Source organism: Micromonospora sp. NPDC048999 (genome assembly GCF_040649295.1).
Classification (GTDB): Bacteria; Actinomycetota; Actinomycetes; order Mycobacteriales; family Micromonosporaceae; genus Micromonospora.
Map to the genome: position 1 here is coordinate 1 of NZ_JBEZFI010000030.1, position 57011 is coordinate 57011.

Below are 57011 nucleotides of genomic sequence, written 5' to 3' on the forward strand. Positions count from 1 at the left end.
CATTCGGCCGGACCAGAACCAGCCACCTTGCCCGACTCGAACTCGCCACCTGAAAACGGCCTTACACCCCACTCCAGGCATTTCCCAACGGAGTCCTGAACGGCCGGGATTCCTCGCTGAAGCTCGTTGAACCGGCTGTTGCGCCCCTCACGCGCGCGGTAAATACTTACTGCATGAGTGACAGCCGGACCGCCCTGCTCGACGCCGCCGCCGAGGAGTTCGCCCGCACCGGCCTGCACGGCACCCGCGTCCAGGCGATCGTCAAACGCGCGGGCGTCAACGAACGCATGATCTACCACCACTTCGGCAGCAAGGAAGGGCTGTACGCCGCGGTCATCGACGAGCAGCGGGCCGCATTGGGGTCGGACTGGGCGCCGGTGCTCGACCGGGCCGCCACACTGGACCCGTACGAGGGGATGCGCACCGCCTTCGCCAGCTTCTTCGACATCCTGCGTGCCCGCCCGCGGCTGCTGGCGTTGATGATGCATGAATCGCTCAGCGGCACCCGACTGCTGTCCCTGCCCACCGCCGACCAACTGCCCAAGACAATCCGCGAGCTCTACGAACGCGGCCAGCACGAGGGCACCTTCCGGGCCGACTGCCCGTTCGAGATCGCGTACGCCACCGCGATGGGCGCGCTCGTGGCGTTGCAGATCTTCGCTCCCCGGTTCGCGGCGGTATCCGAGTCCGGGGCACCCGCGCTGCGCGACCGAGTGCTGGGGCAACTACTGGATGGCATGACCGGGCCGGTTTCCGGCCGCTGATCCAACCGCAAGGCGTACCGCGCGGGGCGAAGTCCGATCAGGCGCAGTAAGTGTTTACCGCAGAGGAGTGAACCGGGATGGACCAAACTGTGCAGCCGACCCCTCCCGCACCCACGCCGGGGATCCCACCGGCCCTGCTCAAACTCGTCGGCGTGATCATGCTCGGCGCGCTCGCCGTGCAGCTCGACGCCACCATGACCAACGTCGCGGTGAACACCCTGCTGCGCGAGTTCGACGCCCCCTTGTCCACCATCCAGTGGGTCGGCACCGGCTACCTGCTGGCGCTGACCACGATGATCCCGTTGACCGGCTGGGCCGCCGACCGGTTCGGCACCCGCGCGCTGTGGACAGTCAGCCTCGCCGGGTTTCTGGTCGGCTCGCTGCTGTCCGGGCTGGCGTGGTCCGCCGGCAGCCTCATCGCGTTCCGGATCGTCCAGGGCGTCGGCGGTGGCATGCTCGTACCCCTGGCGCAGACCATCCTCGCCCAGGCCGCCGGGCCGGAGCGCCTCGGCCGGGTGATGGCCGCGATCGGCATCCCCGCCATGCTCGGGCCGGTCCTCGGCCCGGTCCTCGGCGGCCTCATCGTCACTGACCTGAACTGGCGCTGGATCTTCTTCGTCAATGTGCCGGTCTGCCTGGTCGGGATGCTGCTGGCCCGCCGGGTCATGCCCGATGCCCGGCCGGCGCACGGCGCACCACTGGACCGGCTCGGCTTGGTCCTGCTGCCCCCGGGCTGCGCCGCCGTCGTCTACGGCCTGGCCGAGGCCGGCCGGCACGGCCGCTTCGACAACCTCGCCGTGCTGGTCGCGCTCAGTCTCGGCGTCGCGCTGCTGGCAGGTTTCACCCTGCACGCCCTGCGCACGCGCGGCGAGCCGCTGATCGACCTGCGGCTGCTGACCGAGCGGACGTTCACGGCCTGCGTGGCCGTGGTGTTCCTCTCCGGCATCGCCCTGTTCGGGGCGATCATCCTGCTGCCGATCTACCAACAGCAGGTCCGGGGCGCGTCCCCGCTGCACGCCGGGCTGCTGCTCGCCCCGCAGGGCGTCGGCATGGCGCTCGGGCTGATCATCGCCGGCCGGCTCACCGACCGGCTCGGCCCCCGCCCGATCGTGCTGGCCGGACTCGCGGTGGCCGCCGCCGGCACCGCCACCTACACCCAGGTCGGCACGAACACGAGTCAACTGCTGCTCGCCGCGGCGCTCGCGGTCAGCGGCGTCGGCATGGGCGTTACCATCGTGCCGGTGCTGGCCAGCCCGTACCGGGGGCTGCCGAAGCTTGCGATCCCCCGGGCGACCAGCGCAATCCGGATCTTCCAGCAACTCGGTGGAGCGTTCGGCGGGGCGGTGCTCGCCGTGGTGGTGCAGCGGCAGCTGGCCGACCACGGCCCGGCCGCAACAGCCGCCGCGTTCGGGGCGACGTTCTGGTGGGTGCTCGGGTTCACCCTTCTCGCGGTGCTCCCGGCGCTGCTGCTGCCGGCGTCCCGGCCACCGACGCAGGTGCGGGCCGGCGAGGCGGCCTGACCGGTCCAGGGGACTGAGGAAACGCTGCGGTCAACCTGTCAGGCATGGGGTGTACCTTCCCGCGTGAGGAGGAAGTCCAGGACCGGCTGGGCCTGGTTCTTGAGCAGGTGGCCAGCCTCCGGGATGAAAGTGACCGAGACACGGGGCGCGGCCTGCTGAAGACGCCGACGGGTGTCGTGGGAGTCAATCAGCCTGTCGCGGCCACCAACGGTGACCTGCACTGGCATGCTCAACGCCGCCAAGTCGCTGTCCGCGAAGACGGGCAGCTTTTCCCTCCGCGGGCGAAAGTACTTGTGGATGAGCATCACGTACTCGCCGAAGGCACGCTCCTGCGCCGTGGCCGCAGCGTGGGCTGGGGCGGGGCCCAGGGCCAGCTTCAGCGTCGTGCGCCGTCCCCAGTCCCCGAACGGCAGCAGGAACAGCGATGCGAGTATCACGCCCACTTTCTGGCGGCCGATTCCGCTGGGGCAGCGCAGCGCCAGCCTGTCCACCCGCTTCGGGCGGCGGATCGCGTAGTCGAGGGCCAGCCATCCACCCAACGAGGTCCCCATGAACGCGGCTCTCCCGACGTTCAGCGCGTCCAACACGTCATCCAGCCACAGCGCGTACGCGTCGGAATTCAGCGCGGGCCGCGAGGGAGCACTCAGGCCGGGCTCGCCGATCACGTCGATGGCGTAGACGCGAAAGTGCCGCGCCCACAGAGCCACGTCATCGGTCCACATCGCCGCATTCGCCCCGGAGCCGTGCAGCAGGACCAGGGGTGACGCGTCCTTGGGCCCGCTGGCCATGACGAAGGTCTCCCCCTGGCGGGTGGATACCTGCAGCCGCTCGGCGGGCACGGGCCACTGCTCCAGGAAAGCGGTGTACTGCTGCAACAGGACGCGAGCGCCGTCGTCCGATGTGTAGATGTTCTTCATTCCGGTTCCTCGCTCGGGGTGTCGATGACTTTCAGCAGGTCGGCAGCGGTGTTCAGGCCACCCAGGATGATGATCTTGAGGCTGGCTCGCTCCTCGTCGTAGACGGTCTCCACGCGCAGGTGGCCGCTTCCCTCCGCCTGACCCTGGCGCCTGCTCTGGACGGCGGCCATGACCGTGTTGATCAGGCGAGTAGCCGCTTCGGAGTCAATCGCGTCGATCTGCACGATGGCGGACCTCGACACAGGGCGTGCGGCGGGAGGGCGAGGGGCGGAGACGCCGGTGAACTCCTCCAGGTACGTGGATGATCCGGTACTGCCGGCCGACCCGGGCAGCTCTCAACCGCCCGTCCCGCACATACCCGCGAACAGTCCTGACGTGCAGGCCAAGCAGGCCCGCCACCTGATCCAGCGAGCGGTAGAGCTGCCGCTCCATGACGTCGACCCCGTTCTGAGCTCCAGCCCGCGATCCGAGCACCTCGTTACCCCTAACATGCATCAACAGAACCTACTGAGATGATTTTAGGGAGTGATAGGGAAGGTTCGGTAGTGCGGGGTGCCCGATCGGCGGTGACGTGGAGCTCACGGAGCGGAAGCGGCGCAGTTCCGAGAAGGCAGGAGCGGGCATCTGCCGACAGCAGAGAAGGATGCGCTGACGCTGGTCAGCGCCGGGTGTCACCGGGAGGGTCAGTTCGGCGATCGCCTCGGGGGGTCGCCCGACGACCGCAGATCAGCGGCGACGCCAGGGCAGCCGCCAGCGGCGACGCTCCGGACGGATCATGGCCGGGGTGGGCTCGGTCGCGACGGCGGCGACACGCTCGACGGCGGCCCGCTCGCGCTCGTCCCGCCAGCCTCGGACGGCCTCCTCGACGTTGACGGGACGGACCACCACCCGGGGGCCGCTCGGTGCCCGCAGGAAGTCGACGATATCCCGGTTCAGTGCGGCGATCACGGCCCGCACCGACTCCTCGGTGGGTAGGTCCCGCACCTCGCCGGGCAGCCGCTCCACCCGGCGGCGCAGCTGCAACGGGGTGGGCAACAACAGGTCTCCCGGGATCCGCTCCCGCTCCAGGAAGCTCTTGATCCACCACGACTCGTCGTACGGCAGGTTGCGCCCGGGGATCGGCTTGCCGGCGCCGGGCAGGTTGTCGAACTCGCCGCGCTCCTGCGCCGCGCGGATCTGCGCCTCGACCGCCGCTTCCCAACCAGCGACCACCGCCGTCACCTCCCGCACCCACCGTATCCGGCGACCCGGGCCAGGTCGGCGAGCGCCGGCCTTGGCACCGGGCCGGCCGACCGGTGACGCGAGATTCGCTGGCCGCGGCGCTGCACGCCCCGGTGACCGGCGCCGGTCAGGCGCGTTGGCGGACGTGGCGATGGCCGTCGCGGGGGAACGGTGGCCGGGCGGGCAGCACCTCCTGGAAGACGTAGCCGCTCTTCTGCGCCACCCGGCAGGAGGCCAGGTTGTCGACCTGGTGCAGCAGTTCGAGGCGGGTCAGCCCGGTGGCGGCGAAACGGGCGAACGCCCAGTCGCTGACGGCGTCGACCGCGCGCGGCGCGACCCCGCGACCGCGGGCGGCCGCCGCCGTCCAGTAGCCCACCTCGGCGTACGGCCGCCCGGGCGTCACCTCCTTGAGCAGCACCTGCCCCGCCAGCCGCTCCCCCTCGGGTGTCGCCTCCAGCACGGCGAAGCTGAACCGGCGGCCGGCGGCCCAGCCCTGCCGGCTGCGGTGCAGAAACGCGCGGGCCTCGACCGGGGTGGTCACCGGGTTCAGGGTCCAGCGCAGCAGCACCGGGTCCCGGTACGCGGCCAGTAGGGCCTCGGCGTCGCTGTCGTGCCAGGGCCGCAGCAGCAGACCGGACGCGGACGGGGTAGGCGGCGCGTTCAGCACGATCGACATGCCGACAGTCTGGCCCACGTCGCCGCCCGCGGCGGCCCCGCCACGGACCGAACAGCCGTGATCGCGGGGACCGCCCGCTGCTCACCGTTCGGCGCTGTGCCGCTGGTAGTGGCCGGCGACCCGCGCGGGTCGTGACGCCCATCACCGCCGCCGCATCCGGCGGGGCGTAGGGTCGGCGGCGGTACGGACCCGGGGAGGGCGTGTGGTCACGGTCGGTGCGGTGGTGGGAATCGCCCTGGTGGCGTTGGGTCTGGTGCTCACGCCCGGCCCGAACATGGTCTACCTGGTGTCCCGGTCGGTCGCCCAGGGCCGGCGGGCCGGGCTGATCTCGCTGCTCGGGGTGGCCGTCGGCTTCCTGGTCTACCTGGCCGCGGCGGTCGCCGGGATCGCCACGATCTTCGTGCTGGTGCCCGCCCTGTACCTGGCGGTGAAGCTGGCCGGGGCGGCGTACCTGCTGTGGCTGGCCTGGCGCACGCTGCGTCCGGGTGGCCGCTCGGCGTTCACGCCCGCGCCGCTGCCACCGGACCACCCCCGGCGGCTGTTCACCATGGGGTTGGTCACGAACCTGCTCAACCCGAAGATCGCCATCCTGTACGTGTCGCTGCTGCCACAGTTCATCGACCCGACGCGCGGGCACGTGGCGACGCAGAGCCTCCTGCTGGGGCTGACCCAGATCAGCATCGCGCTGACCGTGAACGGGCTGATCGTGCTGACCGCCGGCACGGTGTCGGCGTTCCTGACCCGCCGCCCCGGGTGGGCGCGGGCGCAGCGGTACGTGATGGGCAGCGTGCTGGCCGGCCTCGCGATCCGCATCGCCGCGGACCGGTCCCGGGCCGCCGTCGCCACACCCTGACCGCCGCCGTCAGCCGGGCGGCTCGCGGAGCACGGCGACGCCGCCGGCCGGCACGGTCACCGCGTCGTCGACCGGTTCGCCGGTGAACAGGTCGATCCCGACGGCGGGCACCCGTTGCGGCCGGTCGGTGTGGTTGAGCAGGAACAGCCAACTCCGGTCACCGTCACGGCGGCGTACCGCCTCCACCCCGGGCGGCGCGTCCGGGTAGACCGGGGTGACCCCGGCCAGCCGGGCGGCGTCGGTGAGCAGCCGCCGGTAGGTGTCGTCGTCGGGGCGGGTGGAGACGTACCAGGTGTGGGTGTCGCCGACCCGGTGCCGGGTCACCGCCGGTCGCCCGGCCAGCACCCCGCCGGCGTACGCGGCGACCGGCTCGGCCCCGGCCAGGTGGACGGTCTCGGTCCAGATCCGGCCGTGTCCGCCGCCGGTCAGCGGCACGTGGTCGCCGTTGGCGAGCGGGTGGAATTCCTCGACGCGTATGCCGAGCAGGTCGCGGAACGCGCCCGGGTAGCCGCCGAGACGGATCCGGCCGTGTTCGTCGGCGACCCCGCTGAGCCAGGTGACCAGCAGGTGGCCGCCGGCCCGGACGTGCTCGCGTACCCAGTCGGCGGTGGTGTCGGCGGCCAGGTAGAGGGCGGGCAGCACGAGCAGCCGGTACCCGTCGAGGGGGTCGCCGGGCAGCAGCACGTCGCAGGCGATGCCGGCCCGCCACAATGCGCGGTGGGCGGCGGCCACCTCCGCGTGGTGGTCGAGCCGCTGCGATGGCAGGCCCGGGTGTTGCAGGGCCCAGCCGCACGCGGCGTCCCAACCGATTGCGACGGAGGCCTCCACCCGGCCGGCGTCGACCTCGGCGAGCCGGCCCAGCAGGTCACCGAGACGGGCGGCCTCCCGGAACACCCGGCTGTCGGGGCCGGCGTGCGGCACCAGCGCCGAGTGGAAGCGTTCCGCGCCGCCGGCCGGGGCCCGCCATTGGAAGAACATCACCCCCCGGGAGCCGCGGGCGACGTGGGCGAGGCTGTGCCGGGTCATCCGGCCGGGTTCCTTGGTGTGCATCCGGCCGGCGGTGTGGATCTGGTTGGGCGCGCTTTCCATGAGCAACCAGGAGGCGTTCGCCGCGCCTCGCCGGTGGGCGCCGTGCCGGGCCCAGCCGCGGGCCAGGTCGGCGGCGAGCGCGGTCTGTTCCTCGGCGCCGCTGTCCACCGCCGACGGGTAGTGGTCGACGGCGACCACGTCCACCTCGGCGGCCCAGCGGGCGTGGTCGACCGGCACCCAGTCGCCGAGCACGTAGTTGGTGGTGACCGGCACGGCCGGGTTCGCCGCCCGCAGCAGGTCCCGCTGCTCGGTGTACGCGGCCAGCAGCGTGTCGGACCAGAATCGGCGGAAGTCGAGCAGTTGGCCGGGGTTGGCCAGGTACTGGGTGGCCCGGGGGGTGGTGATCTGCGCCCAGTCCGAGTAGTGCTGGCTCCAGAAGCTGGTCACCCAGGCCGCGTTGAGCGCGTCGAGGTCGCCGTACCGGTCGGCCAGCCAGCGGCGGTACGCCGCCTCGGTGTGCGGGCAGTGGCAGGTGGTGCCGTACTCGTTGTGCACGTGCCACAGGGCCACGGCCGGGTGGTGGGCGTACCGGTCGGCGAGCGCGGCGGCGATGCGACGCGCGGCGGACCGGTACGCGGGCGCGGCGGCGCAGTAGGTGTCGCGGCTGCCGTGGTGCAGCCGTACGCCGTCGGCGGTGATCGGCAGGGCGCCCGGGTGGGCCAGGGAGAACCACGGCGGCGGCGAGGCGGTCGGGGTGGCCAGCGCGGCCCGGATCCCGTTGGCGTGCAGCAGGTCGAGCGCCTCGTCGAGCCAGCCGAAGGTGTAGCGGCCGGGGGCCGGTTCGAGGCGGGACCAGGCGAACACGCCGACGCTGACGAGGTTGACCCCGGCGCGGCGCATCAGTGCGGCGTCCTCCCGCCAGACCTCGGCCGGCCACTGCTCCGGGTTCCAGTCGCCGCCGTAGCAGAGCCGGCCGTCGTCCCGCATCGCGTCAGCCCTTCACCGCGCCGGTGATCATGCCCTTGGTGAAGTGTCGCTGCACGAACGGGTAGACGATCACCGCCGGGATCACGGTGACCACCACGACCGCCATCTTGACCGCGAGGGTCGGCGGATACGCGGTCACCCCGGGAATGTTCACCGGCGTGCCGGATACGCTCGGTGACTGTCCGGCGAGGATGTAGCTCTGCAGCACCCGCTGGATCGGGAACTTGTCGTTGTCGTCGATGTAGAGCACCGCGTTGAAGTAGGTGTTCCAGTAGCCGACGGCGTAGAAGAGCCCGATCACCGCGATCACCGCCCGCGAGAGCGGCAGCATGATCTTCCAGAGGATCTGGAACTCCCCCGCCCCGTCGATGCGGGCGCTGTCGAGCAGCTCACCGGGCACGTTCATGAAGAACGCCCGGATCACCACCAGGTTGAACACGCTGATGGCGCTGGGCAGGATCAGCGACCAGAGGCTGTCCTTGAGCCCGAGCCCGGTGACCACCAGGTAGCTGGGCACCAGCCCGGGGAAGATGAGGAAGGTCAGCAGGAAGAAGAAGAGCAGGCTCCGGTGGCCGACCGACCCGGGCCGGGACAGCCCGTACGCGGCGAGCACGGTGAGCACCAGACTGACCGTGGTGCCGAGCACCGTGACCAGGGTGCTGATCCAGACCGCCTGGGTGATCTGCCCACCGCTGAAGATCGTCACGTACGCCGACGGGTCGATGCCGCGCGGCACCATCACCATCCCACCGACCTCGTCGATCGTCTTACGGGAGGAGAGGCTGGTCACCAGGACCGCCCACAGGGGAATGAGGACCGCGGCGACGAGCAGCACCAGCAGGGCGCCCTTGGCGGCCTGCCCGGTCGGTGAGGGTGGCTCTTCCCAGGCGGGCCGGCGGGAGCGTGGCCGGCGGACGCTCGGGCGGTCGAGTTGGCTGGTCATCGTTGTTGCGGCGTGGAGACCCGGTCGTTCAGGGCCGGGAGGAAACGCCGCTCCCTCCCTTCCGATGATTGTCTTACCTGGACGGTAGATTGCGTGGCGTGGGTGAGGTGGTGAAGCGGGCGTACAGGTACCGCTTCTACCCATCGCCTGAGCAGGCTGATCTTCTGAGCCGCACGTTCGGGTGTGTGCGTCTGGTGTACAACCGGGCGTTGGAGGCCCGTACCCGGGCGTGGGTGGTTGATCGTCAGCGCAGCACGTATGTGCAGTCTTCGGCGTGGTTGACCGAGTGGAAACGCGCGGATGAGTTGGCGTTTCTGAACGAGGTGTCGTCGGTGCCGTTGCAGCAGACGTTGCGGCATTTGCAGGCCGGGTTCGTGGCGTTCTGGGACAAGCGGTCCCGGTATCCGAGGTTCAAGTCCAAGCGCAAGTCGCGGGCGTCGGCCGAGTTCACCCGCTCGGCGTTCCGCTGGCGTGACGGCCGGCTCACTCTGGCCAAGATGAACACCCCGTTGGACATCGTGTGGTCGCGGCCCCTGCCCGAAGGAGCCGAGCCGTCCACGGTGACGGTGTCCCGGGACGCCGCCGGCCGCTGGTTCGTGTCCATCCTGGTCGAGGACCCGGCCGTGGCACCGCTGCCACCCGTTCCCGGGGAGGTCGGGGTGGATGCGGGCATCACCAGCCTGCTCACCCTGTCCCGCCCGATCCCCGGGGTGAGCGACGAGGAAGGGAAGGTGGCCAACCCGCGTTTCGGGCAGGCCGACCGGCGCAAGCTGGCCAAGGCCCAGCGGGACCTGGCCCGCAAACAGAAGGACTCCGCGAACCGGGCGAAGGCCCGGCTCCGGGTGGCGCGGATTCATGCCCGGATCGCCGACCGGCGGCGGGATCACCTGCACAAGCTGACCACTCGACTCGTCCGTGAGACTCAAACGGTCGTGATCGAAGACCTCAGCGTGCGTAACATGCTGCGCAACCGCCGCCTGGCTCGCGTCATCTCCGACGCGAGCTGGTCCCAGTTCCGCAGCATGCTGGAGTACAAAGCCCAGTGGTACGGGCGTGAGGTGATCCCGATCGACCGGTGGTACCCGTCGTCCAAGACCTGCTCGACGTGCGGACGCATCAACACCACCCTTGCCCTCAACGACCGCGTCTGGACGTGCCCCGGCTGCCAAACCGGGCACGACCGGGACATCAACGCTGCCAGGAACATCCTCGCCGCCGGGCTGGCGGAGAGGTAAAACGCCTGCGGAGCTGGTGTAAGACCTCAAGGGAAGAAGTCCTCCCGGACGGGCAGTCGGCGATGAAACAGGAAACCTCACGGGCGACCGTGAGAATCCCGGTCCCTTCAGGGCCGGGAGGATGTCAAGATTTGGAGTAGACCCCCTGCTCGCCGAGCCGGTGCGCGACGTGGTTGGCGGTGAGGATCAGCGCCAGCCCGACCACCGCCTTGAACAGGCCGGCGGCGGCCCCGAGCCCCCATTGTTGGGTGGCGATTGCTTGGTAATAGACGAAGGTGTCCAGCACTTCGGCGGCGTTTCGGCCGACCGCGTCGCGTTGCAGGATGAACTGTTCGAAGCCGACGGAGAGCGCGTCGCCGAGGCGCATGATGAGCAGCAGCACGATCACCGGACGTAGACCGGGCAGGGTGATGTGCCACAGCCGGCGCCACCGTCCGGCCCCGTCGGCGGCGGCCGCCTCGTACAGGTTCGGGTCGATCGCCGCGAGGGCGGCGAGGAAGACGATGGCGCCCCAGCCGATGTCCTTCCACACCGCCTCGGCGGTGACCAGGACGATGAACCCGTCCGGGTTGGTCATCACGTTCCAGGGCTGCAGGCCGGCCTGGCGCATCTGTTGGGCCAGCAGCCCGGCGCCGCCGAGCATCTGCACGAAGAACGTCACCACCAGCACCCAGCTGAAGAAGTGCGGCAGGTAGACGACGCTCTGCACGAGGCCGCGCAGCCGGCCGGAGACCAGGCTGTTGAGCAGGATCGCCAGCAGGATCGGCAGGGGGAAGAAGAAGACCAGCTGGAACGCGGTGATGGCGAGGGTGTTGCGGACCGCGCCCCAGAACAGCGGGTCCCGGAAGAGGGCCTCGAAGTTGCCGAAGCCGATCCATTCGCTGTGCAGGAACGCGTCGATCGGGTCGTTGCCGACGAACGGGTTGTAGTCCTGGAAGGCGATGACGTTGCCGAGGGTGGGCACGTAGTGGAAGACCAGCAGCAGCGCCGCGGCCGGAGCGGTCATGGCCAGCAGCGGCCAGTCGCGGGCCAGCCGGGCGCGCAGCGTCCGTCGGGCCTTTCTTCGCGTACGCCCCGGCGGTGCGGCCGGGGCGGCCGCCGGCGTCTCCACGACGCCGGCGGTGCCCTGCGTGGTCATCGCCCGTTGTCCGAGAGCGCCTTCTCGAAGAACGCGCGCCCCTCCTCGCCGCCGGTGGTGAGGAACTCCTTGCGGACCGCTTCCAGGTCGGTGAGCGGCCGGCGGCCGCGCAGGATGTCGAGGATCTTGTCGTCGGTCGGCTGAAGGATCTTTGACCAGTTGGCGGGCAGTTCCAGCTTGATCCCGGCGAACAGGTCCTTCTCCATCAGGCCGATGTTCTTCTGGTAGTAGCCGATGTAGTCCTGTACGTAGTTCGGGGTGTCGGCGCTGCGGACCTTCACCGGCATGCGGCCGCCGATGTGGGTGTACTGGGCGCCCATCTCCTTGCGGCCCAGCTCGGTGGCGGCGGGGCTGCCGTCGGCGGCGCGGGTGAAGTGCTTTCCCTCGACGCCGAACTCGCGCAGCTCGAACTCGCGGCTGCCGAACGGGGCGGCGCACCAGTTGAGCACCCGCAGCAGCTCTTCGACGCGGTCCTTGCCGAGGCCCTTCTTGATGAAGGTGAAGAAGATCGGCTTCTCGCTGCCCCAGATCAGCGGTTGGCTGCCGCCCGCGCCGAACAGCGGCAGCGGCTGCATGTCGAAGCTGGGCAGCACCTGGGTCTGCTCGCTCTGCATGCCCTGCCAGGCGCCGAGGCCGTCCTGGTACATCAGGATCTTGCCGGCCTTGAACAGTTGCTTCTCGTCGGCGCCCTTGCTGGCCACCGTGTCGGGGTGGACCAGGCCGTCGGCGAACAGCTTGGCGGTGAACTCCAGGGCGGCGGCGAACGCGGGGTTCTCGAACTTGTGCTCCAGGCCGCCGTCGGGTCGCTTGCGCCAGGTCTGCTGGCAGCCGAAGAGCTGCTGCACCATGTCGAAGACGCTGCCGAAGGCCCACACGCCCTTGGCCGGGTCGGTGGCTTTCTTGCCGAGCTCGTACAGCTCGTCGGGGCTGGTCGGCGCGGCCAGGCCGGCCCGGTCGAACAGGTCCTTGCGGTGGAACAGCGCCCAGGCGAACGGGCCGTCGGTGGGGAACGGGACCGCGGCCAGCCGGCCGCCCCAGACCGAGTACTCCCAGGCGCCGGTGGGCAGCGCGGCGAGGTACGGGTAGGCCGCGGCGGCGTCGCCCTTGAGGTGGTCGGTGAGGTCCTCGAAGAGCGCCTTGACCGCGTCGGAGAATCGGGCGATCTTGTCGACCTCCCAGTTGGGCACGCTGAGGATGTCCGGCACGTCGCGGGCGCCGAGCATCGCGTTGAGCTTGTCGGCGTAGGTGTTGCCGTCCTGCAGGCTGGGGTCGACGTCGACGCCGAGTTTGGCGTTGATCGCCGCGAGGTAGGAGTTCTTTCCGAGGGTCGGCGGGGTGGGCCCCCACCACGGGCTCATGGTGCGGATGGCCGGTCCACCTCGGCCGGGCTGTTCGGTGACCGCGTCCGCCAACTGCCGGGGGTAGCTGAGGTAGCCGTCGGGGATCGGCCCCTCTCCGGGTACGTCCGGCTTGAGCAGCACGGCCGGCTTGTGGGCGGGCAGCACCGATCGGATGGCGTCGGCCTTGGTGGCGGTGCCCTTGCTGCCGGCCTCCTTGCTGCACGCGGCCAGGGCGCTGCCGCCGAGGGTGGCGGTGGCACCGAGGCCGATCAGCCGCAGCAGGGTCCGGCGGTCGGTGGATGCGCCCGGCAGGGACGGCTTCACGGCGCACTCCCTTCATCGTGGTGGGTTTGCCGAGGACCAGGAACGGGATAGCATTAGTTGGGGTTCTAGCCGAACAAACTAATCCACGGTGATCCCGCCCACAAGACAGCGCAGCACCCCGGACGGTCGATCCGGGCCGACCGCGGAGGTAGGCGATGATGGAGGCCGCACCACCGGGAACGGCAGCGTCGGCGCAGGAAGCGGGCAGCGAGTGATCAGCATCCACACCCCACCCCAGCCCACCGACCTCGGCGACGTCCGGGTGGCCAACCGGGCCGTGGTCCTGCGGCACGTCCGGCTGCACGCGCCCTGCTCCCGGGCCGACATCGCCGCGCACACCGGGCTCAACAAGGCCACCGTCTCCAGCCTGGTCACCGAGCTGATCGAACGGCGACTGCTGCGCGAGACCGGGCTCACCGAGAACCGGATCGGGCGGCCCGCCACCATGCTCGTCCTCGACGGCGAGCCGTACGCCGGGCTCGGCCTGCAGGTCGGCGCCGACGAACTCGTGGTGGTCGCCGCCGACCTGGGCGGCAACCGGCTGCTCACCTGGCGACGCGCCTTCACCGCGCCGACCGTCACCCCGCAGGAAACCGTCCGCGCGCTCGCCGCCCTGGCCCGCCGGGCGATCAGCCGGGTCACCGGGCAGGGCCGCAGCGTGCTCGGTGTCACCGTGGGCGTACCCGGGCTCGTGGGCACCGACGACGGGATTCCCCTGGCCCCCGCGCTGGGCTGGCGCGACGTGCCGCTCGCCGCCGAACTGCGCCGCGCGCTGCGGGATCCGAGCTTCACCGTCGGCGTCGACACCGACGCCAACCTCGCAGTCCTGGCCGAGCAGCGGCACGGCGCGTACGCCGGTACGGCCGACCTGGTGCACCTGACCGGCGGAATCGCACCCGGCGCGGGGCTGGTCAGCGGCGGCCGGCTGCTGCGCGGCGGCCGCGGCTTCGCCGGCGAGATCGGCCACGTGCCACTGGACCCGGCCGGACCGGCCTGCGCGTGCGGCCGACGCGGCTGCCTCGCCGCGTTCATCGGCGTGGACGCCGTGGTCCGCCGGGTCCTGCCCGACGCCGCACAGCACGGCCCGGTCGTCGACTACCTGCCGGAGCTCGACCAGATCCAGGCCCTCGCCGGCTCCGGCGACGACGTCGTCCTGACCGGACTGGCCGAGGTCGGCCGACGGCTCGGCCACGGGGTGTCCATCCTGGCCAACCTGCTCGACCCGCAGGTGGTCGTGGTCGGCGGCCACCTCGCGGCGCTGGCCCCCTGGCTGCTGCCGGCGGCCCGGGCGGAGCTGGCCGCCCGTACCCTCGCCGCCGGCGGATGCCGGCTGGAGGCCAGCGACCTCGGCTCCGCGGCGACCGCGCTCGGCGGCGCCACCGCCGCCCTGGCCACCGTGGAGGCCGGCCGGCTACCGACCGCCTGACCTCGCCGGTCAGTCCGGCAGCGCACCGGGCCTTGACCGGATCGGCGCACGGTGCCAACCTCGGTACCGCCACCCCGTCACCAGGGCAGCCGGGGCGGCATCTCTTTCCGCGGTCGTCGAAGCGCTTCACCAGCGTCCGGGTCGACCACCGCTCGAATCCGCATGACCGAAACCGCCGCTCGTCACGACGGTCGTCGAAGCGCTTCGATATGCCGGTCGCCCCGACGCCCACGGAAGGCATCCGCCATGACCGACCACCTCCCCCACCACCTCGACGACCTGCTGGCCCGGCTCACCCTGCCGGAGAAGCTCGGCCTGCTGCACCAGTGGCAGGCGCCGGTGCCCCGGCTCGGCCTGCCCCCGTTCCGCACCGGCACGGAGGCGCTGCACGGCGTCGCCTGGCTCGGCCCGGCGACCGTCTTCCCCCAGGCGGTCGGGCTGGCCGCCACCTGGAACCCCGACCTGATCCGGACGGTCGGCGCCGCCGTCGGTGACGAGGTCCGCGCCAAGCACCACGCCGACCCTGCGCGAGTCGGCCTCAACGTGTGGGCGCCGGTGGTCAACCCGCTGCGCGACCCACGCTGGGGACGCAACGAGGAGGGCTGGTCCGAGGACCCGTGGCTGACCGGCCGGCTGGCCACCGCGTACGCCCGCGGACTGCGCGGCGACCACCCGACCCGGATGCGCACCGCGCCGACCCTCAAGCACTTCCTCGGCTACAACAACGAGACCGACCGGGCCACCACCTCCAGCAACCTGCCGCCCCGCGTGCTGCACGAGTACGAACTGCCCGCCTTCCGGGCCCCCATCGAGGCCGGCGCGGCGGTGGCGGTGATGGCCTCCTACAACCGGGTCAACGGAGTGCCGGCGCACCTGAGCCCACTCATCGCCGGCGAACTGCGCGGCTGGGCCGACGACGAGATCATGGTGGTCGGCGACGCCGCCGCGGTCGCCAACATCGCCGGCGTGCAGGCCCACCTGCCCGACCACGTCGAAGGCTTCGCCGCCGCCCTGCGCGCCGGCATCGACAGCTTCACCGAGGACGACGAGGACAGCGCCCCGACGATCGAGCGGCTGACCGAGGCGCTGCGCCGCGGGCTGATCACCGAGACCGACGTGGACCGGGCGGCACGCCGCATCCTCGGCGTACGGCTGCGCCTGGGCGACCTGGACCCGCCGGCTGACGACCCGTACGCCGCCGTGCCGCCCGACGTCATCGACTGCCCGGCGCACCGGCGACTGGCCCGCGAGGCGGCCCGCCAGGCGGTCGTGCTGCTGCACAACGACGGACTACTGCCCCTCTCGAGCGCCGCCGCGCCCCGGGTGGCCGTGCTCGGCCCGCTCGCCGACACCGTCCACCTCGACTGGTACAGCGGCACCCCGCCGTACGCGGTCAGCGCGTACGGCGCCCTGGCCGGGCGGCTGCCCGAGGTGACCACCCACCCGGGCGCGGACCGGATCACGCTGCGCGTCGGCGAGCGTTACGTCCACTGCCCGGACACTCCCGACGGCGGCCCGTTGACCCTCGACGCCGAACCTGGTGGGTTCGACGTGTACGACTGGGGCCGGAACGTGGTGGCGTTGCGCGCGGTCGGCAACGGGCGGCACGTCGGCGCCGACGACACCGGCACGCTGGTCAACGACCGGCCCGGCCCGGGCGGCTGGGTGGTCCGGGAGACGTTCCGCTTCCACCACCGCGCCGACGGCACCGCGCTGCTGCAGCACCTCGCCACCGACCGGTACGTCACCGTCGACGCCGACGGCCGGCTGACCGTCGGCGCCGACCCGGACGACGCCGCCCGGTTCACCGTGGACCTGCTCGTCGACGGGACGGCCGAGGCCGCCGCGCTGGCCGCCGCCGCTGACGTGGCCGTGGTGGCGCTGGGCAACCACCCGATGGTGGGCGGCCGCGAGACCGAGGACCGGGTCGACCTGACCCTGCCGGTCGGGCAGGAGACGCTGCTGCGCGCCGTGCACGCCGCCAACCCGCGAACCGTGCTGGTGGTCACCAGCAGCTACCCGTACGCGGTCGGCTGGGCGCAGCAGCACCTGCCGGCGGTGCTGTGGACTTCGCACGGCGGCCAGGAACACGGCAACGCCCTCGCGGACGTGCTGCTCGGCGACGCCGACCCGACCGGCCGGCTCACCCAGACCTGGTACGCCGACACCGCCGACCTGCCCGACCTGCTCGACTACGACATCATCGACGCCGACGCCACCTACCTGTACCACCGGGGCGAGCCGCTGTACCCGTTCGGGCACGGGCTCAGCTACACCCGCTTCGACTACGCCGACCTGCGGTTGAGCGCGGCCGAGGTGACCGCCGGCGAGGTGGTCGAGGTGAGCGTCGCGGTCACCAACACCGGCGACCGCCCCGGCACGGAGGTGGTGCAGCTCTACACCCGGCAGCGGCGCTCCCGGGTCAAGCAGCCCCTGCGGCAGCTGCGCGACTTCACCCGGGTCGCCCTGACTCCCGGGCAACGCGCCACCGTCACCCTGCGGCTGCCCACCGCCGAGCTGGCCTGGTGGGACGAGTCCCGCGGCGCGATGGTCGTGGAGGACGCCACCCACACCGTGCTGGTCGGCCGGTCCGCCCGGGACGTCCGCCTGGTCGGCGCCCTCACCGTGACCGGCTCGGCCCCGGCCGCGGTGCCGGCCGCCGACCGGTGCGGCGCGGCCCGATGACCACCGCGCCGGGTCGCGGCCGTACCGGCGGCGACCAGGTCACCATCGCCGACGTCGCCCGGCACGCCGGGGTCGCGGCGAGCACCGTGTCGTACGTCCTCAGCGGCAAGCGGGCGATCTCGGCGGTGACCCGGGACAGGGTCCTTGCCAGCGTCCGCGCACTCGGCTACCACCCCAACGCCGGAGCGCGTGCCCTGGCCAGCCGCAAGGCGAACGTCATCGCCCTGGTACTGCCGTTGCGCACCGGGATGCAGGTGCCGGTGGTGATGCAGTTCGCCACCGCCGTGGTGACCACCGCCCGCCGGTACGACCACGACGTGCTGCTGGTCACCTCCGACGAGGGGCCGGCCGGGCTGCGGCGCATCGCCGCCGCCGCGATGGTCGACGGTGTCCTGCTGATGGACGTGGAGCTGGAGGACTCCCGGGTGCCGCTGCTGCGGGAGCTGGCACTGCCGAGCGTGCTGATCGGGCATCCCGCCGACGCCACCGGGCTGGCCTGTGTGGACCTCGACTTCCACCGGGCCGGCGAGGTCTGTGTCGAGCACCTGGCCGGGCTCGGGCACCGGCGGGTCGCGCTGCTCGGCGCCCCGGCGGCCGTCTACGCCCGGGGCACCGGCTTCGCGCACCGGACTCGGGCCGGGGTGCTGGCCGCGGCCGCCCGGCTCGGCCTCGACGCGGTGACGCTGCCCTGCGAGGAGGGCCGGGCGGCGATCCGCCGCGACCTGGCGTCCCTGCTGGACCGTCACCCCGACATCCACGGCCTCGTCGTGCAGAACGAGTCGGCGGTCGGGCCGGTGCTGGCCACGCTGCCGGCCCTGGGCCGGCACGTGCCGGCGGACATGTCGGTGGTGGCGGTCTGCCCCGACCAGCTCGCCGAGCAGGCGGGGCTCACCTGCGTGCCGGTGCCCGCCGAGGAGGTCGGCCGGCAGGCGGTGACGTTGCTGATGCGCCGGCTGCGCGACGAGCCGGTGCCGGAGGTGACGCTGCTCGAACCACGGCTGGCCGTGCGGGACAGCACCGCCGGGGGCAGTCGGTGACGGCCCGGCTTACCGGGGCGAGCACGGCGCTGTCAGGACTTCCCACGCCCGCCCGCGCCCCGAATCGCCGACTCGATGCGCAGGAGCAAGCCGCCGAACACGAGCACCGCCCCGAGGACCAGATCCAGATTCGTGGGGGTGGTGGGTTCGTCGTACTGGTAGAGGAGGAAGATCACTCCCCCGACTGCCGCGAGTCCGCCAATGAGGCCGACCACCGCGCCTGCTGCCATCTCCGATTGCGGTCGGCTATCCGCAGTCTTCGCTGTAGGGCTGAGGGTTTGGGGACGGTCGGGTTGCTGCTGGGCAGGGCTGGTTGGGCGGCCGGCGGCGCCCGGACCGGGTTGGGACGGGCGAAGTTTCCGTTCGGGGGATGGCGAGTCCATCGCGGCAGTCTAGGCGGGATGTCGCTACTGCTGACGCCTCAGCTCGATGAGCACGCTCGGGCCGTCAGAGGTTGTCGGGCCGGGTGAGCGCCGGGTGTCGCTCACCCGGCGCGGCGTACCAGGCGCTGGTCTCCTCACGCAGCGCGGTGTCGATCCGCAGCCGCGACCAGTCGTCCAGCTCGGGCAGGGCGTCCGGGTCGAACCAGCCGACCGCGATGGACTCGTCCCCGTCGGCGGTGGCCGTGCCACCGACCGCGTGGCAGCGGAACCAGACGTTGAGGTATTCGCAGGCGTCGCCGTTGGGGTAGACGACCGGGTGGGTGGCGACCCCGCCGACCCGGTCGATCGCCACCCGCACCCCGGTCTCCTCGTGGACCTCCCGCAGCAGCGCCTCGGCCGGCTGCTCACCCGGGTCGACCATCCCGGCCGGCAGCGACCAGCGCCCGTTGTCGCCCCGGCGGGCCAGCAGCAGCCGCTCCGCCTCGTCGGTCACCACCGCGCTGACCCCGTACAGCAGGAGCAGGTCGGGGCCGATGTGTCGACGCATTCGGGCGACGTACGGCGAGACCGGCATGGCCGCAAACCTACCCCCGGCGCGGGCTTGCCGCGCTGCCGGCGGACCGGCCGTTAGACTTCGCCCCCGATGGACGCCCAGCCCACCCCCGAGACCCGCCCGTGCGCTCACTGTGGACGGCAGGTGCCGCAGCGTGTCGGCGCCGGCCGGCCGTTCCGTTACTGCCGGGACAACGACGGGGCCTGCCAGCGGGCGTCGCGCAACTCGCGGATGCGCCACCGCAATGCCCCCGGCCTGCCCGGCCAGGTGGCCCGCACCTGGGAGGCGGTGGACCGGCTCGACCAGATCGTGGAGACCCTCACCGAGGCGCTGCACGCCGAACTGTCCCCCGCCGGGGTGGAACGGCAGCTCGCGCAGGTCCGCGCCGAGGCGGCCACCCAGGTGGCCGCCTCGCACACCGAACGGGACGAGGCTCGCCGGGACGCCGAGGACGGCGCCGCGACGGCCGCCGGGGCCCGGCAGGAGGCCCAGGCGGCGCTGGCCGAGCGGGACGCGGCCCGGGAACACGCCGGCCGGGCCGAGGCCGAGGCTGCCCGCGCCGCCGAGCGGGCCGAACGCGCCGAGGCGTCCCGGGACTCCGCACGCGACCAGGCCAGCGCCGCGCAGGCGCTGCGGGTGCAGGCCGAACGGGACCGCGACGCCGCCCGTGACGAGCTGGGCACAGTGCGCACGGAACTCGACACGCAGCGGCGCCGGGTCACCGACCTGGCCGCCGAGCGGGACGCCGCCCGCGCCGACGCAGAGCGGGCCGCTCGCGCGGCCGGCGAGGCGGTGGTGCGGGCCGATCGGCTGCGGGCCGAGGCCGATCGGTCGCGGGCCGAGGCCGAGGCGGCCCGGGCGCAGGTCGAGCAGGCTCGCGCGGAGACCGAGCAGGCGCGCGCGGAGACCGCCGAGGCGCGGCGATCCGCGCAGGCGACGCAGGCCGCCCGGGACCGGGCCGAGGCGGCGCGGGCCGAGGCCGTCGCGGCGGCGGCCACCGCCCGGGAGGAGGTGGCGGCCCGCGTCGGGGAGCGGGACACCCTCGCCGCCGACCTGGCGGCTGCGCGGGCGGCCGCCGGCGCGCTCGAGGCCCGACTGGCCGAGCTGGCCGTACGGTTGACCGCCGTCGAGGCCGACCGGGACGCGGCCCAGCGCCGGGCCGGGCAGCTCGCCGACCAGGTCGGCGACCTGGCCAGCGCCCTGGCCCGGCTCAGCATCCGCGACTCCTGACCGTCCCGCGCTGCCCTCCGGCGCCCGGTCAGTGGATGCCGGACATCAGCGCCCGGATGTGCCGGGCGAACATCACCGCGCTCAGTCCCAGCACCACCGACGCCAACCCGAAGGTGAGGAAATAGACCGCCTCCGACCAGGTCTCGGCCAGCCGGGCCACCTGGCCACCGATCGCGTCACCGACGGCGGTGGCCAGGAACCACAGGCCCATCATCTGGCTGGCGTACTTGATCGGGGCCAGCTTCGTGGTGGCCGACAGGCCCACCGGGCTCAGCGACAGCTCACCGGCGACCTGGATGGCGTACACCGCGACCAGCCACCACGGCGAGACCAGCCGGCCGCCGACGGCGGCCTGCGCCGCGGCGGCCATCAGCACGAACGACAGGCCGTTGAGGACCAACCCGACGGCGAACTTCATCGGGGTGGACACCCGGTGGCCGAGCTTCAGCCACACCCAGGCGGCCAGCGGCGCCCCGATGATGATCAGGATCGGGTTCACCGACTGCAGCCAGGACGCCGGGAAGGTGACACCGAGCACGCCCCGGTTGGTCTTGTCGGCGGCGAAGATGTTCAGCACCGACCCGGCCTGGTCGTAGATCAGCCAGAACGCGGCGGCGAAGACGAACAGCCACAGGTACGCCTTCATCCGGCTGCGTTCGGTGGCGCTGATCTCCCGGTCGGTGAGGATCCGGGCGAAGTATCCGGCGGCCACCAGCACGGTGACCAGGGTGAGCAGGTTGACCACCGTGTTGACGGTGAACAGCCCGGACAGGGCCAACGCCGCCAGCACCGCCAGCGCCACCACGACGACCACGCCGATGCGGGTCAACGCCCGCCGCCGGTCCGCCCCGAGCAGCGGGTCGACGGGCCGCGCGCCGGCCTCGCCCAGGTTGCGGCCGCCGAGGACGTACTGCACCACGCCGAAGGTCATGCCGATCGCGGCGGCGCCGAACCCCAGATGCCAGTTGATCTTCTCGCCGAGCAGGCCGGTGATCAGCGGGGCGATGAACCCGCCGAGGTTGATGCCCATGTAGAAAATCGAGAACCCGGCGTCGCGGCGCGGGGAGTCCCGGTCGTACAGGTCGCCGACCATGGTGGAGATGTTGGGTTTGAGCAGCCCGGTGCCGAGCACGATCAGCGTCATGCCGGCGAACACGCTCCACCGCGCCGGCACCGCCATCACGTAGTGGCCGGCGGCGATGACCACGCCGCCGGCCAGCACGCTGCGCCGGGCGCCGATGAGCCGGTCGGCGATCCAGCCGCCGGGCAGCGCCATCAGATACACCATCGCGTTGTAGGTGCCGTAGACGGCGTTGGCGGTGGACTCCCGGATGGCCAGCCCACCGTCGGCGACGGCGGCCGTCAGGTAGAGGACCAGGATGGCCCGCATGCCGTAGAAGCTGAACCGCTCCCACATTTCGGTGAGGAACAGCGTCGACAGCGCCCGCGGATGACCGAAGAACGTCCGTTCGCCGGGCGCTCTGCCCTTGACCGGCATGTCACTGGCCATCGTCACCTCCCGCGCCCCATGGGCGGTTAACATCCCCAGTGACAGCCGAAACACTCCACTCATTCGACCCGGCCGGGGACGACCCCGCCGGGCAACTCGCGTGGGCGGCTACCCTTGCAGGGTTCCGACCCGCGCGGGTTGCGCCGGCGTGGGCGGGAATGGCCCGGCGGGGACGGACCGTTACACCGAGAAGACCAGCACCACCAACGAGGGGAAATCGATCATGGGCGAGCGCATGCTGCGCGGGAGCCGTCTGGGCGCGGTCAGCTATGAGTCCGACCGCAACACGGAGCTCGCGCCGCGTCAGACCCGCGAGTACCTCTGCGCCAAGGGCCACCAGTTCGAGGTGCCGTTCGCCGTCGACGCCGAGGTCCCGACGACCTGGGAGTGCAGGTTCGACGGCAGCGTCGCACGGCTGGTCGACGGCAGCGAGCCGGAGCAGAAGAAGGCCAAGCCGCCGCGTACCCACTGGGACATGCTGCTGGAGCGGCGTTCCATCGCCGAGCTGGAGGACATCCTCGCCGAGCGGCTCCAGGAGGTCCGCACCCGCCGAGGCCGCGCCTGAGCAGCGCACGAAACGACCGAAGCGCCCCCGGGATCACCCGGGGGCGCTTCGCCGCGTTCAGGGCCGGCGAGGTTCGATGATCTCGCCCTCGACGACCGGGCCCGACTCGCCGGCCGGCGGCTGCTGCGGCGGCTGCGGCGCGCCGCGGTGCACCCGCACCCGGCGGGGGCCGAACAGGTCACCGGCGACCATCGACGACACCCGGCGCTCCGTGGCCCGTTGCGTGCCGGCGCGGGCCACCCGCCGCACCGGCGGCACCAGCAGCAGCAGCCCCACCGCGCCGGTGATCAGGCCGGGCAGCGCCAGCAGCAACGCCCCCGCCAGGCCGACCAGGCCGTCGGTGACCTGCCGGCCCGGTGGCTGACCCGACTCCGCGGCGGCGCGGAAGCCCCGCCACGCCCGCATGCCCTCCCGGCGCAGCAGCGCCAGCCCGAGCAGGGTCACCCCGAACACCAGCAGCAGCGCGGCGCCGAAGCCGACCGCCCGGCCCACCAGGACGAACACGATCAGCTCCAGCACCGCCAGCAGCAGCAGGGCCGGCGGCACGTACCTCAGTCTCAGTCGGCGCATCTCACCTCTTCAGCCACGGGCGTCATCACGCTCCTCCAGCATGACACGGCCGCGGCTCACGGCCATCGGGCCAGCTCGTCGGGCCCGCCCCGCCGGATCGCCGTACGCCGGTCCCGCACCCCCCAGCTGGTGATCCGCCACAACGCCTCGGCCACGATCAGCGGGCTCATCTTGCTGTCACCGTGTTCCCGCTCGGCGAACGTGATCGGCACCTCGACGATCCGCACCCCGGCCCGGTGCGCCAGCCGGGACAGTTCCACCTGGAACGCGTACCCCTGGGAGCGCACCGAATCCAGGTCGATGGCCTCCAGCACCGTCGTCCGGTACACCCGGTAGCCGCCGGTGGCGTCGGTGACCGGCATGCCCAACGCCAGCCGCGTGTAGAGGTTGGCGCAACGGGACAGCAGCAGCCGCCGCAACGGCCAGTTCAGCACCCGCGCCCCGCGGGTCCACCGGGAGCCGATCACCACGTCGGCGTCGCGGGCGGCGGCCAGCAGCGCCGGCAGGTCCTCCGGGGCGTGCGACCCGTCGGCGTCCATCTCCACCACGGCGTCGTAGCCGCGCTCCCGCGCCCAGGCGAAACCGGCCAGGTACGCCGCGCCGAGGCCATCCTTGCCCTGCCGGTGCAGCACGTGAACGTGCGGGTCGCGGCGGGCCAGTTCGTCGGCGATCGCGCCGGTGCCGTCGGGGCTGTTGTCGTCGGCCACGAGGACGTCCACGGCCGGCGCCGCCGCGCGGACCCCCGCGACGATCTGGCGCACGTTGTCGGCCTCGTTGTAGGTGGGGATGACCACGAGCACCCGTCCCACCCCGGGGTGCCCCGACGTCCGCCGCTGCGTTGCCACGCCCACCGCCGTACCACCCTCTCCCGCCGGCCTGCCGGCGCCTCGTCCTACCCGGGGGCGCCCTCCCGACGGCGCCGCAGCACCGCCGCGCCGGCCAGGGCCGCGACGGCGAGCGCCGCGAGGACCACCTCCGGCCACACCCCCGCCCGGGTGGCCGGGGTCTGCCCGTCCCCGAGCTGCATCTGCCGGACCACCACCGCCGCGGTGTTGAACCCGGTCGCCCCGTCTACCCGCCCATCGGGGGTAACGAACCCGGACACCCCGACCGTGGAGGCCATCAGCGCCGCCCGGCCGTGCTCGACGGCACGCAACCGCACCATGGCCATCTGCTGGCGGGCCTCGGCCACGTCGAAGGTCGCGTTGTTGGTCTGCACCACCAGCAGCTGCCCGCCGCCGGTGACGGTGTCCCGGACAATCCCGTCATAGGCGACCTCGAAGCAGATCACGTCCCCGACGGTGACCGGCCCGGCGTCGAGCACCCCGGGTGTGGCGCCGGGCACGAAGTCGGTGCGGACCCGGTCCACCTCGGCGCTGACCATCCGGGCGATCCGCCGCAGCGGCACGTACTCGGCGAACGGCACCGGGTGCCGCTTGACGTACATCTGCCCCAGGTCGACGCCGCTGCCGGGCCGCCACAGCAGGCCGGCGTTGCGGACCTGCCCGGCGTCGGGGCCGAGCAGCACCGCGCCGACCAGGATCGGCGCGCCGATCGCCTCGGCGGCCTGGGAGATCCGGTACCCGGCGTCCGGGTTGCGCAGCGGGTCGATGTCGCTGGAGTTCTCCGGCCACACCACCAGGTCGGGGCGGGGTTGCGTGCCGGCGGCGACCTGTCCGGCCAGCGTCAGGGTGGCGTTGACGTGGTTGTCGAGCACCGCCTCCCGCTGGGCGTTGAAGTCCAGCCCGAGGCGGGGCACGTTGCCCTGCACGATGGCGACGGTGACGCGGTCCCCGCCGCCGCGCACACCGGCCGGGACCGCCGTCGCGGCGGCGAGCAGCGCGGCCAACGCGGCCGCGGCCCCCGCCACCGGCCGCCACTGCCCGGCCGGTTGACGCCAGTCGCGCCAGGCGGCGGTGACCAGCAGCCCACCGGCCACCGCGACGGCGCAGGTGACCAGCGGGGCGCCGCCGAGCGCGGCCAGCCGCAGCAGCGGCGACGCGTCCTGGCTGAACGCCAGCCGCCCCCACGGGAACCCACCGAACGGGGTACGGTCGCGCAGCGCCTCCTGCCCCACCCACAGCACCCCGGTCAGCAGCGGCCACACCACCCGGCGCCGGTCGACCAGCGGCGACACCCAGGCGGTGGCCGCGCCCAGCAGCGCCAGGTAGCCGGCCTGCAGCAACGCCAGCAGGATCCACGGCAGGACGCCGGTGTGCAGGTTGGTCCATTCCAGCAGCGGCGCGAACAACGCCACCCCGGTGAGGAAACCGAGCCCGGCGCCGGCGCGCAGCCGCCGCCGGTGCGCCGCCGCCGCCAGCAACGCCACCCCGACCGGGGCCAGGGGCCACACCCCGTACGGGGGGAACGCGGCCAGCATCGCCAGCCCCGCCAGCACGGCCAGCGGCGCGGCCACCGGCAGCGGCAGCGGCAGCGGCGCCGCCGCGTCGTGTGCCGCGCCCGTGGTACGCGTCTCCCGGCGGTCGAGGGTGGTCACCGGCGCTCCGTCACAATCACGGGCCGAAGGCTACCCGGCCGGCCCGTGCCGCCGCCGGTGGACACCGTGTCCCGCCACCCGCACGGCCGCTCACCGCGCCGGAGTCGGCGCGCGCAGCCGCCCGTCGTGCACCTGCACGATCCGGTCGACGGCGGTCAGGTGGGTGTGGTCGTGGGTGACCAGGACGGTCGCGGCGGCCCGCTGGTGGGTGAGGCGCACGATCAGGTCGATGACGGCGCCGCCACGATCGTGGTCGAGGGCGCTGGTGGGTTCGTCGACGAGCAGCACGGTGGGGTCGTTCATCAGGGCGCGGGCGATGTTGACGCGCTGACGCTGCCCGCCGGAAAGCTGGTGGGGACGCCGTCCGGCTTCGCCGGCGAGACCGACGGCGTCGAGCAGCTCCAACGCCCGGGGCCGGGCCCGGGCCGGGGACCGCCCGTCGATGTGGGCCATCACCTGCAGCTGTTCCACGGCGGTGAGCGAGGGCAGCAGGTTCGGCTGCTGGAAGACGATGCCGATGTGCCGGCGACGCAGGTCGGCCAGTTCCGCCCTGCTCAGGCCGGTGGTGGCGGCGCCGTCGACGGTGACGGTGCCGGCATCGGGGGCGATGAGGGTGGCGGCGACGGCCAGGAGGCTGGACTTGCCGGACCCGGACGGGCCGACGACGGCGGTGAGGCTGCCCCGGGGCACGTCGAGGGTGACCTGATGCAGGGCGGTCAGCCGGCCCGCACCGTCGGGATAGGTGAGGGTGATGTCGGTCAGGTTGAGGCTCATCGGGCACTCCCCAGGGCGGTCAGCGGGTCGACGGACGTGATGCGGCGGATGGCCAGGGCTGCCCCGAGCGCGCCGAGGACAACGATCACGGCGGCCGGCACGCCGACCGTGGCGGGGGTGAGCAGGAACGGCACGGCCGAGGCCGCCACGGCGGCGCCGAGAGCGGCGGCGAGCGCACTGCCGACGAGGGTGCCGGCGGCCAGCAGGACGACAGCCTGACCGAGCGCGTCGCGCAGCAGGTTGCTGGTGGAGGCGCCCAACGCCTTCAGCACGGCGACGTCGGCGCCACGCTGAATGGTCCACACGCTGAAGAACGCGCCGATGACCAGGGCGGCGATGACGAACAGGAAACCACGCATCAACTGCAGCGAACCGTTCTCGGAACGGTACGAGCCGATCGCGGACAGCGAGTCGCCGGTGGCGACGGTTCTGGTGCCGATGGCCGCGTCGGCGGCGGCGACGTCGACGTCGCCGGTGGTGTTGAGAGCGATGACGGTGGCGGTCGAACTGTCGGCGTCGCCGGCCGGCCGTGCGGCCGACTGCCACGTGTCGAGGCTGACCCAGATCACCGGGGTGTGGCTGTAGGAGGCGTCGCCCCGCACGGCGGCAACGGTCAACCTCCGCCCGGCGACGGTGACGGCGTCACCGGCCCCCACGTGAAGATCGTCGGCGGCGGACGTGGACAGCACCACCGACCGGTCGTCGACCCGCGTGCCGTGCGGCGCCAACGCGGATCCGGGCAGGACACCGAAGACACTCACCCCGGCGCCCGCGTCACCCGCGGTGGCCCTGGTGACGGTGATCCCCAACGGTTCGGCCCGGGTCACCCCGGGCACCTGCGCCCACCGCTGCCACTGCTGCTGCGTGACGGTGGACTCGGCGTACGACACGTCCTGCCCGCTGGCGGGCGCGTTGAAGGCGATCCGGTCCGCGGGCAGGTCGGTGATCGCGGAAACGTTCTCCCGGCCCAGCCCGGCGGTGAGCCCGGACAGCAGCCCGACCAACGTGCTGATCAACGCGACGACGGCCCCCATCAGGGCGAACCGCCCTCTGGCGAACTTCAGGTCTTTCCAGGCGACGAACACGAGTTTCCTGGCCCTTTCACGAGGCGTGGCGGTGCCGGTCCACCGTCACCCGCGCGGTACGCCGGCGACATCTGACCCAGGACGGGACTTCACGAATCGAACGGCACCGGCCGGGTTGCATCTTTTGGCAGAGGGCGACCGCGGTGGCCAGCGCCTAGGCTGGAAGCACCGTGAACACCACCGCCACCACCGCCACCCCGGGCGTCCGCGCCCTGGCCTGGTGCCTGCACCTGCTGGTCGCCGGCCTCCTCGCCCTGACCGCCGGCCGAGCCGTGGCCGCCGCCGCCCCCCACGCGGCCGGCGTGGTCGCCGCGGCGGCGCTGCTGGCGCTGGTCTACGCCGCCGGTGGGCTGCTGCCCCGCGCCCGGGCCGCCCACCGGGCCGCCGCCTGGTGGCTGGCCGCCGTGGGCGCGCTGTGGGTGCTGCTGCTGGTCCTGTCCGCCGACGCGGTGTGGCTCGCGTTCCCGCTCTACTTCCTGCAGCTGCATCTGCTGCCGCGCCGGGCCGGACCGGCGGCGGTCGCGGCGACCGCGCTCGCGGCGATCCTCGCGTTCGCCGCCCACCGGGGCTCGTTCGCCCTGGCCACCGCCGTCGGCCCGGCGCTGGGCGCGGCCGTGGCGGTGGCGGTGGTGTGGGGGTACGAGGCCCTCTACCGGGAAAGCGAGCAGCGGCGCCGGCTGATCGAGGAACTCACCGCCACCCGCGCGGACCTGGCCGCCGCCCAGCACACCGCCGGAGTGCTGGCCGAACGCGAACGCCTGGCCCGGGAGATCCACGACACCCTCGCCCAGGGGTTGTCCAGCATCCAGTTGCTGCTGCGCGCCGCCGAACGGGCACTGCCCGACGGCACCGCCGCCGGCTACGTGGAGCAGGCCCGCCGGGCGGCCGTGGACAACCTCGCCGAGGCCCGCCGCTTCGTCGTCGCCCTCACCCCGCCGGCCCTGCAGGACGCCACCCTGGCCGGCGCCCTGCAGCGGCTGTGCGCCACCACATCCACCCGGCACCGGCTCGCCGCGCGTTTCCACCTCACCGGCGACCCGCTGCCGCTGCCGACCGCACACGAGGTCGCCCTGCTGCGCATCGCCCAGTCCGCCCTGGCCAACACGGTCCGCCACGCCCACGCCAACACCGCCGAGGTCGCCCTCGGCTACCTCGACGACCAGGTGACCGTGCGGGTCACCGACGACGGCGTCGGTTTCGATCCGGACACCGCCGGGTTCGGCCTGGCCGCCATGCGCGCCCGCGTGCACGCCCTCGGCGGCACCCTCGACGTCGCGTCCACCCCCGGGCAGGGCGCCACCGTGACCGCCCGGCTACCCGTCACCACGCCCGTGCCCGCCGTCGAGTCCGAGGTGAACCGGTGACGGATTCCGACATTCACCTGCTGGTGGCCGATGACCACCCGGTGGTGCGGGCCGGGCTGCGCGCCGTGCTGGAGACCGAACCCGGCCTGCTCGTGGTGGCCGAGGCCGCCACCGCGGAGGAAGCCGTCGCCCGCGCCGCCGCCGGTGACATCGACGTCGTACTCATGGATCTGCAGTTCGGGCGGGGGATGAACGGCGCCGAGGCCACCGCCGCCATCACCGCACGTCCCGGCGCGCCCCGCGTTTTGATCGTCACCACCTACGACTCGGACGCCGACACCCTGCCGGCCATCGAAGCCGGCGCCACCGGCTACCTGCTCAAAGACGCCCCGCCCGAGGAACTGGCCGCCGCCGTGCGCACGGCGGCGGCCGGGCGTACGACGCTGGCCCCGGCCGTGGCCGACCGGCTCATGAACCGGCTACGCGCCCCCGCCACCGCCCTGACCCGACGGGAGACCGACGTGCTCGCCCTGGTCGCGCAGGGGCTGTCCAACCGCGCCGTCGCAGCGCGGCTGCACCTCACCGAGGGCACCGTCAAGTCGCACCTGGCCCGGATCTACACCAAACTCGGCGTCGACTCCCGCACCGCCGCCGTCGCCGCCGCCACACGTCTCGGTCTCATCCGCCGCTGACCCACGGCCGTGCGGTTCTGCGGCTTCCGCCCCCGCGCCCGACGGTGACCTGCCAGGCTCGGCAGCATGAGCGCTGGCCGCCGGCGGGGGCGGATCGTGCCGGCCGCGCCGGGGTCCCGCGTCAGTCGCCTGGAGTTGTTCTACGACCTGGTGTTCGTGCTGGCGTTCCTCAACGTCACCACCCTGTTGTCGGCGAACCTGACCGTACACACGCTGCTCGCGGGCCTGCTGGTGCTGGCCCTGCTGTGGTGGTGCTGGGTCTCCTTCGCCGCGCTGGGCAACGCGGTGCGCACCGACCAGGGGGTGCTGCCGCTGATCGGCGCGGTGACGGTGGTCGCCCTGTTCGTGCTCAACCTGAGCCTGCCGGAGGCGTTCACGAACCGTCCCGGCGGGCCGCCCGGCCCGCTCGTCTTCGCCGTCTGCTATCTGGTCGTCCGCGCGGTCCAGGTGCTGGTGCTGCTGACCCGCAGCGACGTCCCGGGCCGCGCGGCCCTGCGGTTCGGCCTGCCGCTGCTGGCCAGCGTGACGCTGCTCCTGGTCGCCGGGGCGCTGCAGCACCAGCAGGTGGCCGGGCCGACGTGGTTGCAGTTGGCGCTGTGGGCCGCCGCCGTGGGCATCGAGTTCACCGCCGGCAGCCGCGTCCGCAGCGTCGGCCTGGCAGTGGTCTCCGCCGCCCACTGGGCGGAACGGTACGCGCTGATCCTGCTCATCGCGCTCGGCGAGTCGATCATCTCGCTGGGGCTGGGCCCCAAGCCGACCGCCGGACGACCGATCAGCTGGGCGGTGATCGTGGCGTCGATACTCGGCGTCACCACCATCGCGGCGCTGTGGTGGATGTACTTCGACACCCTGGCGCCCGCCCTCGAGCAGCAACTGCACCGCACCCGCGACCCGGACGCCCGGGCCGCCTACGCCCGCGACGTCTACGCCTACCTGCACCTGCCGTTGATCGCCGGGATCATCCTGTTCGCCCTCGGCGTGAAGCGCTACCTCGCCGTGATCGCCGATCCACACGGTGATCCGTGGCGAGTGCGCGCGCTCGGACTGGACTACCGGGTGCTGTTCGCCGGCGTGATCATCTACCTCGTGGGCCTGCTGGCACTCGGGGTACGCGCCAGCCGCCGCGTGCGGCTACTGCCGGCCGTGACAGTGGTGGTCCTCGCCGCCGTGCTGCTGCCCGCCGGCCGGTTACCGGCGGTCGCCGGCCTGGCAGTGCTCGCCCTGGCCTGCGTCGCGCTGGTGCTGGCCGGGCTGCGCGCCAGCGACCCGCTGCGCCGCCAGGTACGGCAGGTGGCGCTCAACGAACAGATCGCCGCCGAGCAGGAACAGTCGCAGTGGCGCCGCCGCCACCTGTGAAGCGGCGCGGGCGGAGACGAAATCGGGGCGCGGCTCGCGCCGCGCCCCGATGCTCCCAGGCCCTTCCCGGCCGGTGGGGCGAGGACGACCGGCGCCGACCTTCGGACCGACCGGACGTGGACTGGCTGCCCCCGCCTGGCCGTTGTCTACTGGCCGTGCCTTTCACCCTGCCCGTACACCGGTAACCGCGGCCGGTTCGCGCCGCCCCGCCGACCCCCGCCCGCTGGACCTGGCCGCCGCAACCACATCGGGTCGCTCGGCCAGCGGACGAAGGGACGAAGCGAACAACAGCCGCTTCCCGTGATAGGACTCAAAGACGGTACGGCGTACACCCCCGCCGCTGTCAACCCACCCCGGCCTGTCGTGTGTCACACCACGGCGTGTCGCGTCGGCGCGTCTCGATCCGTTGCCGCCGCAGGTGACACACCCGCGCCGAGGTGGCGGCGCAGCAACGCGACCGCCGCCCCCGGTTGCTCGGCGGCGAGCAAACCACCGGCCGCGAGGACGTAGTCGACGTCGACGACCGCGCGGGCCGCCCGGGGCAACGGCCACCCGCCGGCGTGATCGCCGAGCACCGCGGCGAGCACCCCGGCCGCGTCACCGGCGTCGGCGTGCCGCAGCACCCCCCCGGAGCCGACCATCAGCCGCACGTCACGCAGATCCCGACCGGCCCGCTCCCCGGTGGCCGCGCCGCGGGCATGCCGACGCACCGCCACCGTCGCCGCGAGCGCGGCGATCCGCCGGTCGGCGACCCGGTCGGCGGCCCCGGCGGGCAGGAAACCCGGGTCGGCGGCCCGCACCGCCGCGACAGCGGCCAACTCGTCAGCCTCCCCCGGGTCGAGGAGACGCTCCTCCACGGCGGCGCGCACCACACCGGGGGCGCTCCACCGCATGCCCAGGTCCCCCTCGACGGTGCGGGCCCGCCACAGCGTGCCGGCGACCTCCCGGCCCGGCCCGCTGTCCCGCTCGTCCGGAGTCAACACCGAATACACGTCGGTGGTGGCCCCGCCGACGTCCACCACGACCAGGTCCCCGCCGAGCGCGTCGGCGAGCACCTCCACGCCGGTCAGCACCGCGTCCGGGGTGGCCGCCCGCACCAACCGCGCGAACCGGCCACCCCGGGACAGCTTCTTGCCCCCGATGACGTGACGCAGAAACACCTCCCGGATCGCCGCCCGCGCCGCGGCAGGCGCCAACACCCCGATCCGGGGCAGCACGTTGTCGGCGGCGGTCACCGGCACCCCCGCGGCGACGAGCAGGCCGTGCAGCTCGTCCCGGACGTCACCGTTGCCGGCGAGCACCACCGGCACCCGCCACCGGGCCTTCGCCAGCCGGGTCGCGTTGTGCGTCAACACCTCCGCGTCACCGCCGTCGGTGCCCCCGACCAACAACACCACGTCGGGACGGGCCGCGCGCAGCGCCGTCAGGTCCGCCGCGCCGAGCCGCCCGGCGGCCACGTGCACCACGTTCGCCCCGGCCGACAGCCCCACCCGCCGGCCCGCCTGCGCGGTGACGAGCGGCTCGTAACCGATGACGGCCAGCCGCAACCCACCCCCGGCCGACGAACACACATACCAGGGCGCCTCGCCGCGCACCCCCGCGTCGGCGGTCGCGGCGGCCACGGCGGCGTCCAGGCCGTGCAGCACATCCGTGCCCACGGTGGTCGGCGCCGCGGCCGCCCCGACCAGCCGGCCACCGTCCAGGTCCACCACCGCCGCCTTGGTGTACGTCGACCCGACGTCGGCGCAGACGGCGACGTTCACGTCGCCGCGGGCACGACCACGGTGCCGGTCGCAGTGACCGCCACGACCGGCACCTCAAGGACCTCGGCGGCGGACTCGCCCCGGTCAGGGCGGCCCCGGCACACCACCCGAGCCTCGAAATCGATGGTGCGGCTGCGGGTGCCCACCCGGGTCACCGTCGCCACCACCTCCAGCACGTCCCCGGCCTTCATCGGCGCCTTGAACTGCACATCCTGGTACGACGCGAACAACCCCTCGTCACCGTCGGTACGGATGCACACCTCGGTCGCGACATCCCCGAACAGGCCCAACGCATACGCCCCGTCAACCAGGTTCCCCGCGTAGTGGGCGTGCGCGTACGGCACATAACGACGGTGGGTGACGGTCAGACCGACCCGCGAATCGCTCATTTCTTCGCCTTCTTGTCCGTGATCAGGGCGTGCACCAGATAGCTGGCGACCTCACCGGGGGTGGTGCCCCGACCGAAGATCCGGTCCACCCCCAGCTCCTCGGTCATCGTCTCGTCGAACCGGGGCCCACCGACGATCAGCAACGGCCGCTTACCCGCCGGCATCGCCTCCCGGAACGCCGCCGACATCTCCCGGGTGTTGTGCAAATGCGCGTCACGCTGAGTGACCACCTGCGAGACGAGCACCGCGTCGGCCTTCTCCCGCCGCGCCGCCTCCACCAACTCCGGCACGCTCACCTGCGCACCCAGGTTGGTGACCTTCAACTCCCGGTAGTACTCCAGGCCCTTCTCCCCCGCGATGCCCTTCACGTTGAGGATCGCGTCGATGCCGACCGTGTGCGCGTCCGTGCCGATACACGCCCCCACCACCGACAGCTTGCGCCGCAACCTCTGCTTCACCACCACGTTGACCTCCTTGGCCGACAGCAGCGGAAAATCCCGCTCCACCACCTGCACCGCCGAGAGGTCCACCAGATGGTTCACCCGCCCGTACACCACGAAGAACGTGAACCCGTCCCCCATCTGCTTGGCGTGCACCAACATCGCCGGATCGATGCCCATCCGGTTGGCCAACTGGACCGCCGCGCCCTCGGCCCGCTTGTCATGCGGCACCGGCAGGGTGAACGACACCTGCACCATGCCGTCACCGGTGGTGTCCCCGTACGGCCGGACGACCTTCTTCTCCGAGGCGCTCACGCCGCCGCCTCCAGGATCTCCGTGGCCGGGTTGTAGTAGTCGGCCTCGTGCCTCGCCACCCCGTCCAGACCCTTACCACGGTCCGCCGGCCGCTTCATGATCCCGAACGTGCCCTCGGCGATCGCCGTCAACAACGACTGCTCACCGATACGGTCCAGCAACTCCACGGCCTCGCCGAGAACCCGATGCGCGCGCTGCTGGATGAACCCACCCGGGGCGGGCACGAAATCCTCGTGCAACCCACCGGCCGCGCCCAGCACATAACGGACGTTCTGCAGCGCGATGTCCCGGTCCGACAACCACGGCGTCACCACCGCCTCCGTCATCATGCCGACCAACAGGATCCCCTGCCCGGTCATGGTGCCGACCAGGTTGAAGAACCCGTCGAGCAGGTTGCCGCGGAACACGTCACCGGTCATGTGCTTCGTCGGCGGCATCCACTTCAACGGCGCGTCCGGGAACAACTCCCGCGCCAGCAACGCATGCGCCAACTCCAACCGGAACGACTCCGGCACATCCGGATTGATCTCGAACGCGTGCCCCAGCCCCAACTGCCAGTCCGCCAACCCGGCCTCGTGCGCGAAAAACTCGTTCAGCAGCTGCGACACCGTCACCGTGTGCGCCTCGTCCACCGCGTCGGCGGTGGTCAGGTAGTTGTCCTCACCGGTGTTGATGATGATCCCCGCACGGGCGTGCACCTGCCGCGAGAACCGCTGATCGACAAACGTGCGGATCGGGTTGATGTCACGGAACAAAATCCCGTACATCGAGTCGTTGAGCATCATGTCCAGCCGCTCCAGGCCGGCCAAGGTCGCCATCTCCGGCATGCACAACCCCGACGCGTAGTTCGTCAACCGCACATACCGGCCCAGCTCCTTCGACGACTCGTCCAGAGCGGCCCGCATCAGCCGGAAATTCTCCTGCGTCGCGTACGTGCCGGCGAACCCCTCCCGAGTCGCACCCTCCGGCACGTAGTCAAGCAGCGACTGCCCCGTCGACCGGATCACCGCGATGATGTCCGCGCCGGCGCGCGCGGCAGCCTGCGCCTGCGGAATGTCCTCGTAGATGTCACCGGTAGCCACGATCAGGTAGATCCACGGCCGCTGCTTCGGATCCCCGTACCGCTTCACGAGACGGTCCCGCTCGGCACGCCGCCGGTCGATCTGCCGGACCCCCGCGGCCACCGCCTTCCGGGCGGCCTTGCGGGCAGCGGTCGCCGCCTTACCGGTGGGCACCGCGAACCGCACCGACCCGGCCGCCGCCTTCTGCGCCAGCAACGTCACATCGGTGATCTGCTCCCGAGCCAGGGCGTCGAACACCGGCACCGCCACCCCGTGCCCCAACCCCACATCCGCCACGACCGCATCCACCAGCCGGTTCACCCACGGAATACCATCCGGGTCCGCGCCGGCCACCCCCGCCAGCCGCAACACCGCCCGCTCCACCGACACCGTGGTGTGGCTACGCGCCAACTCCACCACCGGCTGCCCGGCACGACGCGCCAACTCCCGCGCCCGCCCCACCAACGCCGGGTCCAGCCCAAGCTTTCCGGTCACGCCGTCACCTCGCGCTCCGCTCGGCGACGCCGTGCCGGCGCCTCGCTGTGCCGATGGTTCGCTCGCAAGCTCGCTCACGCACTACCTTCCTCATAAATCACGTCACCGCGCAGCACCGTCGCCCGGCACACCGGCAGCGGCGTCGGATCATCCGCGCCCCGCAACTCCGGATCCGCCGCCTCCAGCACCGGCAGGCCCCGCTGCACCCCAACCGGGGTCGACCACACCGCGAACGTCGCCGCCGCCCCCAACGCCAGCACACCCTCGTTGTCCAGATGCACCGCCCGCCACCCGCCACGGGTGTGCGCGGCGAACGCCGCCCGCACACTCATCCGCTGCGCCGGATTCTGGTGCGCCGCCGCCGCCCGCACCGAACCCCACGGATCCAACGGCGTCACCGGCGAATCCGAACCGAACGCCAACGCCACCCCAACCGAGTGCATCGCCCCCATCGGGTTGGACTCCAACGACCGAGACAAACCCAACCGCGACTCATACATCCGACCCGCCCCACCCCACAACCGGTCGAACGCCGGCTGCATCGACGCGACGATCCCGTACTCCACAAACCCGGCGATGAGCCGCTTACTCATGATCTCCGCATGCTCGACCCGATGCCGGGCCGCCCGCAGCCGATCCACACCCACCTTCTCCGCCGCACCCGCGAACCCCGCCAGCACCGTGGAAATCGCCGCATCACCGATCGCGTGGAAACCCCCCTGCAGCCCGTGCGCCGCACAGTCCAACAGATGGTCACGCACCTGCTCGGCCGTCACGTACCCGTGCCCGCACCCACCCGGCTCCCCGTCCAGGTACGCCGCCGACACGTGCGCCGTCCGCGACCCCAACGCCCCGTCGGCGAACAGGTCCCCACCGGCCCCCACCGCCCCGAGTTCCCGGGCCCGCGCCGCACCCAGCAGCTCACCCCAGTAGCCGTACACCTCCGGCAACCCGTCACCCGAGATGCCCAACAGACCGGTGAAGTCCTCCTCGTCGGAGATCTCCGGGCCACCACACTCGTGCACCGCCGCGATACCCAACGACGCCGCATGTTCCAGGGCCCGCCGCTGCGCGGCCACCCGCTGCGCCCGCGTCACCGACGCGAACGCCGCCGCCCGCACCACATGGTGCGCGTCCCGCCGCAACCAACCCGACGGGTCGTACCCGGCGGCGCCCGCCGCGTCCGGACACGCCGCCAGCAGCGCCCGCGACACCAGCGCCGAGTGGATCGACGCCTGCGACAGATACACCCCGCGGCCCCCGGCCGCCCGGTCCAACGCCGCCGCGTCCGGCAACGCCCGCTCCGCCCAACCCGACTCGTCCCAGCCGTGCCCCAGCACCACCGCATCCGCCGGCAGGCCGGCGGCGAACACCGACACCGCGTCCAGCAGCTCACCGGCCGACCGCACCCCCGACAGGTCCAGCCCCGACAGGGCCAGCCCGGTGTCCGTGGCATGCACATGCGCGTCCACGAACGCCGGAGTCACCAACGCCCCGGCCAGGTCCACCACCCGGTCGGCGGACGGCGCGTCCGCGTCCTCACCCAACCAGGCGATCCGACCGTCACGCACCAGCAACGCGGTCGCGCGCGGGTCAGCCGGGCAGTGCAGTATGCCGCCGCGATACAGAGTCGAGGGGTTCGTCATGGGTGTCAGTCTGCCGCGAGCCGGGCCTCGAACAGATGCCGCACCCCCGGCTCGGCGCGCAGCAACTCCAGCGCCAGCTCCGCGTGCCCCGGCACGTACCCGTTGCCCACCAGCATCGTCACATCCGCCGCCAGACCCTCCGCGCCCAGCGCCGCCCCCGCGAAGCTCGTCGCCATCGAGAAGAAGATCACCGTGCCGCCGTCCTCCGTGGCCAGGATCGCCCCGTGCTCGCAGCCCGGCACGTCCACGCAGACCACCGTCACGTCCGCCGGAGCCCCCAACGCCGTGGTCACCGCCGTGGACAGCCCCACCGGATCCCGCGCGTCGGCCAACGCGACCACGTCGGCCAGGCCGGCCGCGACCAGCGCGTCCCGCTCCGCCGCCACCGGCACCACCCCGACCGTACGGCCCGCACCCGCCCGCCGCGCCGCGGCCAGGGACAGCGACCCGCTCTTACCGGCCCCGCCGATCACCGCCACCCGCACCGGCCGCGTGTCCCCGGCACGCTGCCGCCGCTGCACCTGCTCGGCGACCACCCGCGCGGTCAGCGCCGGCGCCCCGCACACGTCAAGCACCGCCAGGGACAACTCCGGGTGCAGGTCCGCCGGCAGCACCGCCGCGATCGACCGGGCGAACAGGACCGCGTACCCGTCGCACGGCACCTGCTCGCTGCGCCCGTCCCACCGGGCCAGCCCGTCGAGGATCATCAGCGGGGTCAGCGTCAGCGACACCAGCGTCGCCACCCGGTCGCCCGGCCGCAGCCCCAGCGGCGAGCGCTTGCCGGCCTCGTCGACCGTGCCGATCAGCATGCCGCCGGACCCGGTCACCGGGTTCTGCATCTTCCCCCGGGTGGAGATGATCTCCAGCACCTCGGCGCGGACTTTCTCCCCGTCACCGCCGTGCTTCTCCGACAGCTGCCGGAAGCTCGCCGCATCCAGGTTCAGCCGCTCCACCCGGATCCGCACCTCGTTCGAGGCGATCCGCGGATCGGCGTCGAGGCGCCACGCCGCCTGCGGCAGCACTCCCGCAGGTTCCACGACGCGGTGCAGACCCACCGGTGACGTCACGCCCAGCCTCCTCCGTCCAGCCGCCCGAACCCCTGAGCAGGGGTCGCGTCGCGGGAAAACTTCCGGCAGACTAATTTCTTCACCGGATATTTTCCAGTAGCCTTCGGGACCATTGATCAACCTGCACCGTAACTAGGAGGGGCCGTGACCCAGACCCAACCGGTGGAGACCATCCCTGCGCCACGCCCCGCGCCGGTTGCCGTCCCCACCGCCGGACAGCCCTACGAATACCGCCGCAGCCCGCTGGTCGAGCCCGACTGGACCCGCTTCCCCGGCTGGCGCCACGTCACCCGAGAGCAGTGGGAGAACGCCCAGTGGCAGCGCGTCAACTGCGTCAAGAACATCAAGCAGCTACGCACCGTCCTCGGCGACCTGGTCGACGAGACCTTCTACGCCGACCTTGAGGCCGACCAGAAGGCCCTGGCCACCATGTCCATGCTGGTGCCCCCGCAGATGGTCAACACCATGGTGCCGTTCGAACCGATGACCACCGAGGCGTTCCTCGCCGACCCGGTCCGGCGCTACATGATCCCCGTCGCCTCCGACCGGCGCACCGACTGGCCGTCGCACCCGTACGCCAGCCGCGACAGCCTCCACGAACACGACATGTGGGTCGCCGAGGGCCTCACCCACCGCTACCCGACCAAGGTTCTCGCCGAACTGCTCTCCACCTGCCCGCAGTACTGCGGCCACTGCACCCGGATGGACCTCGTCGGCAACTCCACCCCCGCCGTCGACAAGCTCAAGCTCACCCTCAAGCCCGTCGACCGCTACGACGCCCACATCGCCTACCTCAAGGCCCACCCCGGCGTCCGTGACGTCGTCGTCTCCGGCGGAGACGTGGCCAACGTGCCGTGGAAGAACCTCGAGTCCTACCTGATGCGGCTGCTCGAGATCGAAACCATCCGCGACATCCGGCTCGCCACCAAGGCCCTCATGGGCCTGCCCCAGCACTGGCTCCAGCCCGACGTCGTCGAGGGCCTCGAACGGGTCGCCCGCACCGCCGCCCGCCGCGGCGTCAACCTGGCCATCCACACCCACGTCAACCACCGGCAGTCGATCACCCCGCTGGTCGCCAAGGCCGCCCAGACCGCCATCGCCGTCGGCGTACGCGACGTCCGCAACCAGGGCGTCCTCATGCGCGGCGTCAACGCCACCACGCCCGACCTGCTCGACCTCTGCTTCGCCCTCCAGGGCGAAGCGGGCATCCTGCCGTACTACTTCTACATGTGCGACATGATCCCCAACGCCGAGCACTGGCGCGTCCCCGTCTGGCACGCCCAGCAGCTCCAGCACGACATCATGGGCTACCTGCCCGGCTACGCCACCCCGCGCATCGTCTGCGACGTCCCGTTCGTCGGCAAGCGCTGGGTGCACATGCTCACCGAGTACGACCGCGAGCGCGGCGTCTCCTACTGGACCAAGAACTACCGCACCTCCATCGAGTCGACCGACCTCGAGGCGCTCGACAAGCGCTACGCCTACTACGACCCGATCGACACCCTGCCCGAGGCAGGCCAGGCCTGGTGGGCGGCCCACCGCAACGACTGACCCGTCCGGGCCCACTCGCCCGGGGTTGAAGCGATATGCCTCTGAGGAAGCTCCACACCTCAGAGGCATATCGCTTTCGACACCACCGTCACCCTGATCCCCTTGCCGTCGCCACCGGGCGACCGGCCGGCCCGACTCCCGTCAGCTCCGCGGCGCGTACATGATCACCGCGACCCCCAGCAGGCAGATCACCGCGCCCGCCACGTCCCACCGGTCCGGGCGGAACCCGTCCACCACGATCCCCCAGGCCAGCGAACCGGCCACGAAGACGCCCCCGTACGCCGCCAGGATCCGCCCGAAGTTCGGGTCCGGCTGGAACGTCGCCACGAAGCCGTACGCCCCCAGCGCCAGCATCCCGGCCGCCACCCACCACAGGCCCCGGTGCTCCCGCCAGCCCTGCCAGACCAGCCACGCCCCGGCGATCTCGGCGAGCGCGGCCAACACGAACAGCAACAGAGAACGCAGGACGACCACCCTGCGACCCTAAATCCTGCCGAACACGCGAGCGGCGGGCCCCCGGGTCACCGGGAGCCCGCCGCACCGCGCGGGTCACTTCTCGAAGGTGTCCTTCATGTCGCGGCCGCCCTCTCTCTGGCGGTCCTGCGCCATGCGCTGCTCTCTCGCACCCTCCGCCTGCATCCGCTGGTTGTCGGTGGCGTCGCCGATCCGCTCCTTGGCGAGGCCGCTCATCTGCTGGGCCTTGGCCTTGGCCTTGTCGGTGAAGCTCATGACACTCCCCTTCAACTGGGTGCTCGGGCCGTTCGACCCGCCTTGGTACCGCGTCCCCGTGGTCGCCGCGCTGAAACGCCTTGTCGTGGGAGTGGCGGGTGTCATCGCCGCTAGGCCGTCCTAGGATGCTAGGTGAAAGCCGGGACACGATCGCTGGTTAACTGGGCGAATGGGAGAACTCCTGCTGATCCGGCACGGCGAGACCACCTGGAGCGCCAGCCGCCGGCACACCTCGTACACCGACCTGGAGCTGACCCCCGACGGGGAGCGGCAGGCCCGCGCGCTCGGCAGGCTGCTCGCCGGCCGCCGCTTCGTCCGGGTCCTGTCCAGCCCCCGGCAACGGGCGACGTGCACCGCGCACCTCGCCGGCCTCGACGTCGACGCCACTGACGCCGACCTGGCCGAGTGGAACTACGGCGAGTACGAGGGCCGCACCACCGCCGACATCCACGCCGAGAATCCGCACTGGAACATCTGGACCGACGGCGCCCCGGGCGGAGAGTCACCGGCCCAGGTCGGCGCGCGCGCCGACCTGGTGCTCGCCGCGATCGCTCCCCTGCTGGAACGGGGCAGCGTCGCCCTGGTCGGCCACGCGCACAGCCTGCGGGTGATCGGCGCCCGCTGGATCGGCCTGCCCCCGTCCGCCGGTGGGCTGCTACGGCTGGACACCGCCACCGTCAGCGTGCTCGGTCACGAGCACGGGCGGCGGGTCATCCTGCGTTGGAACCAGCCGGCTCCGCCACCGTCCGAGACCGCCCCCGCTCAGGCAACTCGGCACTGAGCCGCGGCGGCCGATTCTCGTACGGCGTGGAGAGCACCACCGTGGTGCGCGTGGTGACGTTGGCCGCCGTGCGAATCTCCTGGAGCACCCGTTCCAGGTCCGCCGGGCTGGCCACCCGCACCAGCAGCAGGTAGAAGTCCTCCCCCGCGACCGAGTAGCACGAGTCGATCTCGGCCAGGTGGGCCAGCCGCTCCGGCGCGTCGTCCGGCTGTGACGGATCGAACGGCCGGATCGCCACGAACGCGGTCAGCGGCAGTTCCAGCGCCTCGAACGAGACGCGCGCGGCGTAGCCCTTGATGACGCCGCGCTGCTCCAGCCGGCGGACCCGCTGGTGCACGGCGGACACCGACAGCCCCACCCGTTCGGCGAGGTCGGTGTATGACAGCCGACCGTCTCCGGTCAGCGCGGCGACGATGGCCCGGTCGATCTCCTCCACGCGGTGCAACCTACCCGTAAAGGCGCTTCCACGCCGTACCCGGCCCGCCGAGACGTCTGCTCGGCGGGCCGTCCGGTCACGCACGGTCAGCCCTTGGCCAACGCGCGGGAGATGACCAGCCGCTGGATCTGGTTGGTGCCCTCGACGATCTGCAGCACCTTCGCCTCCCGCAGGTACCGCTCGACCGGGTGGTCGGCGACGTAGCCGGCGCCGCCGAGCACCTGCACCGCGTCGATGGTCACCCGCATCGCCACGTCGGTGGCGAACAGCTTCGCCTTCGCCGCCTCGATCGAGTACGGCCGGCCGGCATCGCGCAGCCGGGCGGCGGACAGCATGAGCGCGCGGGCCGCGGAGATCTGGGTGGCGTGGTCGGCGAGGGTGAAGCCGAGCCCCTGGAAGTCGATGATCGACCGGCCGAACTGCTGCCGCTGTTTCGCGTAGTCGACCGCGTAGTCCAACGCGGCCTGGGCCAGGCCGACCGCGCAGGCGGCGATGCCCAGCCGACCGGAGTCCAGGGCGGACATGGCGATGCTGAAGCCCACCCCCTCGCCCCCGATCAGCCGCTCGGCGGGCACCCTGGCCTCGTCGAAGGCGATCTGCGCGACCGGGGAGGCGTGCAGGCCCATGGTCCGTTCGACGGCCTGCGGGTGGATCCCGGGGGTGTCGCGGTCCGCGAGGAGGCAGGAGATGCCCTTCGGGCCGGGGCCGCCGGTGCGGCAGAAGATGTTGTAGAAGTCCGCCACCCGGGCATGCGTGATCCACGCCTTGGTCCCGGACACCACGTAGTCGGCGCCGTCCCGCACCGCCTTCGTGGTCAGGGCCGCGGCGTCGGAGCCGCCCTGCGGCTCGGACAGGCAGTACGCCCCGAGCAGCTCCCCGCCGATCATGTCGGGCAGCAGTTTGCGCTGCTCGTCGGTGCCGAACTGGGCGAGCGGATAGCAGGACAGGGTGTGCACGCTGACCGCCTCGGCGACGGCGAGCCAGCGGCTGGCGAGGATCTCCAGCACCTGCAGGTAGACCTCGTACGGCTGGGCGGCCCCGCCGTGCTCCTCCGGATACGGCAGGCCGAGCAGGCCGGCCTGGCCCAGCGTGCGCAGCACCTCGCGCGGGAACTCGGCGCGCTCCTCGAAGCCGGCGGCCTTCGGGGCGAGCTCTCGATCGGCGAGTTCGGTGGCGAGGTCCAGCAGGTCGTGGGCCTCGTCGGTGGGGAGAATCCGGTCGACAGTCACCCCGTGAGCTTAACGGTCGTTTGGGCGACTGCGGAGTCGGCCAGCCGGCTTCCCGCGGTCGGGGTGGCGCGGCGGCGGCCGCGGGTGTGGTGACGTTGGCGCGCCACGGGGGCCTCAGACCGCCCCAAAGCCTCACCTAACTCCCCGTAAATGAACTGTCGGACAGTATCACAGAACTGCGTTCGCGCCGTTTTTATAGGACCATGCTCCATCCCGTTCCGACAGCACCCTAATTGGTTTTGAAAACTACCCATAATTTGACCCGCCTGAATGTTGTTAGGCGGAATTCGCGGGTGATCTAATGAGGACGGCGCGAGCGGCACCGCCGCGCCGGATCCCTCTCACTTCATTGGAGGAAGCCATGGAGCAGAAGGTCCAGACCACACGCAAGCCGACCAAGGTCGTCGTGCGCAAGCTCGAGAAGCTCGAGACCACGGCCATCATCGTCGACCCGGGCTGCCGCGGCGACGCCTGCGGCTGATCCACTCTTCGGCCGGGGGGCGAGGTCTCGCCCCCCGGCCGACTCATCGGGGAGGAGCACGGCGCGATGCGGCAGCCACGGATCAAGCGAATTCACAAGCCGGTACGACTGAACCCGACGCTGATCAACATCGGCGGGCGACAATTGGGCATCGGCGCCGAGATGGACGACGAGGACGGCACCCTGTGGTCGCTGCTGGGTCTGATGGACGGCACCCGCACCCGTGACGAGATAATCGCCGTGCTGACCGCGCAGCGGCCCGAGCTGACCGCCGAGGAGGCGGCGGACGCGCTGCAAACGATCATCGACGCCGGCTACGTGGAGGACGCCGCGGCGCCCCCGCCGGCGAACCTGAGCCCCGCCGAGATCGACCGGTACGACCGCGCGCTCACCTACTACGCCTGGGTCGATCTCACCCCTCGCCCGTCCCGGTTCGACGCGCAGTCCCGGCTCAAGAGCAGCCGGGTCACCGTGGTCGGCCTCGGCGGCACCGGCTCCGCCGTCGCCGCCGCCCTGGTCGCCGCCGGCGTCGGCGACGTGCACTGCGTCGACTTCGACCGAGTGGAGCCGGGCAACCTGACCCGCCAACTGCTCTACACCGAGGACGACATCGACGCGCCCAAGCTAACCACCGCCGTACGGCGACTGCGCCAGCTCAACTCCCACGTGACGGTCACCGGCGAAGAGATTCAGGTCGACTCCACGGAGTCGATGACACGGCTGATGCGCGACCGGGACCTGCTGGTGCTCTGCGCCGACCAGCCGCAGGAAGCCATTCGCGAATGGACCAACAGCGCCGCCCTGCGCACCGGCACGCCCTGGATGCTCGCCCAGTACGCCGGACCGATGGCCGTGGTCGGCCTGTTCGTACCCGGACAGACCTGCTGCCAGGCCTGCCTGCCCAGCGTCGGCGACCGGCTTCGCGAGCACTACGGCACCGAGCCGGAGGAACTCTTCCCGTTCACCGGGCACGCGGTGATCGCCCCGTCGGCCAACCTCACCGGCCACCTGGCCGCCCTCGACGCCGTTTACCACCTGGCCGGCATCCCCACCAGCACCCGCGGCCTGATGTTCCACCTCAGCCTCACCGACCTCACCTACCACTACGCGGTGCGCCCCCGGCCCGGCCGCAAGTGCGAGACCTGCGGCTGGCTGGCGGAGGACGACCGGTGAGCGCGAGGAGTGCGGCGCAGCGGAGCCCCGCAGTCGCGAACGAAAGGCAAGCCCGGTGATCGCGCTCCACGCCGACAGCCGCCCCCGGGTCGCCCACCTGGTGGTCCGCCGGGAGGACGACGACGAGTACGTCGTCGGCGACCCGGCGACCGGCACCTTCGTGGTGGTGCCCGAGGTCGGGGCCCGGCTGGTGGAGCTGTTCGCCGCCGGCCACACCATCGCCGAGGCCGCCGAACAAATGGAACGGGAGACCGGCGAGGCCGTCGACGTGACAGACTTCGTGGCGGTGCTGGTCGACACCGGCGTCATCGACGGGAACTCCCCCGACGCCGGAGCTCCCACCACCGCCCGGCACTGGTCGATCTCGCGGATCCCCGCCCGCTACGTGCGGCCGCTGTTCGGCCGGATCGCGTGGGCCTGCTACGTCGGCTGCCTACTCGCGGCCCTGGCCATGTTCGCCGCCGCACCGTCGCTGCTGCCCACCTACGAGGACACCTTCATCTTCCCCGACGTGGTGCTCAGCCTGCTGATCACCAACGTGGTGGTCGTCGTACTCACCGTGGTGCACGAGGTGTGGCACGCCCTCGCCGGGGCGGCGGTCGGCGTACCGTCACGGCTGCGGGTGGAACGGCGGGGCATCTTCCCGGTCCTGGAGACCGACCTGTCCGGGCTGTGGGCACTGCCGCCCGAGCGCCGATACGGCCCCTTCCTGGCCGGCATGGCCATCGACTGCGTAGTGCTGTTCGCTGCCGTCGCGCCCCGCTTCGCCTGGTCGCGGGGCTGGATCGACCTGCCTCCGGGCCTGATCCGGTTCCTGGCCATGGTGGTGTTCAGCCAGGTGCTGAAGCTCGCCTTCCAGACGCTGGCCTACCTGCGCACCGACATGTACCTGGTGATGGCGACCGCAACCGGGTGCCGGAACCTGAACGAGGTCACCCGGCTGTCGCTGAAGCGTCTGATCCGCCGGCTGACCCCGGCGGAGGCGATCGTCCTACGCGACGCGCACGCCCGGGACCTGCGGGTGTCCCGCTGGTACCGGTTGCTCTACCTCGCCGGGATCACCTGGATGATCTGGTTCGCCGTGCACTTCCTCTGGCCGAGCGCCAAGGTCACCCTCGGCTGGGCCGGCGGGGTGCTGATCGGCGCGCCGCTGGCCAGCGCGTACTGGTGGGAGGGGATCGCGCTACTGCTGTTCGCGTCGCTGAATCTGCTGCTGCCGCTGGGCGTCATCGTGCGTAACCGTCTTCGCGCCAGGAGGGCCGCGGCATGAACCGTCGCTGGTGGGGCACGCTGGTCAGCGCGGCGGTCACCACGCTGAGCGTGGTCACCATGTCCAGCCTCGGCGCCGGGGTGCTGCTCGGTCTGTCCCGGGACGACACCGCCCTGCCCTGCGACCGGGTGCCCGGCACCCCGGAACCGTTCGAGGGCAACCGCCACATCCCGTACGAGGGCGCGTCGCACGATCCGTACCGCACCATGCCGCCCACCTCCGGGCCGCACTCGCCGCGGGTGGTCGTTCCCGGCATCTACCGGGACCCACTGCCCGAGGAACTGCAGGTACACGTCCTGGAACACGGACACGTGCTGCTGCAGTACGCCCGCGACGTGTCCGCCGATGACGTCCGCGCGCTGGAGCGCCTCGGCCGGCGGCACCCGCGGGACACCGTCGTGGCCCCCTACCCGGCCCTGGGACACGGCATCGGCCTCACCGGCTGGCAACGGCTGCAACGGCTCGACACCCTCGACGAGCAGGCCGTCGACGAGTTCATCACCCGGGTGGCCGGCCGCTACAACCACGGCTGGCAGGACGGCGCCACCGACTGCCTGGAGTCCTGATCGGGGCACCACGGCCCGGGCCGGCGTGCCCGGCGACGGCGCGCCACCTTTGACATGCAAGTAAACACTTGCCTAACGTGTCCGGCAGACACCGGCAGCAAGCCGGTCGAGGACCGGAGCCGAGGCAATGACCGACCGGGACACCACGCTCACCCCGTTCCTGATGTTCGAGGGCGCCGCCACGGAGGCCATGAACTTCTACGTCTCACTGTTCGACGACGGCGAGATCCTGTCGGTGACGCGCCACGCCGACGACTCCGGCGTGCAACTCGCCGAGTTCAGGGTGGCGGGGCAGCGGCTGATGTGCAGTGACAGCGCTGTGCACCACAATTTCTCGTTCACCCCCTCGTTGTCGCTGTTCGTGCGGTGCCGGGACGAGGCGGAGCTCACCCGCCTCCACCAGGCGCTCGCCGAGGGCGGGCAGGAACTCATGCCGCTCGGTGACTACGGCTTCAGCACCCGCTTCGCCTGGGTGAACGACCGCTTCGGGGTGTCCTGGCAGCTAAACCTGACGTGACTGATGTCTTCGCCGCGCTCGCCGATCCCACCCGCCGTGCGATCCTCGACGAGCTGGCCGAGCGGGACGGCCAGACCCTCTTCGAGATCTGCGCGCGGCTGACCGCCAGGCACGGCATCGGTTCCTCCCGGCAGGCGATCTCGCAGCACCTCGACATCCTCGCGCAGGCCGGGCTCGTGCGCTTCGCGCGAAGCGGCCGCTACAAATTCCACCACGCCGATTTCGGGCCGCTGCGCGCGGTCGTCGATCGGTGGCCGATCCCCGAGGAGGAGCTTTGATCCGCATCAACCTGGCCAGCGTCTTCGTCGACGATCAGGACAGAGCGCTCGCCTTCTACACACAGGTGCTGGGTTTCGAGAAGAAGACCGAGGTCCCGCTCGGCGAGCACCGCTGGCTCACGGTCGTCTCCCCCGCCGATCCCGACGGGGTCGAACTCGTGCTCGAACCCGCCGGTCATCCGGCGGTCGGCCCGTTCCGGCAGGCGCTCGCCGACGACGGGATCCCGTTCACCTCGTTCGCGGTCGACGACGTGCGCGCGGAGTTCGAGCGGCTGCAGGCGCTCGACGTGGTGTTCACCCAGCCGCCGCTGGAGATGGGCAGCGTCACCACCGCGGTGCTCGACGACACGTGCGGGAATCTCATCCAGATCGCGAGCACCGCCTGACCTCCGGCCGGGCCCCGGCTGCCCGGCCGTTGCGCGGCCCGGCCACGATGGAATGCGTGATCCGTTTCATCTTGAACCTGTTGTGGCTCGTCTTCGGTGGCGGTTTCGTCCTCGCCCTCGGCTACGGGGTGGCCGCGCTGATCTGCTTCGCGCTGGTGGTCACCATCCCGTTCGGGGTGGCCTCGCTCCGCCTCGCCTCGTACGCACTGTGGCCCTTCGGCCGCACCCTCGTGCCCAAGCCGGGCGCCGGGGTCGCCTCCGGCGTCGCGAACCTGCTGTGGGTGCTGCTGGCGGGCTGGTGGCTCGCGCTGTCGCACATCGTCGCCGGCGTCTCCCTCTGCGTCACCATCATCGGCATCCCGTTCGGGGTGGCGAACTTCAAGCTCGTGCCGGCGGCGCTCTGGCCGCTCGGCCAGCAGGTCGTCGACACTCCCTGACCGCCCTCGACCGACACACCCAGACCGGGTAGACGGCGGTATCCCACGCCACGGGATGCCGCCGTCTACCCGCACACGGGGTCACCACCTCTACGGCATCCTAGGAGGCTGGGTTCATCCGCACGCGAACGCCGGATCGCCTGAATGACCCTCGGCTTTCCGGTGGCGTGACTACGGTCGGGACAGTGGGCGGTCATATCGGTGTGATCGAGGCGCTCAAGGCGGATCCGGCCATGTCGGGCCTGCGCCGGTCACTGGAGGCGTATTACGGCGACCCGGCCCGGGAGGCGGCAATGGACGCCTTCTACGCGCGTTTCGTCCGCCCCGGCGACCTGGTGTTCGACGTCGGGGCGCACGTCGGCGACCGGCTCGGCAGCTTCCGCCGCCTCGGCGCCCGCGTGGTGGCCGTCGAGCCGCAACCGCTCTGCGTCCGGGTGCTGCGCGCGCTCTACTCCGCCGACGAACGGGTGACGGTGATCGAGGCGGCCTGCGGGGCGCGGCCGGGCCGGGTCCGACTGCAGGTCAACTCCGCCAACCCGACGGTCTCCACCGCGTCCCCCCACTTCGTGCAGGCCGCGACCGGCGCCGGCGGCTGGGAGGGCGAGACCTGGGACGCCGAGATCGAGGTCGCCACCACCACCCTCGACCGACTCATCGCCGCGCACGGCGTACCCGCCTTCGTCAAGATCGACGTGGAGGGCTTCGAGGAGGCCGTGCTGGCCGGGTTGAGCCGCCGGCTGCCGGCACTGTCGTTCGAGTTCACCACCATCGCCCGGGAACTGGCCCCGCGCTGCCTCGACCGGGTCACCGGGCTCGGCTTCACCAGGTTCAACGTCGCGCTCGGCGACGAGATGGGCCTCGCCCTGCCGCGCTGGCTGCCGGCGACGGAGGTGGCGGCGTACCTGCGGGCGTTGCCGCACGAGGCCAACTCGGGCGACGTGTACTGCGCGCCCGAGGAGCCGGTGACCGCGTAAGCCGAGCGACCGGGCGACATCGAAGCTGCTCAGCGGGCAGATCCACGATCCACTCCGGACCCGACGCCGGGATCACTTTTTTAAGCTTTTGAACTTAGCCGTGATTTGTTACCTGGCCGTGATTGACGTGACCGGCACCACTTCGATTCACTGCGATGCAACCGGTTCCGAAACCGGTTCCGAGACACCGCCTCACCACCTCGACCGGGGAGCGTCACGTGCCGATCACCATCGCCGACGTCGCCGCCCGGGCCGGGGTGAGCAAGACGACGGTCTCCCGGGTGCTCAACGGCAAGGGTGAGGTGCACGTCCACACCGCCGAACGGGTCCGCGCCGTGATCAGCAACCTGGGGTACGTGCCGAGCGCCCGCGCGGTCGGCCTCGCCCGCGGCCGGACCGGGGTGGTCGGGATGCTGGTGCCAGCCCTGACCTGGCCGTGGATGGGCGAGGTGCTGCAGGGCGCCGTCGACGTGGTGGAGAGCGCCGGGTACGGGCTGTTGCTCTTCACCTGCAACCGGGGCGAGGAGTCGCTGCGGCAGTTCGCCTCGCAGGTCTCGGCGAAGTCGTTCGACGGGCTGCTCGTGATCGAGCCCGAGGGCAGCCTCGATTACATCGCCGAGCTGCAGGGCCGGGGATTGCCGGTGGTCCTCATCGACGACCGCGCTCGTCAGCGGCCGTTCCCGTCCGTGGCCACGACCAACCGCGGGGGCGGCGAGTCAGCCGCCCGCCATCTGCTCAAGCTGGGCCGGCGCCGGCCGCTGGTGATCAAGGGTGGCGAGGAGTTCGGCTGCACCCAGGAGCGGCTGGCCGGATTCGCCGAGGCATACAACGCGGCCGGCCTGCCGTTGGATCCGCGGCTCGTGGTCGAGGGCGACTTCACCTTCGACTGCGGCAGCCGCGCCGTCCGGCGGATGACCGAGGCCGGCATCGACTTCGACGCCGTCTTCGCCCACAACGACCTCTCGGCCGGCGGCGCCCTGCAGGCGATCCGCGCGACGGCCCGCCGGGTCCCGGACGACGTCGCGGTCGTCGGTTTCGACGACGTCCCGTACGCGGCGCACACCGAACCGCCACTGACCACGGTGCATCAACCGATGCGCGAAATGGGAGAGACCGCGGCCCGGATGCTCCTGTCGCACTTCGAGGGGGTGCCGCTGCCCGACACCCCCAGCATCATCCCCACCACCCTGATCGTCCGAGGCTCGACCGGAGGGCCCTTGCCGGCCAACCGCCGAGCCATCGGGCCGCGCCGGCCCGAGCCGGAGCCGTTCCACCAGCAGATCCGCTGATCCCCGGCGGGGCTTTCCCCACGTCCCGCCGACGAGCCCACCGAACCCCACCACGACCGGGAGGAACACATGCGCGTCAGACGCAGCCTCGCTCTCGCCCTGGCGAGCGTGACGGCGTTGGCAAGCCTCGCCGCCTGCAGCGACAGTCCGAACGCCAACAACAACAACAAGAACAAGGGCCAGGCGTCCGGCGTGCTGAACGCCGGCATGCCGAACGGCCCGCAGACCGAGAACCACAACCCGTTCCTCACCACCTCGGCCGCTGCCTCGCTGGGCTACCGCTGGCAGATCTACGAACCGCTGATGATGTGGAACCCTGTCAAGCCGGCCGACCCGATGAAGCCGTGGCTGGCCACCAAGGCCGAGTGGTCGCCGGACTACACCTCGGTCAAGGTCACCATTCGCGACAACGCCACCTGGTCGGACGGTCAGAAGGTCACCGCCGAGGACGTGGCGTTCACCTACAACCTGGTCAAGCAGTACCCGGCGCTGAACGACCAGGGCACGCCGTACACGGACGCGACGGCGAGCGGCAACGAGGTCACCATCACGATGTCCAGCCCGCAGTTCGTCAACCAGCACAAGGTCCTGTTCCGGGTGCCGATCGTCCCCAAACACATCTGGGAGAAGATCAGCGACCCGACGACCGACCCCAACAAGCAGCCCGTCGGCAGCGGCCCGTACACGCTCAAGTCCTTCACCCCGGCCACAACGACCCTCACTGTGCGCGACAGCGGCTACTGGCAGGACCTGCCCAAGGTCAAGGAGCTGCGTTTCACGTCGTACACCGACAACAGCGCGCAGACCACCGCCCTCGCCAACGGCGAGTCGGAGTGGAGCTTCGTCTTCATCCCCAACTACCAGACCGTCTTCGTCGACAAGGACCCGGCCAACCACAAGGTGTGGGCGCCGCCGGTCCTGGGCATCCACGGCCTGTACATCAACACCACCAAGAAGCCGTTCGACGACCCGGTGCTGCGCCGGGCGATGAACATGGTCGTCGACCGCGAGGACATCTTCAACACCGCCGAGGCCGGCTATTTCCACCCGCTGGTGAAGAGTGTGACCGGCCTGCCCAGCCCCGCCGGTGACGCGTTCCTCGCTCCGGAGTTCAAGGGCCAGGAGCAGAAGGTCGACGTCGACGGCGCGAAGGCGCTGCTCACCGGCGCCGGTTACAAGCTCGACGGCAACACCCTCAAGGACAAGACCGGCAAGCCCGTCAAGCTGACCCTGACCGACCCAGCCGGTTGGTCCGACTACCAGACCAGCCTCGAGATCGTCAAGGACAACCTGTCCAAGATCGGCATTTCCGCCACGATCGACAAGGCCAACCAGGACGCCTGGTTCCGGAACGTCGAGCAGGGCAACTTCGACGCCGCCTTCCGGTGGACCGAGGGCGGCGCCACGCCGTACGACATCTACCGGACCATCATGGACGGCGCGCAGTTGAAGCCGATCGGCACCGCCTCCCCCTCGGGCAACTTCGGGCGGTTCGACAGCCAGCAGGCGACCGATGCCTTGAAGGCCTACGCGAACGCGACGGACGAGGCCGCCCGTACCGACGCGATGAACACCCTGCAGAAGATCTTCGTCGAGCAGATGCCGATGATCCCGGTCGGCGCGGACCAGGTCGGAGGCGCGTACAACACGAAGAACTGGATCGGCTGGCCGGACGATTCGAACCCGTACGGCGGGGTGCAGCCCACCCAGCCCAACGCGCTGGACGTGGTCCTGCACCTCAAGCCCGCCGGTAGCTGACCCGCGACACCGCCTCCCCGGTTGGCCGCGCCGACCGGGGAGGCGGTCATAACCCTCGGTGACGAAGACACCCCGACGACAGGAGGTCGGCATGACGTTGAGCGAGAGCACGGCGGCGCCGGTCAACGAGGTGGTGCTGGAGGCCGTCGGCCTGACCAAGCATTTCCCCGTCCGCAAACGACTGCGTGACCTCTTCTCCCGGACACCGGCGGCCGTCCACGCCGTCGACGACGTATCGTTCGCGCTCCGCCGCGGCCGGGTAACCGCGCTGGTCGGAGAATCCGGGTCCGGAAAGTCCACGGTGGCCCGGCTGCTGGCCCAGCTCTACCGTCGCACCGCCGGCGACATCCGGCTGCACGGCGCGTCGAGCAGCGTCCGCGGCGGCCGGGCCTTCCGGTCCTACGTGCGACGCGTCCAACTGATCCTGCAGGACCCGTTCGCGTCGCTCAACCCGGTGCACACGATCCGCTACCACCTCACCCGGTCGCTGCGGATCCACGGCAACGCCGGCCGCACCCCCGCAGACCTGGACAAGGCCCTCGCCGACCTGCTCACCCGGGTCAGCCTCACGCCACCCGAGCGCTACCTGGACGCGTTCCCACACGAGCTCTCCGGCGGCCAGCGGCAGCGCGTCGCGATCGCCCGGGCGCTCGGTGCCGACCCGGAGGTGCTGCTCGCCGACGAGCCGGTCTCCATGCTCGACGTCTCGATCCGCCTCGGCGTGCTCAACCTGCTTCGGGACCTCAAGCAGCGGCTCAACCTCGCCATCCTGTACATCACCCACGACATCGCCTCGGCCCGCTACTTCGCCGACGAGACGATCGTGATGTACGCCGGCCGCATGATCGAGGGCGGCGACAGCGAGACGGTCACGCAGCACCCGGCGCACCCGTACACCCGCCTGCTCATCGGGTCGGCGCCGGACCCCGACAGCATCACCGGCGCCGCGGATGCCACCACCCGGGAACACGGCGACGGGGAGCCGCCCAGCCTCATCCGGCCGCCGGCCGGCTGCCGGTTCCACCCGCGCTGCCCGCACGCCATGCCCCGCTGCGCGGTCGACCTGCCGCCCCGGCTGGAGATCGCGGACCGGCCCGGCCACTGGGCGGCGTGCTGGCTCTACCTGCCCGGGGAGGATCGATGAAGTTCCTGCTGCAGCGCGTCGCCTTCTACCTGTTCACCGCGTGGGCGGCGATCACGCTCAATTTCTTCATCCCGCGGATGATCCCGGGCGACCCGGTCCAGTCCCTGATCTCGCGTAACCAGGGCCGGATCAGCGCGGACGCCATCCAGTCGCTTCGGGTGCTGTTCGGGCTGGACAAGAACCAGAGCCTCGGGGAGCAGTACCTCGACTATTGGAAGCAGCTCTTCCACGGCGACCTCGGGCTGTCGTTCACCTTCTTCCCGACGCCGGTGTCGACGGTCATCGGCGACAGCCTGCCGTGGACGGTCGGCCTGGTCGGCATCACCACGATCATCAGTTTCTTCCTCGGCACTGCGCTCGGCGTCGGCGCCGGCTGGCGGCGCGGGTCGTGGATCGACGCGCTGCTGCCGGCCACGACGTTCCTCTCCTCGATCCCGTACTTCTGGCTGGGCCTCGTCGCGATCGCCCTGTTCGCCGGGCCGGGCAGCTTTTTCCCGTCGTCCGGTGGTTACGAGCCGGGCCTCGTGCCGGCATTCGACCAGTACTTCATCCCGAGCGCGATCCAGCACAGCATCCTGCCGGCCGCCACCATCCTGGTCTCCTCGATGAGCGGGTGGCTGCTCAGCATGCGCAACATGATGGTCACCGTGTCGTCCGAGGACTACATCACGGTCGCCCACGCGAAGGGCCTGTCGGAGCGCCGGGTGGCCCTCAGCTACGCCGCCCGCAACGCGCTGCTGCCCAACGTCTCGGGCTTCGCACTGTCGCTCGGGTTCATCGTCGGCGGCACCCTACTGGTGGAGATCGTCTTCTCCTACCCGGGCCTCGGATTCCAACTCTTCCAGGCGGTAGGCGCCAAGGACTACCCGCTGATGCAGGGGATCTTCCTGATCATCACGATCTCCGTGCTGGTGGCGAACCTCGTCGCCGACGTCGCGTACCTGCTTCTCGACCCGCGGACCCGAAAGAGTGGTTGAGCATGACGATCTCACCGTCGAGTATCGAGCAGGTCATCCCGGGCCAGGGCGCGATGGCCCAGCCCAGGCCGGGCCGGGCGAGGCGGCGCCGGTTCCGGTTCGTGGCCAACGCCAAGGCTGCGACCGGCCTGGTCGTTCTGGCCTGCTACGGCCTCTTCGCGATCATCGGGCCGTGGGTGGCGCCGTACGATCCGGACGCGCGTAGCACCGATGTCATGCAGGCGCCGTCGGCCAGGCACTGGTTCGGCACCACGCATCTCGGTCAGGACATCTTCAGCCAGATCCTCGTCGGCACCCGCAGCGTCGTCGTCGTGGGCCTGATCGCCGGCGTCCTGGCAACGGTCCTGTCCATCGTCATCGGCGTGACGTCCGGCTATCTGGGTGGGGTGGCCGACGAGGCCGGCTCGGCCCTGTCCAATGTGTTCCTGGTGATCCCGGCGCTGCCGCTGATCATCATCGTGACGTCGATCGTCGAGCAGGCCAGCGACACGCTGGTCGCGCTCATCATCGGGTGCACGTCGTGGGCGTGGGGCGCCCGGGTGCTGCGCGCGCAGACGCTGTCGCTGCGCCGCCGTGACTACATCGAGGCGGCGCGGGCCACCGGCGAGCGGACCTGGCGCATCATCCTGTTCGAAATTCTGCCCAACCTGACCGCGATCATCGCGTCCGGCTTCGTCGGTACGGTGATCTTCGCGGTCATGTCGGAGATCACCCTCGCCTTCATCGGCATCTCGTCGGTCTCCTCGTGGAACTGGGGCACGATCCTGTTCTGGGCACAGGGCCAGCAGGCCCTCGCCCAGGGCGCGTGGTGGTGGTTCGTCCCGGCCGGGTTGGCCATCGCGCTGCTCGGCACCGCTCTCGCGCTGATCAACTTCGGCATCGACGAGTTCGTCAGTCCCCGGCTGCGCAGCGGCGGCCGGACCCGGATCCGCACCGCCGACGGACGCACCGTGCGGATGCGGGTCGGCTTCACCCCCGTCCTGACGCGGCCGGCCGAGGTGCCGCGACCGCGTACGCCGAAGGAGGCCCCGTGAGCGCGAGGAGTGCAGCGAAGCGGAGCCCCGCAGTCGCGAACGAAGGAGGGCACCGGTGAGTGAACCCGTCCTGGAGATCCGTGGGCTCCACGTCGACTACGGGCTCGGCGACGAGGCGGTGCACGCCGTCAACGGCGTCGACCTGACCCTGCACCGGGGCGAGGTGCTGGGGCTGGCCGGGGAGAGTGGCAGCGGCAAGTCCACCCTGGCGTACGGGCTGACCCGGCTGCTGCCGCCGCCCGGCGTGATCAGCGGCGGCCAGGTGCTCTACCACCCGCTCGACGGCCCATCGGTCGACGTGCTGACCCTGACCCCGGCGCGGCTGCGCCAGTTCCGCTGGGCGGAGGCGTCCATCGTGTTCCAGGGGGCGATGAACTCGCTCAACCCGGTGCACCGGATCTCCACCCAACTGCTCGACGCGATCAAGGCGCACGAGCCGAAGAGCACGGCGGCGGGCCGGCTGGCCCGGGCCCGGGAGCTGCTGCGCCTGGTCGGCATCTCCGCCGACCGGCTGGACAGCTACCCGCACCAGCTCTCCGGCGGCATGCGGCAACGCGTCATGATCGCCATGGCACTGGCGCTGGAGCCGCAGGTGGTCATCATGGACGAACCGACCACCGCGCTCGACGTGGTGATGCAGCGGCAGATCCTCGGTCAGCTCGCCGAGCTGCGCGAGCGGCTGGACTTCGCGGTGCTGTTCATCACCCACGACCTGTCGCTGCTGGCGGAGTTCTCCGACCGCATCGCCATCATGTACGGCGGCCGGATCGTCGAGCAGGCGCCCGCCGCCGAGCTGTACCGGCGGGCGCTGCACCCGTACACCGATGGGTTGCTGCACTCCTTCCCGGCGCTGCGCGGCCCCCGCCGCGAGCTCACCGGCATCGCCGGTTCGCCGCCCGACCTGCGCGCCATGCCGAGCGGATGCGCGTTCCACCCGCGCTGCCCCAAGGCGTTCGACCCGTGCGACAAGGAGTTGCCGCCACTCGGCCCGCCCGGCGAGGGCCATCCGGGGCGCGCGGTCTCCTGCTGGCTGCATCCCGCCGCGGCGCCGGTCCCCCACTGACCACCACCGCCCGAAAGCACATTCGCGACCGCAAGGAGAACCATGGACACCGATCTCACCCGCACGATGACGCACGGGCAGGCCGACCTGATCGACACCCTGCCGCCGAACTTCCGGTGGGGGGTGGCGACCTCGTCGTACCAGATCGAGGGCGCGGTGGCCGAGGACGGCCGCACGCCGTCCATCTGGGACACCTTCTGCCGAGTGCCGGGGGCGGTGGCCAACGGGGAGAACGGTGACGTGGCCTGCGACCACTACCACCGGATGCCGGAGGACGTGGCGCTCATCGCCGAGCTGGGCCTGGACACCTACCGCTTCTCGGTGGCGTGGCCCCGGGTGCAGCCGGGCGGGCGCGGGCCGGCCAGCCCGGCCGGCCTGGCGTTCTACGACCGGCTCGTGGACGAGCTGCTCGGCCGGGGGATCGACCCGTGGGTGACGCTCTACCACTGGGATCTGCCGCAGGAGCTGGAGGACGCGGGCGGCTGGCCGCAGCGGGACACCGCCCACCGGTTCGCCGACTACGCCGAGCTGGTCTTCGCCGCGCTGGGTGACCGGGTGAAAACCTGGACCACGCTGAACGAGCCGTGGTGCTCGGCGATGCTCGGGTACGCGTACGGCGAGCACGCCCCGGGCCGGCGGGACCTGGGCGACGGGATCGCGGCCGCCCACCACCTGCTGCTCGGCCACGGGCTGGCGGCGCAGCGGCTGCGTGCGGCGGCGGTCGCCCCGATCGAGGTGGGCCTCACGGTGAACCTGTCCACCGCCGACCCGGCCACCGACAGCGCGGCCGACCGGGATGCCGCCCGGGCCTCCGACGGGCTGGGCAACCGGCTCTACCTGGACCCGGTGTTCCACGGCCGCTACCCCGAGGACGTGGTGGCCGACCTGGCCGCCGACGGGGTACGGATCCCGGTCCAGGACGGCGACCTGGCGATTATCTCCACCCCGATCGACGTGCTGGGGGTCAACTTCTACTTCGGGCAGCTCCTGTCCGGGGTCGACGAGCAGGGCCGGGAGCGGGACGACGCGGGCCGGCCGGTGCGGCGGGTGCTCCGGCGGGACCTGCCGCGCACCGCGATGGACTGGGAGATCGTGCCGGATTCCTTCACCGACCTGCTGGTCCGGCTGAGCCGGGACTACCCGGACGT

General features: G+C 71.9%; 56 protein-coding genes (1 of these 56 running past the window's edge). 29 read left to right on the forward strand and 27 right to left on the reverse strand.

All coding sequences use genetic code 11. From position 1 onward, the window contains the following. Positions 1-173 precede the first annotated feature (173 nt). The gene (locus tag AB0C02_RS24505; protein WP_357551138.1) at positions 174-764 is read left to right on the forward strand and encodes a TetR/AcrR family transcriptional regulator; all 591 of its coding nucleotides are present in this window, start codon (positions 174-176) and stop codon (positions 762-764) included. A gap of 77 nt (positions 765-841) precedes the next feature. After that, positions 842-2284: a DHA2 family efflux MFS transporter permease subunit gene (locus AB0C02_RS24510; protein ID WP_357551139.1), complete on the forward strand. Its 1443-nt coding sequence runs from the start codon at positions 842-844 to the stop codon at positions 2282-2284. A 38-nt stretch (positions 2285-2322) separates the two neighbouring features. On the opposite strand, the gene AB0C02_RS24515 is transcribed toward AB0C02_RS24510, so the two are convergent. The 5 genes from AB0C02_RS24515 to AB0C02_RS24535 form a co-directional block, all read right to left on the reverse strand. Further along, positions 2323-3201, reverse strand: coding sequence for an alpha/beta fold hydrolase (locus tag AB0C02_RS24515; protein ID WP_357551140.1), 879 nt, complete (start codon positions 3199-3201; stop codon positions 2323-2325). Continuing rightward, positions 3198-3425 carry a hypothetical protein gene (locus tag AB0C02_RS24520; RefSeq protein WP_357551141.1) on the reverse strand — a complete coding sequence of 76 codons (228 nt, stop codon included), beginning with the start codon at positions 3423-3425 and terminating at the stop codon, positions 3198-3200. The genes AB0C02_RS24515 and AB0C02_RS24520 overlap by 4 nt, the downstream gene beginning before the upstream one ends. Then, positions 3406-3696: a helix-turn-helix domain-containing protein gene (locus AB0C02_RS24525; RefSeq protein ID WP_357551142.1), complete on the reverse strand. Its 291-nt coding sequence runs from the start codon at positions 3694-3696 to the stop codon at positions 3406-3408. Before AB0C02_RS24525 ends, AB0C02_RS24520 begins: the two co-directional genes overlap by 20 nt. Before the next feature lie 231 nt (positions 3697-3927). After that, positions 3928-4413, reverse strand: a complete 486-nt coding sequence (locus AB0C02_RS24530; RefSeq protein WP_357551143.1) for a DUF1992 domain-containing protein — start codon at positions 4411-4413, stop codon at positions 3928-3930. A gap of 136 nt (positions 4414-4549) precedes the next feature. After that, complete coding sequence (locus tag AB0C02_RS24535) at positions 4550-5098, reverse strand: GNAT family N-acetyltransferase (RefSeq protein WP_357551144.1); 549 nt, start codon at positions 5096-5098, stop codon at positions 4550-4552. A gap of 202 nt (positions 5099-5300) precedes the next feature. Here AB0C02_RS24535 and AB0C02_RS24540 point away from each other — a divergent pair, with 202 nt between their 5' ends. Further along, positions 5301-5951: a LysE family translocator gene (locus tag AB0C02_RS24540; protein ID WP_357551145.1), complete on the forward strand. Its 651-nt coding sequence runs from the start codon at positions 5301-5303 to the stop codon at positions 5949-5951. A 9-nt stretch (positions 5952-5960) separates the two neighbouring features. On the opposite strand, the gene AB0C02_RS24545 is transcribed toward AB0C02_RS24540, so the two are convergent. Beyond that, positions 5961-7967 (reverse strand): beta-galactosidase, encoded by a 2007-nt coding sequence (locus AB0C02_RS24545; protein ID WP_357551146.1) that lies wholly within the window; start codon positions 7965-7967, stop codon positions 5961-5963. A gap of 4 nt (positions 7968-7971) precedes the next feature. Then, on the reverse strand, positions 7972-8910 hold the full coding sequence (locus AB0C02_RS24550; protein ID WP_357551147.1) for a carbohydrate ABC transporter permease: 939 nt from the start codon (positions 8908-8910) through the stop codon (positions 7972-7974). 110 nt (positions 8911-9020) lie between these two features. Between AB0C02_RS24550 and AB0C02_RS24555 the strand changes: the two genes are divergently transcribed. Beyond that, positions 9021-10145 (forward strand): RNA-guided endonuclease TnpB family protein, encoded by a 1125-nt coding sequence (locus AB0C02_RS24555; protein WP_357551200.1) that lies wholly within the window; start codon positions 9021-9023, stop codon positions 10143-10145. A 124-nt stretch (positions 10146-10269) separates the two neighbouring features. On the opposite strand, the gene AB0C02_RS24560 is transcribed toward AB0C02_RS24555, so the two are convergent. After that, positions 10270-11283 carry an ABC transporter permease subunit gene (locus AB0C02_RS24560; RefSeq protein WP_357551148.1) on the reverse strand — a complete coding sequence of 338 codons (1014 nt, stop codon included), beginning with the start codon at positions 11281-11283 and terminating at the stop codon, positions 10270-10272. Then, complete coding sequence (locus tag AB0C02_RS24565; RefSeq protein ID WP_357551149.1) at positions 11280-12947, reverse strand: extracellular solute-binding protein; 1668 nt, start codon at positions 12945-12947, stop codon at positions 11280-11282. The genes AB0C02_RS24560 and AB0C02_RS24565 overlap by 4 nt, the downstream gene beginning before the upstream one ends. 211 nt (positions 12948-13158) lie before the next feature. Here AB0C02_RS24565 and AB0C02_RS24570 point away from each other — a divergent pair, with 211 nt between their 5' ends. The 3 genes from AB0C02_RS24570 to AB0C02_RS24580 all read left to right on the forward strand — a co-directional run bounded on the left by AB0C02_RS24570 (position 13159) and on the right by AB0C02_RS24580 (position 18095). Beyond that, complete coding sequence (locus tag AB0C02_RS24570; RefSeq protein ID WP_357551150.1) at positions 13159-14373, forward strand: ROK family transcriptional regulator; 1215 nt, start codon at positions 13159-13161, stop codon at positions 14371-14373. Between the two features lie 246 nt (positions 14374-14619). Beyond that, positions 14620-17058, forward strand: a complete 2439-nt coding sequence (locus AB0C02_RS24575) for a glycoside hydrolase family 3 C-terminal domain-containing protein (RefSeq protein WP_357551151.1) — start codon at positions 14620-14622, stop codon at positions 17056-17058. Then, complete coding sequence (locus AB0C02_RS24580) at positions 17055-18095, forward strand: LacI family DNA-binding transcriptional regulator (protein ID WP_357551152.1); 1041 nt, start codon at positions 17055-17057, stop codon at positions 18093-18095. Before AB0C02_RS24575 ends, AB0C02_RS24580 begins: the two co-directional genes overlap by 4 nt. A 32-nt stretch (positions 18096-18127) precedes the next feature. Here the strand turns inward: AB0C02_RS24580 and AB0C02_RS24585 are convergent, their stop codons facing one another. Then, positions 18128-18310 (reverse strand): hypothetical protein, encoded by a 183-nt coding sequence (locus AB0C02_RS24585; protein ID WP_357551153.1) that lies wholly within the window; start codon positions 18308-18310, stop codon positions 18128-18130. A gap of 232 nt (positions 18311-18542) precedes the next feature. Next, positions 18543-19052 (reverse strand): NUDIX domain-containing protein, encoded by a 510-nt coding sequence (locus AB0C02_RS24590; protein WP_357551154.1) that lies wholly within the window; start codon positions 19050-19052, stop codon positions 18543-18545. Positions 19053-19121: 69 nt separating this feature from the next. On the opposite strand from AB0C02_RS24590, the gene AB0C02_RS24595 reads away from it, so the two are divergent. After that, positions 19122-20261: a hypothetical protein gene (locus tag AB0C02_RS24595; protein ID WP_357551155.1), complete on the forward strand. Its 1140-nt coding sequence runs from the start codon at positions 19122-19124 to the stop codon at positions 20259-20261. 28 nt (positions 20262-20289) lie between these two features. On the opposite strand, the gene AB0C02_RS24600 is transcribed toward AB0C02_RS24595, so the two are convergent. Further along, the gene (locus tag AB0C02_RS24600) at positions 20290-21771 is read right to left on the reverse strand and encodes a peptide MFS transporter (protein ID WP_357551156.1); all 1482 of its coding nucleotides are present in this window, start codon (positions 21769-21771) and stop codon (positions 20290-20292) included. Between the two features lie 223 nt (positions 21772-21994). On the opposite strand from AB0C02_RS24600, the gene AB0C02_RS24605 reads away from it, so the two are divergent. Continuing rightward, positions 21995-22336: an RNA polymerase-binding protein RbpA gene (locus tag AB0C02_RS24605; RefSeq protein WP_357551201.1), complete on the forward strand. Its 342-nt coding sequence runs from the start codon at positions 21995-21997 to the stop codon at positions 22334-22336. 57 nt (positions 22337-22393) lie between these two features. Here AB0C02_RS24605 and AB0C02_RS24610 read toward each other — a convergent pair whose 3' ends face one another. The 5 genes from AB0C02_RS24610 to AB0C02_RS24630 form a co-directional block, all read right to left on the reverse strand. Next, positions 22394-22906, reverse strand: a complete 513-nt coding sequence (locus AB0C02_RS24610) for an FxsA family protein (RefSeq protein ID WP_357551157.1) — start codon at positions 22904-22906, stop codon at positions 22394-22396. Between the two features lie 56 nt (positions 22907-22962). Then, positions 22963-23757, reverse strand: coding sequence for a polyprenol monophosphomannose synthase (locus tag AB0C02_RS24615; protein WP_357551158.1), 795 nt, complete (start codon positions 23755-23757; stop codon positions 22963-22965). A gap of 41 nt (positions 23758-23798) precedes the next feature. Continuing rightward, a complete protein-coding gene (lnt, locus tag AB0C02_RS24620; RefSeq protein WP_357551159.1) occupies positions 23799-25403 on the reverse strand; it encodes an apolipoprotein N-acyltransferase in 1605 nt (534 codons plus the stop codon). A gap of 90 nt (positions 25404-25493) precedes the next feature. Beyond that, on the reverse strand, positions 25494-26177 hold the full coding sequence (locus AB0C02_RS24625) for an ABC transporter ATP-binding protein (RefSeq protein ID WP_357551160.1): 684 nt from the start codon (positions 26175-26177) through the stop codon (positions 25494-25496). Next, complete coding sequence (locus tag AB0C02_RS24630) at positions 26174-27262, reverse strand: ABC transporter permease (RefSeq protein WP_357551161.1); 1089 nt, start codon at positions 27260-27262, stop codon at positions 26174-26176. Before AB0C02_RS24630 ends, AB0C02_RS24625 begins: the two co-directional genes overlap by 4 nt. A 170-nt stretch (positions 27263-27432) precedes the next feature. Between AB0C02_RS24630 and AB0C02_RS24635 the strand changes: the two genes are divergently transcribed. The 3 genes from AB0C02_RS24635 (at position 27433) to AB0C02_RS24645 (ending at position 30614) form a co-directional block, all read left to right on the forward strand. Then, positions 27433-28626 carry a sensor histidine kinase gene (locus AB0C02_RS24635; RefSeq protein ID WP_357551162.1) on the forward strand — a complete coding sequence of 398 codons (1194 nt, stop codon included), beginning with the start codon at positions 27433-27435 and terminating at the stop codon, positions 28624-28626. Further along, on the forward strand, positions 28623-29258 hold the full coding sequence (locus AB0C02_RS24640; RefSeq protein ID WP_357551163.1) for a response regulator transcription factor: 636 nt from the start codon (positions 28623-28625) through the stop codon (positions 29256-29258). The genes AB0C02_RS24635 and AB0C02_RS24640 overlap by 4 nt, the downstream gene beginning before the upstream one ends. 66 nt (positions 29259-29324) lie before the next feature. Further along, positions 29325-30614, forward strand: coding sequence for a low temperature requirement protein A (locus AB0C02_RS24645; RefSeq protein ID WP_357551164.1), 1290 nt, complete (start codon positions 29325-29327; stop codon positions 30612-30614). Positions 30615-30982: 368 nt separating this feature from the next. On the opposite strand, the gene AB0C02_RS24650 is transcribed toward AB0C02_RS24645, so the two are convergent. The 6 genes from AB0C02_RS24650 to AB0C02_RS24675 form a co-directional block, all read right to left on the reverse strand. Further along, positions 30983-32377: a glutamate mutase L gene (locus AB0C02_RS24650; RefSeq protein WP_357551165.1), complete on the reverse strand. Its 1395-nt coding sequence runs from the start codon at positions 32375-32377 to the stop codon at positions 30983-30985. Then, entirely contained in the window at positions 32374-32766 is a 393-nt protein-coding gene (locus AB0C02_RS24655) for a hotdog domain-containing protein (protein WP_357551166.1), read from the reverse strand. The genes AB0C02_RS24650 and AB0C02_RS24655 overlap by 4 nt, the downstream gene beginning before the upstream one ends. Next, complete coding sequence (locus tag AB0C02_RS24660; RefSeq protein WP_357551167.1) at positions 32763-33521, reverse strand: OAM dimerization domain-containing protein; 759 nt, start codon at positions 33519-33521, stop codon at positions 32763-32765. The genes AB0C02_RS24655 and AB0C02_RS24660 overlap by 4 nt, the downstream gene beginning before the upstream one ends. Next, positions 33518-35077, reverse strand: a complete 1560-nt coding sequence (locus AB0C02_RS24665; protein ID WP_357551168.1) for a lysine 5,6-aminomutase subunit alpha — start codon at positions 35075-35077, stop codon at positions 33518-33520. Before AB0C02_RS24665 ends, AB0C02_RS24660 begins: the two co-directional genes overlap by 4 nt. Positions 35078-35151: 74 nt before the next feature. Beyond that, entirely contained in the window at positions 35152-36723 is a 1572-nt protein-coding gene (locus AB0C02_RS24670; RefSeq protein ID WP_357551169.1) for an amidohydrolase, read from the reverse strand. A gap of 5 nt (positions 36724-36728) precedes the next feature. Next, positions 36729-37778, reverse strand: a complete 1050-nt coding sequence (locus AB0C02_RS24675; RefSeq protein WP_357551202.1) for a zinc-binding alcohol dehydrogenase — start codon at positions 37776-37778, stop codon at positions 36729-36731. A gap of 156 nt (positions 37779-37934) precedes the next feature. Here AB0C02_RS24675 and AB0C02_RS24680 point away from each other — a divergent pair, with 156 nt between their 5' ends. Further along, the gene (locus AB0C02_RS24680; protein ID WP_357551170.1) at positions 37935-39341 is read left to right on the forward strand and encodes a lysine 2,3-aminomutase; all 1407 of its coding nucleotides are present in this window, start codon (positions 37935-37937) and stop codon (positions 39339-39341) included. Between the two features lie 141 nt (positions 39342-39482). Here the strand turns inward: AB0C02_RS24680 and AB0C02_RS24685 are convergent, their stop codons facing one another. Both AB0C02_RS24685 and AB0C02_RS24690 read right to left on the reverse strand, forming a co-directional pair. After that, complete coding sequence (locus AB0C02_RS24685) at positions 39483-39815, reverse strand: YnfA family protein (RefSeq protein WP_357551171.1); 333 nt, start codon at positions 39813-39815, stop codon at positions 39483-39485. A gap of 75 nt (positions 39816-39890) precedes the next feature. Continuing rightward, positions 39891-40070 (reverse strand): CsbD family protein, encoded by a 180-nt coding sequence (locus AB0C02_RS24690; protein WP_357551172.1) that lies wholly within the window; start codon positions 40068-40070, stop codon positions 39891-39893. Positions 40071-40239: 169 nt separating this feature from the next. On the opposite strand from AB0C02_RS24690, the gene AB0C02_RS24695 reads away from it, so the two are divergent. Next, on the forward strand, positions 40240-40851 hold the full coding sequence (locus AB0C02_RS24695) for a histidine phosphatase family protein (RefSeq protein ID WP_357551173.1): 612 nt from the start codon (positions 40240-40242) through the stop codon (positions 40849-40851). Here the strand turns inward: AB0C02_RS24695 and AB0C02_RS24700 are convergent. Beyond that, positions 40781-41287: an Lrp/AsnC family transcriptional regulator gene (locus AB0C02_RS24700; protein ID WP_357551174.1), complete on the reverse strand. Its 507-nt coding sequence runs from the start codon at positions 41285-41287 to the stop codon at positions 40781-40783. The genes AB0C02_RS24695 and AB0C02_RS24700 overlap by 71 nt on opposite strands. An 86-nt stretch (positions 41288-41373) precedes the next feature. Next, on the reverse strand, positions 41374-42516 hold the full coding sequence (locus AB0C02_RS24705; RefSeq protein ID WP_357551175.1) for an acyl-CoA dehydrogenase family protein: 1143 nt from the start codon (positions 42514-42516) through the stop codon (positions 41374-41376). Positions 42517-43063: 547 nt separating this feature from the next. On the opposite strand from AB0C02_RS24705, the gene AB0C02_RS24710 reads away from it, so the two are divergent. The 15 genes from AB0C02_RS24710 to AB0C02_RS24780 form a co-directional block, all read left to right on the forward strand. After that, positions 43064-44170, forward strand: a complete 1107-nt coding sequence (locus AB0C02_RS24710) for a ThiF family adenylyltransferase (RefSeq protein ID WP_357551176.1) — start codon at positions 43064-43066, stop codon at positions 44168-44170. A gap of 55 nt (positions 44171-44225) precedes the next feature. Beyond that, positions 44226-45440 (forward strand): hypothetical protein, encoded by a 1215-nt coding sequence (locus AB0C02_RS24715; RefSeq protein ID WP_357551177.1) that lies wholly within the window; start codon positions 44226-44228, stop codon positions 45438-45440. After that, a complete protein-coding gene (locus AB0C02_RS24720) occupies positions 45437-46006 on the forward strand; it encodes a DUF3105 domain-containing protein (protein WP_357551178.1) in 570 nt (189 codons plus the stop codon). The genes AB0C02_RS24715 and AB0C02_RS24720 overlap by 4 nt, the downstream gene beginning before the upstream one ends. Positions 46007-46133: 127 nt before the next feature. Then, on the forward strand, positions 46134-46523 hold the full coding sequence (locus AB0C02_RS24725; RefSeq protein WP_357551179.1) for a VOC family protein: 390 nt from the start codon (positions 46134-46136) through the stop codon (positions 46521-46523). Further along, entirely contained in the window at positions 46520-46801 is a 282-nt protein-coding gene (locus tag AB0C02_RS24730) for a helix-turn-helix domain-containing protein (protein WP_357551180.1), read from the forward strand. Before AB0C02_RS24725 ends, AB0C02_RS24730 begins: the two co-directional genes overlap by 4 nt. Next, positions 46801-47187 (forward strand): VOC family protein, encoded by a 387-nt coding sequence (locus AB0C02_RS24735; RefSeq protein ID WP_357551203.1) that lies wholly within the window; start codon positions 46801-46803, stop codon positions 47185-47187. Before AB0C02_RS24730 ends, AB0C02_RS24735 begins: the two co-directional genes overlap by 1 nt. 56 nt (positions 47188-47243) lie before the next feature. After that, a complete protein-coding gene (locus AB0C02_RS24740; RefSeq protein ID WP_357551181.1) occupies positions 47244-47624 on the forward strand; it encodes a YccF domain-containing protein in 381 nt (126 codons plus the stop codon). A gap of 185 nt (positions 47625-47809) precedes the next feature. After that, entirely contained in the window at positions 47810-48598 is a 789-nt protein-coding gene (locus AB0C02_RS24745) for an FkbM family methyltransferase (protein WP_357551182.1), read from the forward strand. A gap of 218 nt (positions 48599-48816) precedes the next feature. Further along, a complete protein-coding gene (locus AB0C02_RS24750) occupies positions 48817-49887 on the forward strand; it encodes a LacI family DNA-binding transcriptional regulator (RefSeq protein WP_357551183.1) in 1071 nt (356 codons plus the stop codon). Positions 49888-49956: 69 nt separating this feature from the next. Beyond that, positions 49957-51645 carry an ABC transporter substrate-binding protein gene (locus tag AB0C02_RS24755; protein WP_357551184.1) on the forward strand — a complete coding sequence of 563 codons (1689 nt, stop codon included), beginning with the start codon at positions 49957-49959 and terminating at the stop codon, positions 51643-51645. 91 nt (positions 51646-51736) lie between these two features. Continuing rightward, positions 51737-52789, forward strand: coding sequence for an ABC transporter ATP-binding protein (locus AB0C02_RS24760; protein WP_357551185.1), 1053 nt, complete (start codon positions 51737-51739; stop codon positions 52787-52789). After that, positions 52786-53766, forward strand: a complete 981-nt coding sequence (locus AB0C02_RS24765) for an ABC transporter permease (protein WP_357551186.1) — start codon at positions 52786-52788, stop codon at positions 53764-53766. Before AB0C02_RS24760 ends, AB0C02_RS24765 begins: the two co-directional genes overlap by 4 nt. A gap of 2 nt (positions 53767-53768) precedes the next feature. Continuing rightward, positions 53769-54800 (forward strand): ABC transporter permease, encoded by a 1032-nt coding sequence (locus tag AB0C02_RS24770; RefSeq protein WP_357551187.1) that lies wholly within the window; start codon positions 53769-53771, stop codon positions 54798-54800. 55 nt (positions 54801-54855) lie between these two features. After that, entirely contained in the window at positions 54856-55863 is a 1008-nt protein-coding gene (locus AB0C02_RS24775) for an ABC transporter ATP-binding protein (protein ID WP_357551188.1), read from the forward strand. A gap of 42 nt (positions 55864-55905) precedes the next feature. After that, positions 55906-57011, forward strand: partial view of a GH1 family beta-glucosidase gene (locus AB0C02_RS24780; RefSeq protein WP_357551189.1) — the 5' portion only. The gene runs 307 nt beyond the window's last position; the window shows 1106 of its 1413 coding nt (coding positions 1-1106); its start codon is at positions 55906-55908; the stop codon falls past the right edge of the window.

Bases quoted from the DNA above. Each gene is read 5' to 3' on its own strand.
- AB0C02_RS24505 (WP_357551138.1), top strand. From the start codon at position 174: ATGAGTGACAGCCGGACCGCCCTGCTCGACGCCGCCGCCGAGGAGTTC.
- AB0C02_RS24510 (WP_357551139.1), top strand. From the start codon at position 842: ATGGACCAAACTGTGCAGCCGACCCCTCCCGCACCCACGCCGGGGATC.
- AB0C02_RS24515 (WP_357551140.1), bottom strand. From the start codon at position 3,201: ATGAAGAACATCTACACATCGGACGACGGCGCTCGCGTCCTGTTGCAG.
- AB0C02_RS24525 (WP_357551142.1), bottom strand. From the start codon at position 3,696: ATGCATGTTAGGGGTAACGAGGTGCTCGGATCGCGGGCTGGAGCTCAG.
- AB0C02_RS24535 (WP_357551144.1), bottom strand. From the start codon at position 5,098: ATGTCGATCGTGCTGAACGCGCCGCCTACCCCGTCCGCGTCCGGTCTG.
- AB0C02_RS24545 (WP_357551146.1), bottom strand. From the start codon at position 7,967: ATGCGGGACGACGGCCGGCTCTGCTACGGCGGCGACTGGAACCCGGAG.
- AB0C02_RS24550 (WP_357551147.1), bottom strand. From the start codon at position 8,910: ATGACCAGCCAACTCGACCGCCCGAGCGTCCGCCGGCCACGCTCCCGC.
- AB0C02_RS24560 (WP_357551148.1), bottom strand. From the start codon at position 11,283: ATGACCACGCAGGGCACCGCCGGCGTCGTGGAGACGCCGGCGGCCGCC.
- AB0C02_RS24575 (WP_357551151.1), top strand. From the start codon at position 14,620: ATGACCGACCACCTCCCCCACCACCTCGACGACCTGCTGGCCCGGCTC.
- AB0C02_RS24580 (WP_357551152.1), top strand. From the start codon at position 17,055: ATGACCACCGCGCCGGGTCGCGGCCGTACCGGCGGCGACCAGGTCACC.
- AB0C02_RS24590 (WP_357551154.1), bottom strand. From the start codon at position 19,052: ATGCCGGTCTCGCCGTACGTCGCCCGAATGCGTCGACACATCGGCCCC.
- AB0C02_RS24595 (WP_357551155.1), top strand. From the start codon at position 19,122: ATGGACGCCCAGCCCACCCCCGAGACCCGCCCGTGCGCTCACTGTGGA.
- AB0C02_RS24600 (WP_357551156.1), bottom strand. From the start codon at position 21,771: ATGGCCAGTGACATGCCGGTCAAGGGCAGAGCGCCCGGCGAACGGACG.
- AB0C02_RS24605 (WP_357551201.1), top strand. From the start codon at position 21,995: ATGGGCGAGCGCATGCTGCGCGGGAGCCGTCTGGGCGCGGTCAGCTAT.
- AB0C02_RS24610 (WP_357551157.1), bottom strand. From the start codon at position 22,906: ATGCGCCGACTGAGACTGAGGTACGTGCCGCCGGCCCTGCTGCTGCTG.
- AB0C02_RS24625 (WP_357551160.1), bottom strand. From the start codon at position 26,177: ATGAGCCTCAACCTGACCGACATCACCCTCACCTATCCCGACGGTGCG.
- AB0C02_RS24645 (WP_357551164.1), top strand. From the start codon at position 29,325: ATGAGCGCTGGCCGCCGGCGGGGGCGGATCGTGCCGGCCGCGCCGGGG.
- AB0C02_RS24655 (WP_357551166.1), bottom strand. From the start codon at position 32,766: ATGAGCGATTCGCGGGTCGGTCTGACCGTCACCCACCGTCGTTATGTG.
- AB0C02_RS24670 (WP_357551169.1), bottom strand. From the start codon at position 36,723: ATGACGAACCCCTCGACTCTGTATCGCGGCGGCATACTGCACTGCCCG.
- AB0C02_RS24690 (WP_357551172.1), bottom strand. From the start codon at position 40,070: ATGAGCTTCACCGACAAGGCCAAGGCCAAGGCCCAGCAGATGAGCGGC.
- AB0C02_RS24695 (WP_357551173.1), top strand. From the start codon at position 40,240: ATGGGAGAACTCCTGCTGATCCGGCACGGCGAGACCACCTGGAGCGCC.
- AB0C02_RS24710 (WP_357551176.1), top strand. From the start codon at position 43,064: ATGCGGCAGCCACGGATCAAGCGAATTCACAAGCCGGTACGACTGAAC.
- AB0C02_RS24720 (WP_357551178.1), top strand. From the start codon at position 45,437: ATGAACCGTCGCTGGTGGGGCACGCTGGTCAGCGCGGCGGTCACCACG.
- AB0C02_RS24725 (WP_357551179.1), top strand. From the start codon at position 46,134: ATGACCGACCGGGACACCACGCTCACCCCGTTCCTGATGTTCGAGGGC.
- AB0C02_RS24755 (WP_357551184.1), top strand. From the start codon at position 49,957: ATGCGCGTCAGACGCAGCCTCGCTCTCGCCCTGGCGAGCGTGACGGCG.
- AB0C02_RS24760 (WP_357551185.1), top strand. From the start codon at position 51,737: ATGACGTTGAGCGAGAGCACGGCGGCGCCGGTCAACGAGGTGGTGCTG.
- AB0C02_RS24765 (WP_357551186.1), top strand. From the start codon at position 52,786: ATGAAGTTCCTGCTGCAGCGCGTCGCCTTCTACCTGTTCACCGCGTGG.
- AB0C02_RS24770 (WP_357551187.1), top strand. From the start codon at position 53,769: ATGACGATCTCACCGTCGAGTATCGAGCAGGTCATCCCGGGCCAGGGC.